The sequence below is a fragment of the Streptomyces sp. NPDC107471 genome (assembly GCF_055582845.1).
In genome coordinates this window covers 916,942-971,395 of record NZ_JBVJPC010000002.1, presented here as the reverse complement: position 1 = coordinate 971,395, position 54,454 = coordinate 916,942, and the positions used below count along the sequence as shown (strand labels likewise).

Here is a 54,454-nt window from a genome sequence, read left to right as displayed (position 1 = left end):
CGCATGGTCGCCGAGACCCGGCTGCACCCCGCCGACTTCATCCTCCCGGCGTTTGTGCTGGAGGGGGCGAGCGAGCCCGTGCCGATCTCGGCGATGCCCGGGGTCGTGCAGCACACGCGGGACAGTCTGAAGAAGGCGGCCGCGGAGGCCGTGGCGGCCGGTGTCTCCGGGATCATGCTCTTCGGGGTGCCGGAGGAGTCGAAGAAGGACGCTGTCGGGACGCCGGGGACCGACCCCGAAGGGATCCTGCAGGTCGCCATCCGGGACGTGCGGGCCGAGGTCGGCGACGAGCTGCTCGTGATGTCCGACCTGTGCCTCGACGAGACGACGGATCACGGGCACTGCGGGGTCCTGGACGCCGAGGGACGTGTCGACAACGACGCCACCCTGGAGCGGTACGCCGAGATGGCCCAGGTGCAGGCCGACGCGGGCGCCCATGTCGTGGGGCCCAGCGGGATGATGGACGGGCAGATCGGGGTCGTACGGGACGCGCTCGACCAGATCGGGCGGGAGGACGTGGCCATCCTGGCGTACACGGCCAAGTACGCCTCCGCGTTCTACGGGCCGTTCCGCGAGGCTGTCGCCTCCTCGTTGCGGGGTGACCGCAAGACGTACCAGCAGGACCCGGCGAACGTGCGGGAGTCGCTGCGGGAGCTCGCCCTCGATCTGGAGGAGGGCGCCGACATGGTGATGGTCAAGCCGGCCGGACCCTACCTCGACGTCCTCGCGCGGGTCGCCGACGCCGTCGACGTGCCCGTCGCCGCCTACCAGATCTCCGGTGAGTACTCGATGATCGAGGCCGCCGCCGAGAAGGGCTGGATCGACCGGGACCGGGCGATCCTGGAGACGCTGACCGGTATCAAGCGGGCCGGAGCGCAGAACATCCTCACCTACTGGGCCACCGAGGTGGCGCAGAAGCTCGGCTGACGAAGCCGCCGGGCGGCGTGTCACGGCAACGGTTCGAGCTCGGTCCGGACACGGGCGGAGCTCGTTCCGGCCAACGTCCGACAACGGCCGCTGATCGCCTCGGTGATCTTCGGGTGGTCTGTCCGGAATCCGCTTTCACGGGTGGTGGATTTGTCGGAGTCTGACAGGTGCGCGACTTGATGAACCGCTTACATCCGTCGAATTGACGAGTTCTCGACATCCTTCATATCTTCTGCGCCTGGCCTGATCCATTCGGAATGGTCCGAACGCCGATCCCTGGGGGACACCACCATGAACTACTTCCTCGATGTGCTGAAGAAGTACGCCGTGTTCAGCGGCCGCGCGCGCCGCAAGGAATACTGGATGTACACCCTGTTCGTCGCGATCATCTACATCGTGCTGGCCGTCCTCGGTGTCGTGGCCAAGCAGGCGTGGATCCCGATCGTCTTCTACGTCGCCGTCCTGCTCCCCAGCCTCGCCGTCCTCGTGCGCCGCCTGCACGACACCGGCCGCAGCGGCTGGTGGGTCCTGTTCGGTCTGGTCCCGCTGGTCGGTGGCATCACCCTCCTCGTCTTCACCTGCCTCGACGGTGAGCCGGGCGAGAACAAGTACGGCGCCAACCCGAAGGGTTTCGCCCCCGCGCACGTGTGATGCCGTAGTCCTGCTGTGAGGCCGCCCGGTCAGTCCCGGGCGGCCTTCTGGTTTTCCACGGCGGTGACGCCGGCCGCCCGGTCGGCGGCCGGCCCCTCGTCGCGTACGCCCTGGCCGTCCTTGCAGCCCGTCAGCGCGGTGAGGGCGAGAAGGGCGAGGAGGACGAGGAGGGCGGTCCTGGTGCGGCCACGGGGGGTGGGGGGTCGGGTGGGCATGGGATCAGGCTGCGGGGGAGCGGGGGCATTCGCCAGCCCTGGCGGGGGATTCGGGACGGCCTCGTACCGGAAACCGCGCTGACCTGCGCGGACGTGCTTTCCCACGTCCCCCGCGCGGGACGCGGGACGGAGCATCCCGCGTACCGGGCACCATCAAGTCGCCCCAGGAGTTAGGTTCTTGACCATCGCGGTGGTTGTCCGTCGAAGGACCGACACATGCACAGGGGAGACGCCATGTCCGGTGACGCGCTGAGCCAGGACCCGGCCGAGCTGGCCAGAAGGATCGACACCACCAGGGCGCATCCGGCCCGGGTCTACGACGTCTTCCTCGGCGGCAAGGACAACTACCCCGCCGACCGCGAGGCGGCCGCCGCCGCGCTCGCCGCCAACCCCCGCGGCTACCTCGACGTACGCCACAACCGTGACTTCATGCGCCGGGCCGTCCTCCGGCTGACCGAGCGGTACGGGATCCGGCAGTTCCTCGACATCGGCACCGGCCTGCCCACCGCGGAGAACGTCCACCAGATCGCCCAGCGGATCCGGCCCGACGCGCGGGTCGTCTACGTCGACAACGACCCGGTGGTGCTGGCGCACGCCCGCGCGCTGCTCACGAGCGGACCCGAGGGACGCACGGACTACATCGACGCCGACTTCAAGAGCCCCGCGCAGATCCTCGAACAGGCCGCGAAGACCCTGGACTTCGACCGGCCGATCGCGCTGTGCCTGGTCGCGATCCTGCACTTCGTCGAGGACGACGAGGCCTATCCGATCGTGCGGGACCTCGTGGCGGCGCTGCCCGCGGGGAGCCGGATCGTGCTCAGCCACCTGACCGACGAGATTCACCCCGAGCCCGCCCGGGCGGTCCAACGGACCTACACCGAGCGCGGGTTCACCTTCGTGTTCCGTTCCAAGGCGCAGGTGGAGCGCTTCTTCACCGAGGTGCCGGGGCTCACCCTGGACGAGCCCGGCGTGGTGCCCGCCCATCTGTGGCATCCCGGGCCCGCGCCCGCGCCGCCCGCCATCGACGGGGAGGACTTCGACTCCCTCGACGACATCGAGAAGATCCGCTACCGCGACATCAACGACGTCACGGACGACGACATCAACGTCTACGGGGCCACCGGCACCAAGGCGTGAGCGGGTGCGCGGCGTCCGTATCGCGGAAAGGTCCTTGTAGGCGGCACTCAGTTCCTTAGGCTGCGCTGCACCAGTCGTCGCAGACAGCAGACAGCACTCGAAGGAGCCGTGCCATGACGGTGCCCACGTTCGCCTCCGTGCCGCCGCTCGCCGCCCGGGCCCGGTTGGTCGGCGGGTCGCCGGTGCGGGACATCCTCGCCGTCACCGCCCGCCCCGAGGTCATCAACTTCGCGGGCGGCCTGCCGGCGCCCGAACTGTTCGACGCCGAGGGGATCGCGGCGGCCTACCGGACGGTGCTCGGCGAGATGCCCGAGCGGGCGCTCCAGTACTCGACCACCGAGGGTGAGCCCGTGCTGCGGGCCGCCCTGGCGGAGCGGATGTCGGCGCGCGGACTCACCACCGACGCCGACGACGTCCTCGTCACCACCGGCTCGCAGCAGGCCCTGTCGCTGCTCGCCACCGCGCTGATCGAGCCCGGGGACACGGTCCTCGTCGAGAGCCCCTGCTACCTGGCCGCCCTCCAGGCCTTCCGGTTCGCGGGCGCCCGGGTAGTGGCCGTGCCGGGGGACGACGAGGGGCCCGACCCCGCGGCGCTGGAGGAGCTCGTCCTGCGGGAGCGGCCCCAACTGCTCTACACCGTGCCCACCTTCCAGAACCCGACCGGACGGACCATGTCCGCGGACCGCCGGGCCGCCGTCGCGTCCGTGGCCGCGCGGTGCGGGCTGTGGATCGTCGAGGACGACCCGTACGGCGAACTCCGCTTCGAGGGCGGGCGGGTGCCGTGGATCGCCGCCCACGAGGAGGCCCGCGACCGGACCGTGCTGCTCGGCTCCTTCTCCAAGGTCATGGCCCCCGGACTGCGGCTGGGCTGGCTGCGCGCTCCCGGCGAGCTGCGGCGGGCCTGCACGGTCGCCAAGCAGGCCGCCGACCTGCACACCCCGACCGTCAACCAGCTCGCCGCGGCCCGCTACCTGGCCGACCGGGACCTCGACGCGCATGTGGGGCGCGTCGCGGGCGTCTACGGCGAGCGCCGGGACGCCATGCTGGCGGGGCTCGGCGAGGCCCTGCCCCCGGGCTCGACCTGGACACGTCCCGAGGGCGGCATGTTCCTCTGGGCGAGCCTTCCGTCGTCGTACGACACCACCGCGCTGCTGCCGCAGGTCGTGGCCCGGGACGTGGCCTACGTCCCGGGGGCGCCCTTCTACGCCGGTGCGCCCGATCGCTCGACCCTGCGGCTCTGCTTCGTGACGCAGACGCCGGAGGAGATCGGGGAGGGGCTGCGCAGGCTGGGCGCGGGACTGCGGGGCGGCCCGGCCGGGGTGCGCTAGCCGAAGGGCGTGACGGACGGGGAGGTCCAGAAGGTCACGGTCGGACCGTAGGAGCCGTCCTCCTCGTCGCTCACCTCGACGGTGATCTCCAGGGCGGGGTACCGGGCGGACAGGACGCCCTGCCAGCATTCGCCCAGTGCCAGGGCGAGTTGGGGCAGCTCCTCGCCGAGCTGGTCGTCGTCCGTCAGGGGGGTGTTGACGAACGTGTCCCACAACTTGACCTGGTTGGTGACCGCTTCGACACGTTCCCTGTCGTCACCCAGCTTGGTGAACCAGTCGTCGACGTTCCCCTGACCGAACCGCTCCTTGAGGAACACACCGTCGCGGTACTCGACCGTCTCGGGGCAGAACAGCCAGGCCGCGGCCAGCACGAACCGCAGGCCGCCCTCGAAGTCGAGGAAGTTGGCCGGGGTGAGTTCCTCGTTCTTCCAGTCGGTACGCCACCGGGTGAGGAACGCCGGCAGCCTCCGGTCGGACCACGACGGCTTGCTGCTGGTCACGGGATCTCCCAGGGGAACGCGGCGCGTACTTCGTTCGACGGGCGCACGAAGACCTGACCGGTTTTCGGGTTGGTGTTGCGCTCGTACTCTACGACGTGCGGGGTGTCCACCCCGCCGTGCGGACGGCCCTCCAGGTCCACCCGCTTCACCGCACGGCCTTCGGAGTCGTACGTCGTGTAGTTGGTGACTTTCCCGGTCTGCGGGTCCGTCTTGTAGAGGGTGCCGTCCTTGGGGCCGTTCTCCACCGGCAGGTTGTTTCCCGCCCGTCCGCCGGTGCCCTTGTACTGCTGACCGTTCTTGATCAGATCGGAGGCCGGCTGCTGGGAGGAGCCGCCGGTGCCGGAGCCCTCGCTGTTCATCCGCAGGGGCTCGACCCGCGAGTCGCTCGTGGCGTGCTGGGCGAGGTCCACGGCTCCGGCACCCGCCAGACCGACGCCCGCGGTGATCCCGGCGGCGGACACGACGTTGAGGGGCACGCCGGCCACGGCACCGACCCCGGTGGCGTCCAGGGCGACGCCGAGACCCTCCCCGCCGGCGCTGACGCCGGCCAGGAGCATGCCGCCGAGCATCGCCGCGCTGTCGCCGGGGTGCTGGATCATGGCGTTGCCGAAGGAGGCGAGGTCGTTGACGACGGTCTTTCCGCCGTCCACCAGCCCGTCCCCCACGTCACCGAGGAAGTCGCCGACCTTGGACCAGAACCCCGGGCGCTCCGGGGCGGACTCGGTGGCCTTGCGCACCAGCGCGGCCGCGGTGTGCCCGGCGCTTTGTACGTTGCCGCGAGCGGTGTCGAGGGTCGCACGGGCGGCGGCACGGTCCGCCTCACCGGGATCGGCGAAGGGGATCTCGGTGCTGTCCCCTCGGCCGCGCGCCTCGCTGACCTGGCGGTCATGGGCGTTCCTGGCGTTCGTGGTGGCCGTCTCGCCGCGCGCGTACTGCGCTATGGCCTCGGCCGCGCGCTGCTGGGCCGCGCGCAGGGTGTGCAGGTAGTCGTACAGGGCGTTCGCGGCGGTGTGGAACTCGTTGCCCGCCTCGGTCCAGCGGGCGGGCTGGCCGTGGAAACGGTCCCGGAAGGCGTCGCCGGCGGGACCCCGCCAGCCGTCCTCGGTGTCGATCTTCGCCAGTCCCTCGCCGGCCTCGACGAGGACATCGCCGTACGCGAGCAGGGACTGTGCGGTCGTGGTCAGGGAGTCCGGTGAGCCGGGGACCAGCGCACGGGGATCCGACGTCTCGCCGAGCTGAGCCATCAGGACGCCCCCGGGTCCGTTCCGGACGAGGACCGGAGCACGCCCTCCGCGGAGAGCTGGATGTGCTCCTCGGCCGCCTCGTAGTTGGTGACGCAGCGGTTCAGCCGGTCCGAGACCTCGGCGCCGTCGGAGGCCAGGTGCGAGACGCCGATGTTCCACCGGTCGGTGAAGTCGACGATCGCGGACGCCAGTTCGTCGTGTCCGAAGTCGCCCTCGGGGACGTCGATGTCACTCACCTTCTTGGTGGCCATCGCGTCCAGCGTGGTGCTGATCCCGGAGGCGGCCTTGCGCAGCGCGCCGAGGTCCACGGAAAAGCCGTCCGCCATGCCGAGCGCCCTCCCCCTGTTAAGGACCGCAAACGAGAAGGGAGTTTAGTGGCGGATCCGGTCAGCCGAAGTGAGCCGGCGGGACTTGAAAGGGAATTTGCTCATGGGAGAGCTCTGGTTTGCCCTAGTCCCACCAGAAGGACCAGACGCGTCGGCCAAGCACCGCGTGTTCGGCGTACTCGGACAGGGTCTCGTGGTGCCCCTGGGTGATGTTGTCCGGGCAGAACGCGAAGTGCTCCGCGGCGACCGCCTCGGCCTCCTGGATCGTCGTGGGCGGGGCGGCGACGGACACGGTCAACCGGTCGAAGCCGAGCGCTATGACGCGTATGCCGAAGCGGTCCTCCCAGCCGCGGAGGACCGCACAGACACGGGCCGTGTCGCCCTCGTAGTTCATCGGGCCCGTCCAGCCGATCGCCGCCGGGATGTCCGCGCTGCGGCGGGCCGGGACCAGGGCGAGACGGGGCTCCTTGAACCACGACCCCTCGTCGAGGAGCGCGTCGGCGGTCTCGGCGGCACGGACGTCCGGGTCGGCCGGGAGGGACTCGGGGGCCGGGGCGAGGCCGGGCCACGCCTCGGAGTACGGGGCGATCGTCGCGTCGAGGTCGTCCGGTTCCTCGATCGCGTACTCCCAGTACTCCGAGAGGAGCTCCTCGGGGTCGTGGTCCCCGGGGTACGACATCTCCCCGGGCAGCAACTCCCACTCCTGCGGCCCGCCTTGGGCGCCGCCGACCTCTATCAGGACGGGCAGCAGCCCGGCCCGCGCCGCCTGAGCGCCCAGCGCGGTCCAGGCCCCGGCCGACGCCGCGTACTCGGCGTGCCACAGCAACGGCTCGTGCCAGGGCCCTTCGTCGGTCGTGTCGATCAGCCTCCCCAGCGGGAGGCCGAGACCGAGCGAACGACCGCTCGGGTCGGCCGCGAGGGTGGGCAGCGGGTTGGGAAGAGTCGCCATGGCAGTGACTGTAGGGGCCGCCACTGACAACGGCCCCCGCGGTCACAGCTTCTCGGGCGTCCTGATGCCGAGCAGGGCCATGCCCTGGTGGAGGGTGCGGGCGGTCAGGTCGCACAGGAAGAGGCGGTTCTCCACCTGCGCCTGCGAGTCGGCCTTCAGGACCGGGCACTTGTCGTAGAACGACGTGTACAGGGACGCCAGTTGGTAGAGGTACGCGGCCAGCTTGTGCGGGGCGTACTCCGCCGCCGCCTCGAAGACCGTGCTGCCGAACGAGTCCAGGTGCAGGCCCAACGCCCGCTCCGCGTCCGCCAGTTCGAGCTCCGGGTGAGCTGCGGGACGTACCTCTCCCGCCTTGCGCAGGATCGACTGGATACGGGCGTACGCGTACTGGAGGTACACGGACGTGTCGCCGTTCAGCGAGACCATCTGGTCCAGGTCGAACTTGTAGTCCCGGTTGGGGGACGTGGACAGGTCGGCGTACTTCACCGCGCCGATGCCCACCTGGGCCGCCCGCTCCTGGATCTCGTCCTCGGTGAGGTCCTGCGCCTTCTCCCGTACCACCTCGGCGGCCCGCTGCACCGCCTCGTCCAGCAGGTCCTCCAGCTTGACGGTCTCGCCCTCACGGGTCTTGAACGGCTTGCCGTCCGCGCCCAGCACGGTGCCGTAGCCCATGTTGTGCGCGGTGACCTCGTCGGTCAGCCAGCCGGCGCGGCGGGCCGCCTCGAAGACCATCTTGAAGTGCAGGGACTGGCGGACGTCGACGACGTACAGGAGGGAGGTCGCGTGCAGGTCGGTGACGCGGTTCCTGATCGCCGTCAGGTCGGAGGCCGCGTACCCGAAGCCGCCGTCCGCCTTCTGCACGATCAGCGGCACCGGCTGGTCGTCCTTGCCGCGGATCTCGTCGAAGAAGACCACCAGCGCGCCCTCGGAGCGGACCGCGACGCCCATCTCCTCCAGGAGGCGGGCGGTCTCGGGCATGCCCTCGTTGTACGCCGACTCGCCGACGATCTCGTCGTCGCGGATCTCCATGTCCAGCTTCTCGAAGACCGAGTAGAAGTAGACCTTCGACTCGTCCACGAACTGCTGCCAGAGGTCGAGGGTCTCCTTGTCGCCGGACTGCAGGGCGACGACCCGCTTGCGCGCCCGCTCCTTGAACTCCTCGTCGGAGTCGAAGACCACGCGCGACGCCTTGTACACCCGGTTCAGGTTCGACATGGCCTGCTCGCCGTCGACCTCCGACGCCGGGGCCAGCTCGCCGGGGTGCTCCATCAGGTACTGGATGAGCATGCCGAACTGCGTGCCCCAGTCGCCGATGTGGTGCCGGCCGATCGTCTTCTCACCGGTGAAGTCGAGCATCGCGCGCAGCGCGTCGCCGATCACCGCGGACCGCAGATGGCCGACGTGCATCTCCTTCGCCACGTTCGGCTGGGCGTAGTCGACGACCGTGATGCCGGGGTCGGCGGCGAGCGGCACGCCCAGGCGGTCCGTCTCGTCGGCGTACCGGGCGGCCAGGTTCTCGGTGATCGCCCGGTCGGTGAGCGTGATGTTCAGGAAGCCGGGGCCCGAGACCTCGATGTCCTTCAGCAGGTCGCCCGACTCGACCTGGGCGACCACCTGGGTCGCGAGGTCCCGCGGGTTGGCCTTCGCCTTCTTCGCGAGCGCCAGGATGCCGTTCGCCTGGAAGTCGGCCCGGTCGCTTCGTCGCAGCAGCGGGTCCGTGGAGTCGGCGTCCGGCAGAGCGGCCGAGAGGGCCGCCGCGAGACGCTGCTGGACGGAGTCGCTGAGGGACGTGACCGAGGCCATAAGGAGGGGTGCCGTTCTCCTGGTGAGGATCGATGGACACCGCCAGTATCCCATGGGGGGTAAAGCGGTTTTTCCGGCCGCACCCGGGTCTGTGACAATGGAGCGTCACCCGTTCAGAAAGAAGGACGTGCCGATCGTGGCTCAGAGCACCGAGACCACCGACTGGGTCTCCCGTTTCGCGGATGAGGTCATCGAGGAGTCGGAGCGTCGGGCCCCGGGCAAACCGGTCGTCGTCGCGTCCGGGCTGTCCCCCTCGGGACCGATCCACCTCGGGAACCTGCGCGAGGTCATGACCCCGCACCTCGTCGCCGACGAGATCCGGCGCCGCGGCCACCAGGTCCGGCACCTCATCTCCTGGGACGACTACGACCGCTACCGCAAGGTGCCCAAGGGCATCGCCGGGGTCGACGAGGAGACCTGGGCCGAGCACATCGGCAAGCCACTGACCTCCGTGCCCGCCCCCAAGGGGTCCGCGTACCCGAACTGGGCCGAGCACTTCAAGGCCGCCATGGTCGACGCGCTCGGCGAGCTCGGCGTCGAGTTCGACGGCATCAGCCAGACCGCGCAGTACACCTCCGGTGTCTACCGCGAGCAGATCCTGCACGCCATGGCCCACCGCGGGGACATCGACGCGATCCTCGACCAGTACCGGACCAAGAAGGCCCCGGCCAAGAAGCAGCAGAAGCCCCTCGACGAGGCCGAGGTCGAGGCCGCCGAGGGCTCCGGCGCGGCCGCCGAGGACGACGGGTCCTCCGGATCCGCCGGGTACTTCCCGTACAAGCCCTACTGCGGTAACTGCGAGAAGGACCTCACCACCGTCACCTCCTACGACGACGCCACCACCGAGCTGTCGTACACCTGCAACGCCTGCGGGTTCGCCGAGACCGTCCGGCTCAACGAGTTCAACCGCGGCAAGCTCGTCTGGAAGGTCGACTGGCCGATGCGCTGGGCCTACGAAGGCGTCGTCTTCGAGCCCAGCGGGGTCGACCACTCCTCTCCCGGCTCCTCCTTCCAGGTCGGCGGGCAGATCGTCGGGATCTTCGGCGGCAAGCAGCCCATCGGGCCCATGTACGCCTTCGTCGGCATCTCCGGGATGGCGAAGATGTCGTCGTCGCGGGGCGGGGTGCCCACACCGGGCGACGCGCTGAAGATCATGGAGCCGCAGCTCCTGCGCTGGCTCTACGCCCGCCGCAGGCCCAACCAGTCCTTCAAGATCGCCTTCGACCAGGAGATCCAGCGGCTCTACGACGAGTGGGACAAGCTGGACGCCAAGGTCGCCGACGGCACCGCGCTGCCGGCCGACGTCGCCGCGCACTCCCGCGCGGTGCGCACCGCCGGCGGGGAGCTGCCCCGCACGGCACGCGTGCTGCCGTACCGGACGCTCGCCTCCGTCGCCGACATCACCGCCGGGCACGAGGACCAGGCGCTGCGGATCCTCAGCGAGCTGGACCCCGACAACCCGCTGACGGCCCTGGACGAGGCCCGGCCCCGGTTCGACAAGGCCGAGGCCTGGATCAACACCCAGGTGCCCGCCGACCAGCGGACCATCGTGCGCGACGAGCCCGACGCCGAACTGCTGAAGTCCCTCGACGAGGCCTCCCAGCAGTCCCTGCGCCTGCTGCTCGACGGGCTCGCCGCGCACTGGTCGCTCGACGGGCTCACCCACCTCGTGTACGGCGTGCCCAAGGTGCAGGCCGGGTTCTCCGCGGACGCCACGCCCAAGGAACTGCCCGCCGAGATCAAGACCGCCCAGCGGACGTTCTTCGCCCTGCTGTACCGGCTCCTGGTCTCCCGCGACACCGGGCCCCGGCTGCCCACACTGCTGCTGGCCGTCGGACAGGAGCGGGTCCGGGCACTGCTCGGGGAGTGACAGGCGGTACGGAAGAGGGGCCCTCCGGTGCGGAGGGCCCCTTCTCATGTCCGGACGGCTCAGGCGATGTGGTCTTCCTGGAGCTCCGCCGTGTGGCGGTTGGTGAAGCGGTTGACCATGCGCTCGGCCTCGCGCTGCGGGAGCACGACGCCGTACGTCGCCTCCACGTCACCCCTGAGCTGGCCGGGGGAGGGGTAACTGCCGTCTATCGACTTCTTGAAGACCTGGTAGAAGTCCTCCTCCGTCGGCTCCGGGGACCCGCCGCCCTCGCCGAGCTCCCGGGTGCGGCCCGTGGTCACCGGGATGGGAAAGCTGCCCGTCTCCTCCATCGAGGGCTCCCGGGGCGGCTCCTCGTACTGGATCTGCTGGAGCTCGTACTGCTCGGCCTCCAACTGCTCCTCGTACCAGCGGTTGTACTGCTCCGCGGGGTCGTAGTCGGGGTTGTAGCCGCCCTGGTACTCGACCTGCTTGGGGGTCTCGAACCACGGGCTCTGGTCGGGCTCGGGCTCGGGTTCCGGCTCGGGCCGGGGGGCGGCCTGCTGCGGGACGGGAGCCGCCACGGCGGGACGACTGTCCGCTGCCACGGCACGGGAGCCCGCGGGGAGTTCGGCGTGCTCGGGAGCCGGCGGCAGCAGGACCGGCTCGATGCCCGCCGCCGCCAGGCCCGCCGGAGCCGTCTCCGCCAGCGGAACCCCGTACCGCGCCAGCCGCAGCGGCATCAGGGACTCCACCGGGGCCTTGCGCCGCCAGGCCCGGCCGAAGCGGGAGTGCAGACGGGCACGGTAGACGAGCCGCTCCTGCTCCAGCTTGATGACCTGCTCGTAGGAGCGCAGTTCCCACAGCTTCATCCGGCGCCACAGCAGGAAGGTCGGGACGGGGGACAGCAGCCAGCGGGTGAGGCGGACCCCCTCCATGTGCTTGTCCGCCGTGATGTCCGCGATCCGGCCGATCGCGTGCCGGGCCGCCTCCACCGCCACCACGAACAGCACCGGGATCACCGCGTGCATGCCCACACCCAGCGGGTCCGGCCAGGCCGCCGCGCCGTTGAAGGCGATCGTGGCGGCCGTCAGCAGCCACGCCGTCTGCCGCAGCAGCGGGAACGGGATGCGGATCCACGTCAGGAGCAGGTCCAGGGCCAGCAGGACACAGATGCCCGCGTCGATGCCGATCGGGAACACATAGCTGAAGTTCCCGAAGCCCTTCTGGATGGCGAGTTCACGGACGGCCGCGTACGACCCCGCGAAGCCGATGCCGGCGATGATCACGGCGCCGAACACGACCACGCCGATGAGCACGCGGTGCATTCGAGTCAACTGCATGGGCGCGGACACCCGTACTCCCCTCCCGGTACGTCTTGTTGCGCGCAACAGAGTGGCACATGTGTGCTGCGCACGGATGGCCGGTACGGGCCGTCAGACCTTCTTCAGCCCGACTTCGCAGCCGACTTGGACGGAGATGCCGACTTCGTGGCCGACTTCGACGCCGACGGGGACGCGGACTTCGACGGGGCCTTCGAACCCGACGCGGACTTCGAGGGGGCCGGGTTCGCCGCGCCCTCGCCGTTCGCCGCCGCCACCGCGGTCACCGCCTCCTTGGCCGCACGCTCCGCGAGCTTCGCCAGGGTGTCCGCGCTCGGCGCCTTGTCACCGGCCAGCCCGGCGCCGTTGTAGTCGACCGTCACGACGACGTTCTCCACGCGCGTGACGACCGTCTGCTGCTTGAAGGCGCCTTCCTTCTTCTTCAGGTCGTACCGCACCAGCGTCGCCGCGTCACCCGTCCCGGACACCGCCTGCGACTTGGCGTTCTTCGCACCCGCCACCGACTGCGCGTCCTGGATCTGCTGCGCGTAGTACTTCTGCGCCTGCGCCTCGCCCGTACCGCGCGAGGTGTCCGACTCGAACCGCAGCAACGAGACGTTCAGCCAGCGGAACTGGGAGCCCTTCACCCCGTTGTTGTCGAGGCTGCTCCAGGAGCAACTGCCGCGCGTACCCGCCTCCGACGTGCCCTTCTTGCCGGCCTTCGGGGCCTCCGGGACCAGCGACTTCAAGGTCTTCGACGACAGCACCCCGCACGACTCGGGAAGCGACTTGTACGCCGCCGCCTGCACCGTGGGCGCCGCGCTCGCGGAGGCCGACACCGTCGCACCGGCGCCTGCGGCCTTGTCGCCACCGCTGCCGGAGCCGGAGTCGCCGGAGTCGGAGGAGCAGCCGGCGGCGATCAGCATCACCGGGACTGCGGCCGCGCAGACAAGGACGCGGTGAAGACGCTTCGCCCGCTGAACACCCTGGTCACGCTCTGCTCGTCGCTGCATGGTTCCTTCACTCATGACGCTTGTGGTTCCTGCCGTCGGATCGGGTCCGAGGGGCCACGGTACGCGGTGAGGATGCCGTGCGGTCCAGCTTCGAACGCTTTGTGCGCGCGGGTGAGGGGGGTGTGCAGCGCGCTCAGCCGGACAGCGACCCGGCGAGCTGAGAGGCCAGTTTCCGGGCGTTGTCCTGCATTTCCTTGCTGTCCGGGGTGACGCCGATCGTCGTCGGCTGCTCCTCGTACTCGATGGTCACGATCACGTTGGACGTGCGGAACGCCACAGTCACCTTGCGCTGCTGGGCCGTCGAACCCGAGCCGCCCAACACGTCGTCCAGGAACGCCTCGTCGCCCAGATCGTCCAGGAGGCGGGGCTGGAGGTCCGACGGGGTCGCGGAGGCCGAACCGCTCGGACTCGCGGAACCGCTCGGGGTCGCCGTGGGGGAACCCGTGGGACTGGCGGTGCCGCTCTCCGCCACGTCCGAGGTCGCGCTCGCCGTCGCCGCCGCCGGCAGATCGGCCTTCTCCTCGGCCTGCGCGAAGAGCTGCTGCGCCTGGGTGTCGTCGCTGACCGCGTTGTCGTACGACACCACCCGCTCGAAGTCGACCGACAGGTACTCGGTGGCGTCCGTGGCCTCCACCTTCCAACGGCAGCCGACCTTGCGGTCCGTGTCGTAGGTGAGCGTGGCCGCGCCCTCGTAGGCCTTGGTGCGCTGGCCCGTGTCGGTGATCTGCTGGATGCCGGGCAGCAGCGCGTCGAGGGTGCTCTGGCCGACCACACCGCAGGGCTCGGGAAGGGTGCGGTACTTGCCCGGCTGGGCGGCGGGGGAGGCGGTGCCCGCGTCACCGGGGTTCGCGTCGTCCGTCGTGCCGTCGCCGCCGGAGCTGCCGGTGCAGCCGGCCAGCAGCGCCGCGAGGAGGGCGGCGACGCCGGGTACGTAGGCCTTCCGCTGCACGGTGGGGCTCCTCTCGGAATGTCTCCGGCTCGTGGGGATCCCAGTGTCCCCGCAGGTTATTCGCTTGCCGCACGGGGGCGTCCCCGGCAGACAATGTGTATCGCACGCACTGCCGTGAACGCCGGTCCGTCATCCCTTACGTCGACCTTGGCGCCGGTTTTGCATAATGGGACTTCTGTTTGCTTTCCGGGGGAATGAGGACGATATGTCGTACGTGGAGATGCCGGGCGCCAAGGTCCCGATCCGTATGTGGACCGACCCGGCGACCGTCGAGGACGTGGCTCTCCAGCAGTTGCGCAACGTCGCGACCCTGCCGTGGATCAAGGGCCTCGCCGTGATGCCGGACGTGCACTACGGCAAGGGTGCGACGGTCGGCTCGGTCATCGCGATGCAGGGCGCGGTGTGTCCGGCGGCGGTGGGTGTGGACATCGGCTGCGGGATGTCGGCGGTGCGGACGTCCCTGACGGCGAACGACCTGCCCGGAGACCTCTCCCGCCTGCGGTCGAAGATCGAACAGGCGATTCCGGTGGGCCGGGGCATGCACGACAGCCCCGTCGAGCCGGGCCGCTTCCACGGCCTGGCGACCGCCGGGTGGGACGAGTTCTGGGGGCGGTTCGACGGGGTTGCCGAGGCGGTGAAGTTCCGTCATGAACGCGCCGGAAAGCAGATGGGGACACTCGGGTCGGGGAATCACTTCGTAGAGGTTTGCGTAGATACGTCCGGTTCGGTGTGGCTCATGCTGCACTCCGGTTCCCGGAACATCGGGAAGGAACTCGCCGAGTTCCACATCGGCGTGGCCCAGAAGCTCCCGCACAACCAGGGGCTGGTCGACCGGGACCTGGCCGTCTTCATCGCGCAGACCCCGCAGATGGAGGCGTACCGCAACGACCTGTTCTGGGCGCAGGAGTACGCCAAGCACAACCGCACGATCATGATGGCGCTCCTCAAGGACGTGGTCCGCAAGGAGTTCAAGAAGGCGAAGCCGACCTTCGAGCCGGAGATCAGCGCGCACCACAACTACGTGGCCGAGGAGCGCTACGACGGGATGGACCTGCTCGTGACCCGCAAGGGCGCGATCCGGGCCGGTTCCGGCGAGTACGGCATCATCCCGGGATCCATGGGGACGGGGTCGTACATCGTGAAGGGTCTCGGCAACGAGAAGGCCTTCAACTCGGCCTCGCACGGCGCCGGTCGGCGCATGAGCCGCAACGCGGCCAAGCGGCGGTTCTCCACCAGGGACCTGGAGGAGCAGACGCGGGGCGTGGAGTGCCGCAAGGACTCCGGCGTGGTGGACGAGATCCCGGGTGCCTACAAGTCGATCGACCAGGTCATCGACCAGCAGCGGGACCTGGTGGAGGTCGTGGCGAAGCTGAAGCAGGTCGTGTGCGTGAAGGGTTGAGCCACGCTCACCCGGGAGCGTGCATCACCGCGTAGATCATGACGAACGCCACGATGTGGATGCCGAAGAGGAAGTAGGCGAGCCACCACCACATGTGGCGTTCGTCGTGCGGGTCCTTCCGGTCCTGGGTCACAGGTCCCGGTGCACCTTCGTGTTGGAGGCCTGGGCGCGGGGGCGCAGGACCAGGAGGTCGACGTTGACGTGGCTGGGGCGGGTGACCGCCCAGGTGACGGTCTCGGCGACGTCGTCGGCGGTGAGGGGTTCGGCGACGCCCTGGTAGACCTTCTCCGCCTTCTCCTGGTCGCCGCCGAAGCGGGTCAGGGCGAACTCGTCGGTCTTGACCATGCCGGGGGCGATCTCGATCACGCGGACCGGCTTCCCCACGATCTCCAGGCGGAGGGTCTCCGCCAGCACGTGTTCGCCGTGCTTCGCGGCCACGTAGCCCCCGCCGCCCTCGTACGTGCCGTGGCCTGCCGTCGAGGAGATCACCACGATCGTGCCGTCGCCGCTCGCCTCCAGCTTGGGAAGCAGGGCCTGGGTGACGTTCAGGGTGCCGATGACGTTGGTCTCGTACATCGTGCGCCAGTCGGCGGGGTCGCCGGTGGCGACGGGGTCGGCGCCGAGGGCTCCGCCGGCGTTGTTGACGAGGACGCCGACCGTCCTGAAGGCCGTGGCGAACTCGTCGACGGCCGCGCGGTCCGTCACGTCCAACTGGTAGGCCGTCGCCTGGTGGTCGGCCGCGTTGATCTCCTCCGCGAGCGCCTCGATGCGGTCCTTGCGGCGGGCGGTCAGGACGACGCGGTAGCCGGCCGCGGCGAGCTGCCGTGCCGTCGCCGCGCCGATTCCGCTGCTCGCCCCGGTGACGATCGCGATCCGGGACGCGGGGGACGGGGCGGCGGATGCCATGAGCTGCTCCTCGGGCGGGGCGTGGGTACGGGCTCCCGCCAGGATAGGTCGGCCGCGGTGCGGGTCTCCGGGGGGTCCGGATGGCGGGCCGGTGGGAAAATGGGGTGGGTGGTCCTCTGGCACACGGAGGTGGACCATGGGAGAAGCGCGTGAGGTCATGGACCGGCTCACCGACGCGGTCACGCACCCGGATCTGAAGGCCGTCGCCGAGCTGTACGCGGAGGACGCGGTCGCCGTCACCCCCGACGAGGGCGAGATCCACGGGCGGGACGACATCGTCGCGTACTGGCGGCAGATGACGGAGGCGGTGCCGGACGGCAGGTTCGAGACGAAGCACGCCTACGAGACCGGGGACACGGCCATCGACGAGGGCGTCTTCAGCGGCCGCAACACCGGGCCGATCCAGCTCCCCACCGGGGAGACGTTGCCGCCGACGCAGAAGGAGATCAGGATCCGCGGGGTCGACATCGCCACCGTGCGGGACGGCCGGATCGTGGACTACCGGCTCTACTTCGACGAGATGGAGTTCCTGGGGCAGCTCGGGCTGCTGCCCGAGGACGGGACGTCCTGAGCGACGTCCCGGGGACGGCCGTCAGTCGCCCCGCGGGGCGTACATGATCACCGCCATGCCCGCGAGGCAGACCAGCGCGCCCGCGATGTCCCAGCGGTCGGGGCGGTAGCCGTCGGCCGCCATGCCCCACAGGATCGAGCCGGCCACGAAGATGCCGCCGTACGCGGCGAGGATGCGGCCGAAGTGGGCGTCCGGCTGGAAGGTGGCGACAAAGCCGTAGGCGCCCAGGGCGAGGACGCCGCCCGCGGTCCACATCCAGCCGCGGTGCTCCCGTACGCCCTGCCAGACCAGCCAGGCGCCGCCGATCTCGAAGAGGGCGGCCACGACGAAGAGGGCGGCGGAGCGGGCTACGAGCATGTGGGCCAGCTTCGCACGCCCGTGTGCCGGGGCCCGCGTCACCTGATGGAGGGCGCCTGCCGTTCGCCGTACGTGGGATACATCCCTGCGACCGCGGCGGTTCGGGCGGCTGGAGCGAGGAGTGGGTGGCATGCGGGTGCTTGCGGTGTGGGGTGCGGTGCTGGTGGCGCTGGTGGGCGGGGGTACCGCGGCCGCCGTCGGCGGACCCGAGGCGGATCTGGCGTACCACGGGGCCGCGGCGATGTCGGGCGGGCGGGTGGACGTGCGGTTCACCCCGCGCAATCACGGTCCTTCCGCGGTGCCGGACGCGACCGTACGGCTGCGGTGGTCCGAGCCGCTCGTGAACGAGCAGGTGTTGCCGCAGGGGTGTGCGCGGTCGGACGAGCGGGTCGTGCTGTGCGGGGTGGGGGCGCTGGCCGCGGACGGGGTGGGGGAGCGGGTGGAGATGCGGGTGCGCCTGCGGGGGGCGCCCTCGGAGGTGCTGCTGGAGATCGACACGGTGTGGAACGGCGGGACGGTGGACCGCAACCGGGAGAACGACCGGCAGCGGGTGCTGGTGCTGGACAGCGGGGACGAGTACTACTTCTGACGCGCGCGGGGGCACCCCGGTCACCCGTCGCCGGGTGCCCCCGGTGGGAATAGGTGGGGGCGGGGTCTCGTTCTCCGGGTACGCGGTTATAGTTGAACCGTCAACAACCTGGAGGGTGAGCGACCATGCAGTTCGGGATCTTCAGCGTCGGCGATGTCACGCCGGACCCGACGACCGGCCGTACGCCGACCGAGCGTGAGCGGATCAAGGCCATGGTCGCGATCGCGCTGAAGGCGGAGGAGGTCGGGCTGGACGTCTTCGCGACCGGCGAGCACCACAACCCGCCGTTCGTGCCGTCGTCCCCGACGACCATGCTCGGCTACATCGCGGCGCAGACGGAGAAGCTCATCCTCTCCACGTCGACGACGCTGATCACCACGAACGACCCGGTGAAGATCGCCGAGGACTTCGCGATGCTCCAGCACCTCGCCGACGGGCGGGTGGACCTGATGATGGGCCGCGGCAACACCGGCCCGGTCTACCCCTGGTTCGGCAAGGACATCCGCGAGGGCATCAACCTCGCCGTCGAGAACTACGCGCTGCTGCGCCGGCTGTGGCGCGAGGACGTCGTGAACTGGGAGGGCAAGTTCCGCACCCCGCTCCAGGGCTTCACCTCGACGCCCCGCCCGCTGGACGGGGTCGCCCCGTTCGTGTGGCACGGCTCCATCCGCTCCCCGGAGATAGCCGAGCAGGCCGCCTACTACGGTGACGGGTTCTTCCACAACAACATCTTCTGGCCGGCCGACCACACCAAGCGCATGGTCGAGCTGTACCGGGCCCGGTACGCCCACTACGGGCACGGCACGCCCGAGCAGGCGATCGTCGGCCTCGGCGGCCAGGTGTTCATGCGCCGCAACTCGCAGGACGCGGTGAAGGAGTTCCGGCCCTACTTCGACGTCGCGCCGGTGTACGGGCACGGGCCGTCCCTGGAGGACTTCACCGAGCAGACCCCGCTGACCGTCGGCTCCCCGGAGCAGGTCATCGAGAAGACGCTGAAGTTCCGCGAGTACGCCGGTGACTACCAGCGCCAGCTCTTCCTCCTGGACCACGCCGGACTGCCCCTGAAGACCGTCCTGGAGCAGATAGACCTGCTCGGCGAGGAGGTCGTGCCGGTGCTGCGCAAGGAGTTCGCCGTCGGCCGCCCGGCCGACGTGCCGGAGGCTCCCACCCACGCGTCCCTGCTGGCCGCGGAACGGAACAAGGAGGTCGTCGCATGAAGCTCGTCGTCGTCTCCGCGGGACTGAGCGTCCCGTCGTCCACCCGGCTGCTGGGCGACCGGCTGGCCGCCGCCGTGGAGCGGACGGCCGCGGTGGACCTCCAGGTCGTGGAGTTGCGGGAACTGGCCGTGGAGATCGCGCAGAACTTCACCAACGGCTTCCCGGGACGGGCCCTGGCCGCCGCGCAGGAGGCGGTGGCCGCGGCCGACGGACTGATCGTCGTCACGCCGGTGTTCTCGGCGTCGTACAGCGGACTGTTCAAGTCGTTCTTCGACGTGCTCGAGCCGGACGCGCTGGAGGGCAAGCCGGTGCTGATCGCGGCGACCGGCGGCACGGCCCGGCACTCGCTGGTGCTGGAGCACGCGCTGCGGCCGCTGTTCGCCTACCTGAAGGCCGTCGTGGTGCCGACCGGCGTGTACGCCGCCTCGGAGGACTGGGGCGCCGAGGGGCTGGACGGACGCGTCGAACGCGCGGCGGGACAACTGGCCGCGCTGATGGCCGGACTGTCGGCCGGGCGCGCGCCGCACGCCACCGCGGCCGACACGTTCTCGGCGGTGGTGCCCTTCGAGGAGCAGCTCGCCGCGTTGCGCCCCACGGGGTGAGAGGCCAGTAAGAAGGGCACGCGGTGAGCAGCTCATCACGTCGTACGACTCGGCGGGCACGGCACACTGAGGGTGTGCCCCAAAATGTGCTGCTCGCCGAAGACGACCGTGCCATCCGTCACGCCCTGGAGCGCGCCCTGATCCTGGAGGGCTACCAGGTCACCGCGGTCGCCGACGGGGTCGAGGCGCTGGCGCAGGCCCACCGGACGCCGCCGGACGTGCTCGTCCTCGACGTGATGATGCCCGGGATCGACGGGCTCCAGGTCTGCCGAGTGCTGCGCGCCGAGGGCGACCGCACGCCGATCCTCATGCTGACGGCGCTCGTGGAGACCCAGGACCGGATCGCCGGCCTGGACGCGGGCGCCGACGACTACGTGGTCAAGCCCTTCGACGTCGAGGAGGTCTTCGCCCGGCTGCGGGCCCTGCTGCGGCGGACCAGCCCCGACGGGATGGCCCCGGTCGGCGCCGCACCCCGGCCCGTCGCGCCGGAGCTGCCCGGGGGGCGGATCGAGGCGGCCGGGCTGCGGATGGACATCCAGGCGCGGCGGGCCTGGCGGGGCGCGCGCGAGCTGGAGCTGACCCGCACCGAGTTCGAGCTGCTGGAGCTGCTCGTGCGGAACGCGGGCATCGTGCTGGACCACTCGACCATCTACGACCGCATCTGGGGCTACGACTTCGGGCCCGGCTCCAAGAACCTCGCCGTCTACGTCGGCTACCTGCGCCGCAAGCTCGACGAGCCCGGCGCGCCGCAGCTCATCCACACGGTGCGTGGGGTGGGTTACGTGCTCCGGGAGGACTGAGTGGGGCGGCTGGCCCGGCTGTGGGCCCGGCCGCGGCCCCGGCTGCTGTCCCTGCGGACCACGTTCGTGGTGTCCTTCGCCGCGGTGACGGCCGTGGTGACCGTGCTCGTCGGGGTGCTGTCCTACAGTGCCGCCGCCCGGCTGGTGCGGGTCGACCAGGAGTCCGTGTTCGACCAGGTCGTGCAGGATCTGCGGGACGAGGTGAGCCAGCACCGGATGGCGCCGGATGACTTCTCGTCCTCGGCGCCGGGCCATGACCTGGTGCGGCCCGCCCGTACGGACGTGCAGGTGCTGGGGCCCACCGGGGCGGTCGCCGACCCCGGGCGGCCCGGGCTGCCGGTGGTGGCCGGGGACCGGCGGATCGCGGCCGCGGACACGGCCGGGCGGATGGTCCTGCACAAGGAGGTCTCGGTCGGCAGTGACGTGTACCGGATCGCCACCGTCTCGCTGGGGGACGGGCGGGGCGCGGTGCAGGTGGCCCAGGAGTTCAGTGACACCGAGGACCTGCTGCGGGCGCTCCAGCAGCGGACGTTCCTGCTCATGGCGGCGGTCGTGGTGGGTGCCGGGCTCTTCGGGTGGTGGCTGGCCCGGCGGATCACCCGGCGGCTGGTGATCCTCACGTCGGCCGCGGAGGACGTGGCGCGGACCCGGCGGCTCGGGATCGAGGTGCCGGTCACCGGTTACGACGAGGTGGGGCGGCTGGGCCGGGCCTTCGACCGGATGCTGGGGCGGCTCGCGCAGTCGGAGGAGGACCAGCGGCGGCTGGTGCAGGACGCGGGGCACGAGCTGCGGACGCCGCTCACGTCGTTGCGCACGAACATCTCGCTGCTGCGGCGGATCGACGAGCTGCCGCCCGCCACGCGCGAGGACCTGGTCGCCGATCTCACGCAGGAGGCACGGGAGTTGACCGACCTGGTCAACGAACTGGTCGACCTCGCGGCGGGGCAGTCGGACAACGAGCCGCCGCAGCGGGTGGATCTCGCCGATGTCGCCGAGGACGTGGCGGGGCTGGCCCGGCGGCGGACCGGACGCCAGGTTCTGGTGCACGCGAGCGGGTCGACGGTGACGGACGGGCGGCCGGGGATGCTCCAGCGGGCCCTGTCGAACCTGGTCGAGAACGCGGCGAAGTTCGACCGGGACGGTACCGGTCCGATCGAGATCTCGGTGTCGGGGTTCACGCCGTCCGGGCCCGTGCGGGTGGAGGTGCTGGACCGGGGCCCCGGGATCGCGAACGCCGATCTCGTGCGGGTCTTCGACCGGTTCTACCGGGCGGCGGACGCCCGCTCGCTGCCGGGGTCGGGGCTGGGCCTGTCAATCGTGCGCGAAGTGGCGCTGTCGCACGGGGGAGCGCCGTTCGCGTATCCGCGGGACGGGGGCGGGACGGTGATCGGGTTCACGGTGGGGGGTGGGGGGTAGGGGGGTGGCTTTCGGGTTCGGCTTCGGGTGCGGATTCGGTGGGGGCTGGTGTTTTTCGCGCAGTTCCCCGCGCCCCTGGGGTGGGGGCTGGCGTCGTCTTGCGCAGTTCCCCGCGCCCCTGGGGCCTGCGGCGGCCCGTGCGAGGGGTTGCCGGGGTGCGGCTTTCCAGGGGCGCGGGGAACTGCGCGAACAGCCACGACGCTTCCGCAGCCGCCCTACCGCACAGCGAGGCACTTCTTCGGGCGCTCTACACCGACCGGCTGCGCAGCGGGGTCGTCTCCAGGGCCGTGCGGGCCGCCGCCAGGGCCGGGTGGGTCTGTTCCGCGACCCGGTGGAAGGTCTCCTGCGCGGTGCGGGCCGGCCAGGCCGGGGGCAGGTGGCGGGCCGGGAGCCTCGGGTCCGTGCGGATGGTCCGGAGCCAGTCGCTGACCAGGCGCAGGCGGGTGCCGATCGGGTCCTCGTCGGCGCCGTTGCCGAGGTGGGCGCTCCAGCGCTTGTCGAAGGTGACGTAGCGCGCGGCGATGGACTCCAGGTCCCAGGTGTCGCGGATCATCTGCTCGATGTCGGTCACCTCGGCGGCCCGGGCGTGGAAGATCTTGACGTGGTCCGCGAGCCCGAGGTCGGTGACCACCTCGGCGACGTCCACGTGGCCCGGCGCGATCCACAGGCCGCTGTACAGGGCGCCGAACCCGGACCAGGTGAGCCGCGAGCGCAGGTCGTGGCGCTGGCGCTTCCAGGAGTCGGGCAGGGAGAAGCCGAGCAGGGTCCAGGAGCCGTCCCAGTCGTCGTTGACGGCGCCCTGCTCCCAGATGCGGATGCGGCCGTCGATCAGGACCCTGGTGGCCTGCGGGGTCAGACCGAAGAACATCTTGCGGCCCTCGCGCTGCCGCTGGAGCAGCCCGCGGTTGACCATGCGGGTGAGGGTCGAGCGCACCGCCTGCTCGCCGACGCCGACACGGCCCAGGACGTCGATGATGCTGCCCGAGTAGACGCCCAGGTCCCCCTCCTCCAGGACGTGGTTGCCGAAGAAGGTCAGCATGAGCGACTGCGGGCGCGGCTGCGGCCCTTCCGCGGTGTCCAGGATGTCGTCGTCCACGGGGGCAAGCGTACGACCGCCCGCCGACCGTGCGGCAGGCGGTCGTACGAGGTCACCGGCGGTCGGCGGGGTGGGCAAGGCCGTCGGGGCGCGGAGAGGGGGCGGCCGGTCGGAAGGCGGGGCCGGCGCCCAGCGAGGTACGGCTGGTCTCGCGGACGAAGCACACCGTCAGCGCGGTGATCAGCGAGCCGCCGCACAGCAGGAGGGCGACCGGGGTGCCGTCGCCGCTGCTCGCGACCAGGCTTCCGGCGATCATCGGGCGGCCGCGGTGAGTCCTGGGGTCGACCGCTTCGCGGGGCCGGTCCGTCAGCCCTTCACGCCCTCCCGCTCGCGGCCGCGCACGGCCCGGTGGCCGCCGCGGGCGAAGAAGTCGGCCAGGGGGAGGCTCGCCGCGCCGACCGTGACCGCGTCCGTGCCGAGCCGGCCGACGTCGATGGAGACGCGTGCGGCGGGGTGGCGCAGGGCGTACGCGTCGGCGTACCGGCGGACGGCGGGCAGGAAGTGGCGGCCGAGCTGGAGGCCCGCCCAGCCGCCGATGAGGATGCGTTCGGGCTGGAAGAGGTTGACCAGGTCGGACAGGCCGGCGCCGACGTACTCGGCGGTCTCCTCCAGGACGGCGACGGCCACCGGGTCGGCCTCCGCGTCCCCCTCCGGATGGGCGGCGGCGAGCAGCGCGGCGAGCGCGGTCTCCTCGTCGGTGCCCTCCGGCGGGTGGCCGCCCGCCTCGCGCCAGCGGTCGACCAGCGCCCCCGCGCCCGCGTACGCCTCCAGGCAGCCCAGCGCGCCGCAGCGGCAGCGGCGCCCCCTGACCCGGACGGTCACATGGCCCCACTCCAGGGCGCGGCCGTATTCCACCTCCTCGGTGACGAGACAGGCGCCGATGCCCGAGCCGAACAGGACGACCACCGCGTTCCGGGAGCCCCGGCCGGCTCCGAACCACAGCTCGGCCTGGCCCAGGGTGCGGGCGCCGTTGTCGATGAAGTACGGGACCGAGTCGGGCAGTTCACAGGTCGAACGCAGCAGGGACTCCAGCGGGACGGTGTCCCAGCCGATCGTCTGTCCGTGCACCACCGCGCCCTGGCCCGGCGCGCGGGACACGATCCCGGGGACACCGATGCCGACGCCCAGAAGCTGTTCCGGGGTGACGTCCGTGTCGGCGAGGACCTCGGCGATGCCGTCGCGGATGTGACCGACGACGGCCTCGACGTCGTAGCCGTGATGCTCCAGGGGCCGTTCGGTGCGGGCGAGTTCGGTGAGGGTGAGGTCGAAGAGCTCGACGCGCACGCGGGTCTCGCCGACGTCGACGCCGATCAGGTGGCCGCCGGCGGGGGCGACGCGCAGCAGGGTGCGGGGGCGGCCGCCGTCGGACTCGACGGTGCCGGCCTCCTCGACCAGACCGTCCTCGACGAGTTCGGCGACCACGTTGCTGATGGAGCCGCCGCTGAGACCGGTGGCCGGAGCCAGTTCGTAGCGGCTCATGGGGCCGTCGAAATACAACCGTTGCAGTACGGCGGTTCGGTTGCCCCGTCGCAGGTCACGCACCGTCCGCCCGCTCCGCCCCACCATGTGGATCCCTTCCGACGCCGCCTCGACCTGCAAGATACCCTCGCGCCGACTCTTGACGCGACTTTCCTTCGCGTCTTAAATCACGCCATAAATTAACTCCGGGGTGGTGTTCGAGAAGCGAACGCACCGGGGGTCTCTCCCTGGAAGGGACACCAGAGCCATGCGCAGAACCCGAGCCGCGGCCGCCGGTGCGGTCACCGTTTCCCTCATGACTCTCGTGACCGCCTGTGGCGGCGGCTCGTCGACGAGCGGCGGGTCCAACGACTCGCCGAAGACCCTGACCTACTGGGCGTCCAACCAGGGCGCCAGCATCGAGGTCGACAAGAAGGTGCTCCAGCCCGAGCTCGACAAGTTCGAGAAGCAGACCGGCATCAAGGTCAAGGTCGAGGTCGTGCCCTGGTCCGACCTGCTCAACCGGATCCTCACCGCGACCACCTCCGGGCAGGGCCCGGACGTCCTCAACATCGGCAACACCTGGAGCGCCTCCCTCCAGGCCACCGGCGCGCTGCTGCCCTGGGACGCGAAGAACTTCGCCGCGATCGGCGGCAAGGACCGCTTCGTCGACTCCGCGCTCGGCTCCACCGGCGCCCAGGGCCAGGACCCGGCCGCGGTCCCGCTCTACTCGATGTCCTACGCCCTCTACTACAACAAGGAGATCTTCGCCGACGCCGGCATCACCAAGCCCCCGGCCACCTGGGACGAACTGGTCGCCGACGGCAAGAAGATCCAGGCCAAGGGCAAGTCCGCGCTCGGCGCCGAGGGCGCGAACCTCTCCGAGAACATCCACCACGTCTTCGTCTTCGCCAAGCAGCACGGCGGCGACTTCTTCACCGCCGACGGCAAGCCCGACTTCACCAACGACAACGTGGTGGCCGCCGTCAAGCAGTACGTCGACCTCATGGCCAAGGACAAGGTCATCCCGACCGGCGACGCCGAGTACGCCCAGAACCAGTCGGTCAGCGACTTCGCCAAGGGCAACCAGGCCATGCTGCTGTGGCAGTCCGCGTCCGCCAACCTCAAGTCCCAGGGCATGAGCGAGGACAAGTACGGCATCGCGCCCGTGCCCGTGCAGTCCGGCACCCCGGGCGGCGGCACCCAGGTCAACTCGGCCGTCATGGGCATCAACCTGGCCGTCTTCAAGAACACCGACAACACCGACGGCGCCAAGAAGTTCGTGAAGTTCATGACCAGCGACGCCGAGCAGAAGATCCTCAACACCGCCTACAGCTCCATCCCGCCGGTGAAGACCGTGCAGGAGGACACCACGTTCAGCACGGGCGCCAACAAGGTCCTCAAGGACACCCTCGCCACCAGCGCCGCCGCCCTGCCCCAGGTCGCCGACGAGTCGCAGTTCGAGACGGCCGTGGGAACCGCCGTCAAGGACCTCTTCGCCGACGCGGCCGCCGGACGCGCGGTCACCACCGAGTCGGTGAAGGCGGCGCTGGAGAAGGCCCAGCAGCAGATGCCGACGAAGTGAGCACGATGACCACCACCGCGCCCGCAGAGGCCGCCGTGGGCGAGACCCCTTCCGGGGCGGCGAAGCCCGGTCCCCGCCGCCGCCCCGGAAGGATCCGCCGCATCGGGCTGCCGTACCTGCTCCTGCTGCCGGCCCTGCTCCTCGAACTCCTGGTCCACCTGGTGCCGATGGTGATCGGCATCGTGATGAGCTTCAAGGAGCTCACGCAGTTCTACATCCGTGACTGGGGCGCCGCGCCCTGGTCCGGCCTCGACAACTACAAGGTGTCGGTGGACTTCGACGCCCCGGTCGGCGAGGCGCTGCTGCACTCGTTCCTCGTCACCGTGGCCTTCACGCTGCTGTCGGTCGGCCTGTGCTGGCTGATCGGCACGGCGGCGGCCGTCTACCTGCAGGACAACTTCCGCGGCCGGGGCCTGCTGCGGGCGCTGTTCCTCATCCCGTACGCCCTGCCGGTCTACGCGGCCGTCATCACCTGGGTGTTCATGTTCCAGCACGACAACGGCCTGGTGAACCACGTCCTGCACGACCAGCTCCACCTCACCGACAAGCCGTCCTTCTGGCTCATCGGCGACAACAGCTTCTGGGCCCTGCTCACCGTGTCGGTGTGGAAGGGCTGGCCGTTCGCCTTCCTCATCGTCATGGCCGGACTGCAGAACATCCCCGGCGAGCTGTACGAGGCGGCGGCCCTGGACGGCGCCGGGATGTGGCAGCAGATCCGCCGGATCACGCTGCCGTCCCTGCGGCCCGTCAACCAGGTGCTGCTCCTGGTGCTGTTCCTGTGGACGTTCAACGACTTCAACACGCCGTTCGTCCTGTTCGGCAAGTCGGCTCCGGAGGCCGCGGACCTGATCTCGGTCCACATCTACCAGGCGTCCTTCGTCACCTGGAACTTCGGCACCGGCTCCGCCATGTCCGTGCTCCTGCTGCTGTTCCTGCTCGTGGTGACGGGCGTGTACCTCCTGCTGACCTCCCGGGGAAGGAAGCCGGCCCATGGCTAGCACCAACTCGCCGATGGCACCGCCGCGTTCGTTCTTCTGGTCCCGGCGGATCTTCCTCACCCTGCTCACCGGCTTCGTCCTGCTGCCGGTGTACGTCATGGTCTCCAGCTCGCTGAAGCCGCTCGCGGACGTCACGGGTCAGTTCCACTGGCTGCCGAGCGAGGTGACCATCCGGCCGTACATCGACATCTGGTCCACCATCCCGCTCGCGCGCTACTTCGTGAACTCGCTGGTGGTGGCCGGCGCGGCGACCGTCTGCTCGGTGGTGATCGCGGTGTTCGCCGCGTACGCCGTCAGCCGCTACGAGTTCCGCGGCAAGCGGGTCTTCACGGTCACCGTGCTGTCCACGCAGATGTTCCCGGGCATCCTCTTCCTGCTGCCCCTGTTCCTGATCTACGTCAACATCGGCAACGCCACCGGCATCGCCCTGTTCGGCTCGCGCGGCGGGCTGATCCTGACGTACCTGACCTTCTCGCTGCCCTTCTCCATCTGGATGCTGATCGGGTACTTCGACTCGGTGCCGCGCGACCTGGACGAGGCCGCGCTGGTGGACGGCTGCGGGCCGTTCGGCGCGCTCTTCCGGGTCGTCGTGCCGGCCGCGATCCCCGGGATCGTCGCCGTCGCCGTGTACGCCTTCATGACGGCCTGGGGCGAGGTGCTGTTCGCGTCGGTGATGACCAACGACACCACCCGCACCCTCGCCGTCGGACTCCAGGGCTACTCCACGCTCAACAACGTGTACTGGAACCAGATCATGGCCGCCTCGCTGGTCGTCAGCGTCCCCGTGGTCGCCGGGTTCCTGCTGCTCCAGCGCTATCTCGTCGCCGGGCTGACGGCGGGCGCCGTCAAGTGACCGATCTTGAAAGGACTTTCGTGAGCATCGACCTCGCCGCACTCCCGCACGACTTCCTGTGGGGCACGGCCACGGCGGCCTACCAGATCGAGGGAGCCGTGTCGGAGGACGGCCGCTCGCCGTCGATCTGGGACACCTTCTCGCACACCCCCGGCAAGGTCGCCGGCGGCGACACCGGCGACGTCGCCTGCGACCACTACCACCGCTGGCGCGAGGACATCGACCTCATGCGCCGGCTGGGCACCAACGCCTACCGGCTGTCCGTCGCCTGGCCGCGCGTGATGCCCGGCGGCGACGGCCCGGTCAACCCCAAGGGCCTCGACTTCTACGACCAGTTGATCGACGCCGTGCTGGCCGCCGGCATCACCCCGTCGGTCACCCTCTACCACTGGGACCTGCCCCAGGTGCTCCAGGACCGCGGCGGCTGGCCCGCCCGCGAGACCGCCGAGCACTTCGCCGAGTACGCCTCGGTCGTGGCCGGGCGGCTCGGGGACCGGGTCGACCACTGGACCACCCTGAACGAACCGCTGTGCTCGGCCTGGATCGGCCACCTGGAAGGCACCATGGCCCCCGGTCTGACCGACCTCACGGCCGCCGTCCGGGCCTCCTACCACCTGCTCCTCGGCCACGGCCTGGCCGCGCAGGCGATCCGCGCCGCGTCCCCGTCCGCCCAGGTCGGCCTCGTCACCAACCTCTCCACCGTCCACGCGGCCAGTGACCGCCCCGAGGACCTGGAGGCCGCCCGCCGCATGGACGGCCACACCAACCGCTGGTGGCTCGACCCGGTCCACGGCCGCGGCTTCCCGGCGGACATGCGCGAGGTCTACGGCGTCGAGCTGCCGGAGCGCGACGGCGACCTGGCGGTGATCGCCACCCCGCTGGACTGGCTGGGCCTCAACTACTACATGCCGGTCACCGTGGCCGACGACCCCGCCGGACCGGCACCCCGGGCCCGCCAGGTCGCCCGCCCCGGCGTCCCCCGCACCGGCATGGACTGGGAGATCGACGCGAGCGGCATCGAGACCCTGCTGCTCCGCCTCACGAACGAGTACGGAGCCCGCAAGATCTACGTCACCGAGAACGGCTCCTCCTACCCCGACGTCGTACGCCCCGACGGGACGGTCGACGACCCGGAACGCCAGCAGTACCTGATCGACCACCTGGCCGCCTGCGCGTCCGCCGCCCGCAAGGGCGCCCCGCTGGCCGGCTACTTCGCCTGGTCGCTGCTGGACAACTTCGAGTGGGCCTACGGCTACGACAAGCGCTTCGGCCTGGTCCACGTCGACTACGAGACGCAGCGACGGACCATCAAGGGCACGGGACACCGGTACGCGGACGTCATCCGCGCGCACCGGGAGCAGGGCCGCAAGGCGGCCTGAGCGCGGACCGCCCGAGCGCGCCGGCCCGGGGAACAAGAAAGGGGCGGGGTCCTAGGACCCCGCCCCTTCACTGCTCACGGCCACACCAGGCAGTACGGCTGATGCCCCGCCTCGTGCAGGCGGTGGCTGAAGTCCTGCCATTCGTGCAGCAGTTGGTAGACGTTGAACGCGTCCCGCGGGCCGCCGCGGTCCGGGACCGTCGACCAGATGAACGCCGCCGCGCCGACCGCTTCCTCGCCTATGCCGCGCAGCGGGTCCACGACCGTCATGGGGAGCTTGACCACCGCGTAGTCGGGGTGCAGGACGACCAGTTCCAGCGGGGGGACCTTGTGCAGGGGGACGCCCTCGATGCCGGTGAGGACCATGGCCGCCATGGTCTCCGGCTTGATCTTGGTGAACATGCCGTTCATGCCGAGCTCGTCGCCGCCGAGTTCCTCGGGGCGCATCGAGATCGGGACGCGGGCCGCGGTCGCCCCGTCGGGCGCGCCGAAGTACTTGTACGTCACCCCCACCCGACCACCATTCCTGCTTCCCGCCCTCAACGGATCGATACGACGTTCGATACGTCGCTCGTCGCGTTCCGACTCATCCGGGGTGCCCGGGGCACCGCGTCCCTGACGGGTCTCGGCCGCTTCCTCCGCCTCGCGCCGGTGCCTTCCCCGCCGGGCACGTCGAGGACCCAGGTCATCAGTCCCCTCGCCCAGTCCGCCACCGCGATGCATATCTCCACCCGACTGCTTTTCTAGGACGCACGACCCCCGTCGCGCAACCCGATCATCGTGTCAGTGACCTCCCCCACGGCCGCCCGCCGAAACGTGCGTTGAAACACCTGTCCGCAGGATCTTCGCAGCCCCTGAACAGACGGCTCCGTGCCGTCGTCTCCGTGAGCTGTGTGTATCTGCATCCAGTTTCGCAGATCGTGGGGCGCCGGGGGGTTTCGAGGGCTGGCCTACCCTGAGGTAGTCACCGGCAACGGAGTCCAGAAAGCCGAACAAACCGGAGAAGGTCGGAGTAGTCGCAGGATATGAGTGAATTGCCCTATTCATACGAGGCGCCTGTCTCGCAGGCCCTGTTCGACCGCGCGTCCGCCGTCACGCCGGGCGGCGTGAACTCCCCGGTCCGCGCCTTCCGTGCCGTGGGCGGCACCCCCCGCTTCATGGTGTCCGGCACCGGGCCCTACCTGACCGACGCCGACGGACGGGAGTACGTCGACCTCGTGTGCTCCTGGGGCCCCATGATCCTCGGGCACGCGCACCCCGAGGTCATCGCCGCCGTCCAGGAGGCGGTGTCGAAGGGCACCTCCTTCGGCACCCCCGGTGAGGGCGAGGTCGCGCTCGCCGAGGAGATCGTGGCCCGGGTCGAGCCCGTCGACCAGGTGCGGCTCGTCTCCAGCGGGACCGAGGCCACCATGTCGGCGATCCGGCTCGCCCGCGGCTTCACCCGGCGCACCAAGGTCATCAAGTTCGCCGGGTGTTACCACGGTCACGTCGACTCGCTGCTCGCCGCGGCCGGTTCCGGCGTCGCCACCTTCGCGCTGCCCGACACCCCCGGCGTCACCGGCGCCCAGGCCGGCGACACGATCGTGCTGCCGTACAACGACCTCGAAGCCGTCCACGAGGCCTTCCACCGCCACCCCGGCGAGATCGCCTGTGTGATCACCGAGGCCTCGCCCGGCAACATGGGGGTCGTGCCGCCGCTGCCCGGCTTCAACCAGGGACTGAAGGACGCCTGCGCGCAGAACGGCGCCCTCTACATCTCCGACGAGGTCATGACCGGGTTCCGGACCAGCCGGAGCGGCTGGTACGGCATCGACGGGGTCAAGCCGGACCTCATGACCTTCGGCAAGGTCATGGGCGGCGGGTTCCCGGCCGCCGCCTTCGGGGGCCGCGCCGACGTCATGGCCCACCTCGCTCCCGCCGGGCCCGTCTACCAGGCCGGCACCCTCTCCGGGAACCCGGTCGCCACCGCCGCCGGCCTCGCCCAGTTGCGGCTGCTCGACGACACGGCCTACGCCAAGGTCGACGCGGTCTCCGAGCAGATCCGCTCGCTGGTCTCCGAGGCGCTCGGCAAGGAGGGCGTCGCGCACACCGTGCAGACCGCCTCCAACATGTTCTCGGTGTTCTTCACCGACCGGCCGGTGCGCGACTACGAGGACGCCAAGGCGCAGGAGTCCTTCCGGTTCACCGCGTTCTTCCACTCCCTCCTGGAGAACGGCGTCTACCTGCCGCCGTCCTCCTTCGAGTCGTGGTTCGTCTCCACGGCCCATGACGACCAGGCGGTTCAGCGCATCGCCGACGCCCTCCCGGCGGCGGCCCGAGCGGCGGCGGAGGCCACGGCAGCATGAGCACCCCCAGCAACAGCGACATCACCGTCGTCCATTTGATGCGGCACGGCGAGGTCGCCAACCCCGACGGGGTCCTCTACGGCCGTCTCGAGGGCTACCACCTCTCCGAGCTCGGGCGGCAGATGGCCGACCGGGTCGCCGACCACCTGGCCTCCCGGGACGTCACCCATGTCTGCGCCTCCCCGCTGGAGCGGGCGCAGGAGACCGCGACGCCCATCGCCAAGGCGCACGGCCTCGACCTCGCGACCGACGAGCGGCTCATCGAGGCGGAGAACGTCTTCCAGGGCAAGACCTTCGGCGTCGGCGACGGGGCGCTGAAGAACCCGGAGAACTGGAAGCACCTCGTCAACCCCTTCAAGCCGTCCTGGGGCGAGCCGTACATCGACCAGGTCGTCCGGATGAAGGGCGCGCTGGACGCGGCCAGGGACCGGGCGCGCGGCCACGAGGCCGTGCTGGTCAGCCATCAGTTGCCGATCTGGATCGTGCGGTCGTACGTCGAGAAGCGGCGGCTGTGGCACGACCCGCGCAAGCGGCAGTGCACGCTCGCCTCCCTGACGTCCTTCACGTACCAGGGCGACCGGATCGTGTCCGTGGGGTACTCCGAGCCCGCGATCGATCTGGTGCCGGTGCATCTCCGTGCCGGGGCCAAGCCGGCGAAGGGCAAGAGCAAGGCGTTCGGGGCGTAGCGCTCCGCGGGAGACCGAGCAAGAAGGCCGTGGGGAACTGCCGCGCCGTCGTGGCTGGTCGCGCAGTTCCCCGCGCCCTCTGAGGGGCGCGTTGCTGTTACCGAATCCGCAAATTTCGCCGGAACCTTCCCCCTCCTCACGTCCTCTGACTGGGTGACCACCGGAGAACGTGAACGAATCGGGGAAGCATGCGCACTGTCAGCCGAAGGGGAGCACTCGGGCTCGGTGCGGGCGCCGCGGCGGCCGTGGGGCTCTCGGGGTGCGGGACCCCCAGCAAGTCGGACGGCGTGACCCACGCCTCGGCCCCCAGCGCCTCGCCCAGTAAGAAGCCGGTCACCGCGCGCCCCATCGGTGACGGCTCCACCTCCTTCACCGGCAAGCAGCCCCACCAGCCCGGCAAGCCGGTGCCCCTTGAGCCCGGCCAGACCCCGCCGCAGTTCGTCGTCTTCTCCTGGGACGGCGCCGGCGAGGTCGGCAACGGCCTCTTCCCGCGCTTCCTCGACCTCGCCAGGAAGCACGAGGCGCACATGACCTTCTTCCTCTCCGGGCTGTATCTGCTGCCCGAGTCGAAGAAGCGGCTCTACGACCCCCCGAACAACCCCCGCGGCGCCTCCGACATCGGCTACCTCACCGACGAGCACGTCAAGGCGACCCTGACGAACATCCGCCGGGCCTGGCTCGAGGGGCACGAGATCGGCACCCACTTCAACGGCCACTTCTGCTCCGGCTACGGCACCGTCGGCAACTGGACGCCCCAGCAGTGGAAGAGCGAGATCGAGCAGGCGAAAGCTTTCGTCAAGGAGTGGCGCACCAACACCGGCTGGACCGACCTGCCCGCGCTGCCCTTCGACTACGACAAAGAACTCGTCGGCGGCCGCACCCCCTGCCTGCTGGGCCAGGACAAGCTGCTGCCCACCGCCCGCGAGCTCGGCTGGCGCTACGACGCCTCCTCGCCCGGCGGCCGCCAGGTCTGGCCCGAGAAGAAGAACGGCATATGGGACCTGCCGCTCCAGGCGATACCGTTCCCCGGACGCGGCTTCGAGGTCCTGTCCATGGACTACAACATGCTCGCCAACCAGTCGGTCAACTCGACCAACGCGCCCGCGTACAACTACCCGGCCTGGCGCAGGCAGTCCGCCGGGGCCTACATCGCCGGCTTCCGGCGGGCCTACGAGACCAACCGCGCCCCCTTCTTCGTCGGCAACCACTTCGAGCACTGGAACGGCGGCATCTACATGGACGCCGTCGAGGAGGCCTTCAAGCACATCGCGCGGGAGAAGGAGAAGGGCGCCGACGTGCGCATGGTCTCCTTCCGGCAGTTCGTCGACTGGATGGACGTACAGAAGCCCGAGGTGCTCGCCAAGCTCCGCACGCTCGATGTCGGCCAGGAGCCGGCCGGTGGCTGGAAGACGTTCCTCAAGGGGTCCTCGACACCCTCCTCGAACGCTGCCTGAAATGCGGGTTTCCGCCCGCAAGGGGGGTGCTCAAGATCCCCGGAACGGGCATGCGAAACTTTTCACATGAGTGCCGCCAGCCGTAGCCGCTCCCGAGTCCGCACCGCCCTGCTCACCGCGGGTGCCGCAGCAGCGGCGCTGACCCTGTCCGCCTGCAGTTCGGGCGGCACCTCGGGCGGCGGCGGCGACACCAACTTCATCATGGGCGCGGACGGCATCTCGACAGCCGAGCAGGGAGACCGGGGCACCGCCCCCGACCTGTCCGGCAAGACCGTCGACGGGGGCCGGCTCGACGTCGCCGACTACAAGGGCAAGGTCGTCGTCCTGAACATGTGGGGCTCCTGGTGCGCCCCGTGCCGGGCCGAGGCACCCAACCTGGAAGCGGTCCACAAGGAGCTCAAGGGCAAGGGCGTGCAGTTCGTCGGCGTCAACACCCGCGACACCAGCGTTCAGAACGCCCGCGCCTTCGAGAAGGACATGGGCATCACCTTCCCCAGCCTGTACGACCCGACGGGCAAGCTGATGCTCCGCTTCGCCAAGGGCACCCTCAACCCGCAGGCCGTGCCCTCCACGCTCGTCATCGACCGGGACGGGAAGATCGCCGCCCGCTCCCTGGCCGCGCTCAGTGAGAGCAAGCTGCGCAAGATGATCGACCCGGTCCTGGCGGAGAAGTGACGTGAGCGCAGTCGTCACGCTCGCCGCCGAGACGGGCTACAACGGCACCGTCCTCAACGGCGCCCTGCTTCTCGCCCTGCCCATCGCGGTCCTCGGCGGCCTCGTCTCCTTCTTCTCCCCGTGCGTCCTGCCGCTGGTCCCCGGCTATCTGTCGTACGTGACCGGCGTCACCGGCACCGATCTCGCCGAGGCCCGGCGCGGCCGGATGGTCGCGGGCGCCTCCCTGTTCGTGCTCGGCTTCACCGCGGTGTTCGTCTCCAGCGGGGCGCTGTTCGGCTACTTCGGCCAGACGCTCCAGGAGAACCAGGGCGTGCTGTCCAAGGTGCTGGGCGTGCTCATGATCCTCATGGGCGTCTTCTTCATGGGCCTGATGCCCTGGATGACCCAGCGGGAGTTCCGCTTCCACAACAAGCCCACCATGGGCCTGGTCGGCGCCCCGCTGCTCGGCGCGCTGTTCGGCATCGGCTGGACCCCGTGCATCGGCCCGACCCTCGCCTCGGTGATCGCCCTGTCCTCCCAGCAGGGCAGCGCGGGCCGCGGTGCCATACTGACCGTCGCCTACTGCCTCGGCCTCGGGGTGCCCTTCGTGCTCGCCGCGGTCGCCTTCCGCAAGGCGCTCGGCGCCTTCGGCTGGGTCAAGCGCCACTACGTCTGGGTCATGCGCATCGGCGGCACCATGATGATCGTGACCGGACTGCTGCTGCTGACCGGCGCGTGGGACCGACTCGTGCAGGACGTCCAGTCCTGGTCCGCCGGCTTCACTGTGGGGATCTGATCCATGAGCAAGACCGCACCCGACACCCCCGACGCCTCCGTCGGCGACCAGGACCTCGGGGCCGCCGGCTCCCAGCTCTCCACCGCGCCCGTCGAGTCCGCGCCGAACCTGCCCTCGCTCGGGGTGATCGGCTGGGCCCGCTGGTTCTGGCGCCAGCTCACCTCCATGCGGGTCGCGCTGCTGCTGCTCCTGCTGGTGGCGCTCGGTGCGATCCCCGGCTCGCTGATCCCGCAGACCGGGACCGACGCCACGAAGGTCGCCGACTTCGTCAAGAAGAACCCCACCCTCGGGGACGTCTACGACAAGCTCGGCCTCTTCCACGTCTACAGCTCGGTGTGGTTCTCCGCGATCTACATCCTGCTGTTCGTCTCCCTCATCGGCTGCATCGTGCCCCGCACCTGGCAGTTCGTCGGGCAGCTCCGCAGCCGCCCGCCGGGCGCGCCCAAGCGGCTGACCCGGCTGCCCGCCTACACCACCTGGCGCACCGGGGCCGAGCCCGAGCAGGTCCGGGATGCCGCGCTCGCCCTGCTGAAGAAGCGGCATTTCCGCGCCCACCTCGCGGGCGACAACGTCGCCGGTGAGAAGGGCTACCTCCGCGAGGTCGGCAACCTCGCCTTCCACATCGCGCTGATCGTGATGCTGACCGCCTTCGCCTGGGGCCAGCTCTTCAAGTCCGAGGGCAACAAGCTGGTCGTCGAGGGCGACGGCTTCTCCAACACCCTCACCCAGTACGACGACTTCAAGTCCGGGAACCTCTTCGACACCGGCGACCTGGTGCCGCTCAGCTTCAGGCTGAACAAGTTCACCGGCACCTACGAGACCTCCGGACCCAACAAGGGCACCCCGCGCCTCTACCAGGCCGCCATCACCTACAGCGAGGGCGCCTACGGCAAGGACCACAAGACCCTCGTCAAGGTCAACGAGCCGCTGGAGATCGGCGACGCGAAGGTCTACCTCACCGCCCACGGTTACGCCCCCCTCATCACCGTGCGGGACGGCAAGGGCAACGTCGTCTTCCATGACGCGGTCGCGCTGCTGCCGCTGGACTCCAACGTCACCTCCACCGGTGTGATCAAGGTCCTCGACGGCTACCGGAACGCCAAGGGCGTCAGCGAGCAGCTCGGCATCTCGGCCTTCTTCCTGCCGACCTACACCAAGGGCAGCGAGACCGCCTCCACCTTCCCCGCGCTGCTCAACCCGGTGCTCAACCTCACGCCGTACCACGGTGACCTCGGTGTCGACTCGGGCATCCCGCAGAGCGTGTACCAGCTCGACAAGTCGCACGTGAAGGACTTCAAGGATGCCAAGGGCCAGGAGCTCAGGCAGAACCTGAAGCCCGGCCAGACCATGCAGCTCCCGAACGGCGCCGGCTCGGTCACCTACGAGGGCACCAAGCAGTGGGCGAACTTCCAGGTCGTCCAGCAGCCCGCCAGTGGCTGGGCCCTCGGCGGCGCTCTCACCGCGATCTTCGGCCTCGCCGCGTCCCTGTTCATCCAGCGCCGCCGGGTGTGGGTGCGCGCGGTGCGCGGCGACGACGGCGTGACGGTCGTCGAGATGGCCGGCCTCGGCCGCAGCGAGTCGGCGAAGGTACCCGAAGAACTGGGAGAGCTGGCGGGAGTGCTGTACGACCAATCGCCGAGTACGGCACCCCGCTCCGGGGCGCGGGGAACTGCGCGACAAGCCCCCACGGACCCGCAGCCGCCCAACGGGCAATCCACTCCCGAACCCCAAGAAGCACCCTCCGAAGGGGCTGAGAAGTGACTCTCGCCGCCGCAACCGAGCTGGCCACCGCCACCAACGAGCACCTCGCCAACATCAGCAACACGCTGATCTACTCCTCCATGGCCGTCTACACCCTGGCCTTTTTCGCGTACATCGCCGAATGGCTCTTCGGCAGCCGCAGCAAGGTCGGACGGACCGCCGCCGCGCTCACCGCCGACACGAAGGCCAGGGCCAAGGCGCCCGCGGTCACCGTGAACCAGGGCGGCAGCACCGCCGTACTGGAGCGGCCGCAGGTCGTGGTGCGGTCGGCGGCCGGGGCGCGGGACGTGCCGGACGGGCCGGGGGCCCACGGCGGGGACGAGCAGGGCGACCTCTACGGGCGTATCGCCATCTCCCTGACGGTGCTCGCCTTCGTCGTCGAGCTCGCCGGGGTGGTCGCTCGCGCGGCCTCGGTGGAGCGGGCGCCCTGGGGCAACATGTACGAGTTCAACATCACCTTCTCCACGGTGGCGGTCGCCGTGTACCTGGGGCTGCTGGCCCTGCGGAAGAACGTGCGCTGGCTCGGCCTGTTCCTGGTCACCACGGTCCTCCTCGATCTCGGTCTCGCCGTCACCGTCTTGTACACCGCCAGCGACCAGTTGGTTCCCGCCCTCCACTCGTACTGGCTGTACATCCACGTCTCCACCGCGATCTTCTGCGGCGCGGTGTTCTACGTCGGCGCGGTCGCCACGATCCTGTACCTCTTCAAGGACAGCTACGAGAACAAGATCGCGAGCGGTGGCACCCCCGGCCGGTTCGCGAACTCCGTCCTCGACCGGCTGCCGGCCTCCGCGAGCCTCGACAAGTTCGCCTACCGCGTCAACGCGGCCGTCTTCCCGCTGTGGACGTTCACGATCATCGCGGGCGCGATCTGGGCCGGCGACGCGTGGGGCCGCTACTGGGGCTGGGACCCCAAGGAGACCTGGTCCTTCATCACCTGGGTCGCCTACGCCTGCTACCTGCACGCCCGCGCCACGGCCGGCTGGAAGGGCCGCAAGGCCGCCTACCTGGCGATGCTCGCCTTCGGCTGCTGGCTGTTCAACTACTACGGCGTCAACATCTTCGTCTCCGGCAAGCACTCGTACGCGGGCGTCTGACCACGTGCGGAAGGCGGGGCTCCGGGTGACCCTGGAGGCATGACCGGTTCCGTCGAACACGGCAGCAGCCAGACCCACGGCAGCACCCGCGTCCTGCACTTCCTGGTGCGGTTGCCGGCACCCATGGAGCGGGCCTGGCCGGCGGTGGCCACCGCGGAGGGGCTCGCCGCCTGGTGGACCGGGGTGCGGGCGCTCGAACCCCGGCTCGGTGGCGCGGTCGCGCTGCCGGGCCTCGGCCAGGGGCAGGTCACCGCGTGGGACGTGGACCGGGTCGCCGAGTACACGCTGGAGCGGGGCGGCCGGGTCCGCTTCCATCTGGAGCGGGACGGGGACGACGGCTCGGTCCTGCGCTTCACGCACGAGTACGAGGGTCACGGGGAGACCGAGTCCGCGTGGCGGGCCCGGTTCGAGCGGCTGCTGGAGACCCTCGGCACCGCCCTATGAGGGCGGCAGGCACTCCTTCGCCGGCGGCTTCCCCTCCGGCCAGGCGATCCGCACGAAGCGGGCGGTGCCCTGCGGGGTCAGTTCCACGATCGGCACGGCCTTGTCGTACGGGTTGCCGTGGTTGTCGAGGCAGATCCAGCCGCTCGCGCCGTCGACCCGTTGCTGGGTGCCCTTGATGAGCCGCCACTCGTTGCGGACCTCTTCGAGGGTGGGGACGTCCTTGGTGCCCTTGGCGAACCGGATGCCCTGGTACGTCAGCCGCATCGCGTCGTAGGCGATGATGAGCTGCCCGTCCTCCAGGTCGACGTCCCCGATCGGGCCGACCTTGTCGCCCTGGCCCTCGCGCACCAGGTCCATGAGGAGTTGCGCGTCGGCGGCCGAGCCCCCGGTGGCGGGCGGGGCCTGGAGCCAGGCGTCCGGGTGGGCGAGCGCGGTGTAGCGGACGGTGAGGTTGCGGTCGAGGGCGTCCCGGTCCAGCTCCCTGTCGCCGGTGAGGTAGGAGGCCTCGTCGCCGGTGAGCAGGGTGAACTTCCGCTTCTGGCAGCCGCGTTCGCCGAGCGCGTTGATGAACTGGCGCAACTGCGTGTGCCGTCCGGCGAACAGGACGGTGTCGGTGCCGGCGTCCGTGTCGCAGACCAGGTGGGTGATCTGCTCGAAGTCGTTGGCGGTGCTGCCCTCCAGGCTGCGGTCGTCGGGCGGGTTGAACGACCAGGGGGCGTACGGCGATCCCTTGAGCAGTTTCTCGAAGGAGCGCTGGAGGGTCAGCGAGTAGGGGTCGCCGTTGTCCGGGTCGTCCGCCTTCTGTTCGTGGACCAGGACCGCCTTGTCGGCGGCGACCTGGGCGAAGGAGGTGAGCGCGCGGGCCTCGTCGGTGTTGGTGGGCGCCACCCGGGCGAGCCCGGGGAAGGGGTCCTTGCCGTTCTGCCCGTTGGCGAGGTTGTCGGCGGTGATGGAGGTGCCGATGACCGCGATGCCGCGGGCGGTGAGCGCGCTGACGGCCCGCTTGTTGGCGGCGGTGCTCAGCCCGACCCCGGCGACCGCCCGCAGCCGGTCCGTGCCGCCGGTCATGCCCGCCAGCCGGTCGACGGTGTACTCCCAGTGGGCGCCGGTGGCACCGGGGTTGGCGAGCACCAGCCGGATCGCGGGGACGGTCCCGTTGGACCGGTGGTTGGCCTGGTACTGCGCGAGGTACGCGCCCTGGAGCTCGTGCAGCACGTCCCCGAGGTTGTCGGCGTCGGTCGCGGTGAAGGGCTCCAGGAGGGCCACGGTGACGTACGGGCCCCTGATGGCCCGGTTCTCGCGGTCGATCGCCCGGACGACCGGCCGCAGCGGGGCCCGCCCCCAGTCGTAGCCGGTCGCCGAGACGCCCACGCACTCGTCGCTGCCCTCCGGTCGGGCCACCCCGGCCGCGCAGGAGCGGTCGTCGTGGGCGAGGGTGCGGACGGCGAAGCCCAGGGCGCCCAGCACCACCAGGGTGAGCAGCAGGGCGACGTACCGGCGCAGCGGGATCTCCCACACGCCCTCCCGCAGCCGTGTTCCGAAGCCTCGGCCGGCCATCACGCCTCCCCCTCGCCGTCGTCGCTGTCGTCGGTGCCGTCGGGGACCCTGAGCGGGCGCCCCGCGAGCGCGTCCTCGGGCCAGTCCCGGGACGCCCGCCACAGCAGCGCGTTGCCGGCCGGGCGCAGGTTGGAGAGCTGCTCCAGCTCGAAGCGCAGCCGGTCGCAGACCTTCGGGTCGGGCAGCGCGAGCGGGTCGGTGAGCTGCCACACGGCGTGCAGCAGCCGTCGTACCCGCAGGTGCAGCACGGCGTCCACGCCGTCCGGCACGCACTGGACGGCGTCGGTGTGGCCGAGCGCGATCGCCGCGCGCCGGTCCTCGCGGGCGGCGAAGTCGTGGCCCTCGGCGTCGTGCGCGTGGAAGTAGGGCGCCGAGGCGACGAAGCGCAGGGTGCGCAGCCAGGTGCGGGTGTCGAGCCCGGTGAAGGTGTCGCGCAGGTGGGCGACGGCCGACTCCGTGGCCCCGAGGGCGAGTTCGTGGTGCAGGCGGTAGCGGGCGCGGGCCTCGTCGGCGTCGGTGGGCGCGTAGTGGGCGATCAGTGTCTCGTGGGCCGCGCGCCAGCGCCCGTGGTCGGGGGCGCGGTGGTGCAGCCGGAGCAGCAGCAGTGTCCGCACGAAGGGGTCGCCGACGAACCGGCCCGGCACCTCGGGCAGCCCCTCCTCGACGAGCCGGGTCTGCAGGGCCCGTACGTCGGCCGGGCCGAAGTCGTCGGGCAGGAGGGCCTCGGCCAGGGCGGTGGCGGAGTCGTGGTCGTGGGCGGCGGCCAGCACGGTCAGCTCCTCCAGCCGGTCGGCGGGCACGAGCCGGTCCAGGAGTTCGACGTAGGCGGGTCTGCCGTCGTGGTCCTCGCTCAGCCGTACGTCCGAGGTGAGCAGTTCGCCGAGGAAGGCGGTGCCGTTCTGCGCGGCGGACTCGGTGAGCAGGGTGATGCCGAGCGGGTTGCCGCCGGTCAACCGGTGCACGGCGGGCGGGAGTCGGGGCGGCACCTGGTGCTCGTCGACGATGTGCAGGGTGTCGTCGGCGGTCAGCGGCGGCAGCGAGACCAGCAGGGCGCGGGAGGAGGGCGAGGCGGGGTCGGGCGTCCAGTCGGTGCGCCGGGCGACCTCGGGGAGGGTGTGCCGTACGGCGTTGCGCAGGGCGGGCCGGCCGGTGCCGCGCAGCGCGGCGATGAAGACGACCTGGTCGGAGACGCCCTCGGAGCGGTCGCGCAGGACGGGGTCGGTGAGGCCGGGGCCGGGCGCGGACTGCGCGTTGTCGACGAGGACGAGGGGGCGGCCCAGGCGCTGCATGCGGGGCAGCACGCCGGTGTAGGCGTCGGTGAGGTCGGCGAGCAGGGCCCGGACCAGATGCCGCTCGGCGTGGTCGCGGGAGGTGCCGCCGGCCCTGAAGTGCCCGGACAGCAGCATGAGTCCGCGCCGGGCGTTGCGGCCGGCGTTGGGGTAGTCCCGCCACCAGGTGGCGGCGCGCTGCTGACGGCGGTGGACGAAGCTGTCGGAGATGGACTCCAGGGTCGCCTCGATGGCGGACGACAGCAGCGGGCCGGTGCCGGTCGCGGCGGCGGTGACATTGGCGGCGACGCGTCCGGCCCAGCGGCCGGCGAACCCGGCGATCCAGGAGCCGCTCTCGTTGAGCAGCAGGATCCGCTCCACCTCGCGCCGGATCCGCTCCGAGTCGGCGTCCCGCCATCCTCCGGCGGCGACCGCGACGAGCCCTGACATCAGCCGGGGGAAGGCGATCCGCCCGGCGCCGGTCACCGGTTCGGCGAGCTGCTCGGCGATGACCAGCAGGGCCTGTGACACCGGGGACCAGGCCTCGGCGTCCCGGCCCGCGGGCGGCGCCGCGAACTCGGGTGCCTCGCAGTCGACCAGGGCGACCGGGGTGTGCCCCTGGTAGGCCGCCCGCAACTCGGCGAGCAGGGCGCTCTTGCCCGTTCCGCGCGCGCCGGTGAGCACGACGAAGGGGATCTCCTGCGGGTGCTCCACCGCGGTGGCCCGGTGCTGGTGCGGCCGCAGCCCCACGAGCCGGGGCGCGAGCCCCGCCGGGTCCGTGTCGAACAGCGCTCCGCGCCCGTGCAGCCGTCTGTGCACCCGCATTCCCCCCATGCGCGCTGTTTATCAACCCCAGGGTAGGGAGGGGGAGTTGGTTCGGACTAGATCGCGTGGTGTCCGTTTGGTTACGAAAGCGTCGTCCCGGGACCGTCACCGGTGTGAGCTCGGCCGCCTCCTGGACATTTCGCGGCGAATTTTGACACGGTGAGACGCACCGGCCCGCAATCGAACGTGTGGTCGATGACACCCTTCCGGGAGGCCGTCGTGTCCCTCTCCTTCTACGCCGAGCAGAGCACCTTCTCCGACCCCGGCGACCTCGCCCGCCGCTACGACGGGCTGCCGCGCGACCCCGCCCGACTGGCCCGTGTCGCACGGGACCTGATGATCCATCGGCTGGAAGGCGGCCTGTTCGGCCACACCCACCCGGAGGACCGCCTCCACAACGACGCGGAGTCCCGCTACCTCGACGACATCCTGCGCATCGTCGTGGCGCGAAACGACGCCCCGCTGACCGTGCGGCGCGAGCCGGCCGACCGGTTCGTCGGGACCTGCCGTGACTTCACCCTGCTGCACGTCTCGTTGCTGCGCCACGCCGGCGTCCCGGCCCGGCTGCGGTCGGGGTTCGCCGACTACTTCGGGCCGACCGGCTTCCACGGGGACCACGTGGTCACCGAGTACTGGGACCAGGGGCGGGGGTGGGTGCTGGCGGACGCGCAGTTGGCGGACCCGGAGATCACCGCGCACTGGCCCGTGGACTTCGACCCCATGGACGTCCCCCGGTCCCGGTTCCTCGTCGCCGGTGAGGCCTGGCGGGCGATCCGGGAGGGCGGGGCGGACCAGGAGACCTTCGGACTGCATCCGCCGGCGGAGGGACCCTTCTTCGGGGAGCGGTTCGTGGCGGGCAACATCCGCCTCGACCTCGCCGCGCTCAACAAGGTGGAGACCCTGTTGTGGGACGTGTGGGGCGAGGACGAGGGGGAGCCGGGGACACCGCTGCCGCAGCGTTCGCGGGAGTTCTACGACCGGGTGGCGCCGGTGGTGAGCGGGGAGGTCTCCCAGGAGGCCGTGCGGCAACTGTTCGCGGAGGACGACGTGCTGCGGACGCCCCCCACGGTCACGTGTTACGCGCCCTTCAACGGACCGCATGCTGTCACTCTGCGGTGAGCGGTCCGTCCGGGGCGCGATGAGCGGGAGCGGGAGACATGGACCAGGCACAGGCACACCGGTGGCTCGCCACCGCCGTCGCGGAGGCCCGCGCCGGGCTCGCCGAGGGCGGCATCCCGATCGGGGCCGCGCTCTACGGTGCCGACGGCACCCTCCTCGGGCGCGGCCGCAACCGGCGCGTCCAGGACGACGACCCCGCCACGCACGCGGAGACGGCCGCCTTCCGGGCGGCGGGGCGGCAGCGGTCGTACCGCGGCACGACGATGGTGACCACCCTCTCGCCCTGCTGGTACTGCTCCGGTCTGGTCCGGCAGTTCGGGATCGGGCGGGTCGTCGTCGGGGAGGCCACCACCTTCCACGGCGGCCACGACTGGCTCGCCCGGCACGGGGTGGAGATCGTGCTGGTCGAGGACCCCGAGTGCGTGCGGATGATGCGCGACTTCATCGAGAGGAACCCGGCCCTGTGGAACGAGGACATCGGTGAGTGACACCCCTGAGCCCCGCGTTCCGGCCGTCGCCCTCGGACCCGGCCCGGACTCGACCACGGTCGGCTGAGGGGGTGCGGCGGGCCGGCGTTCGGACGCCGGGGCTACAGTGCAACGGCCCTTTCTGCGGGGGCCGTTGCGACTGGGGGAGACATGAGGAAGCGCACCGCCTTGCGGGGACTGCTGGTCACCGCGACCGCCCTGGTCGCCGCGGCGGCGGGAGTGGGCGGCACCCTGCTGTACCAGCGGCTCACCGGCCCCGACACGTCGGCCGTCGACGCCCAGGCCGCCGCTCTCGCCCAGGATCTGCGCCAGGACCTGACCGCCGGCTTCTACTCGGCGGGCGGCGGCACCTACGGCGGGCAGTTCACCGAGGGCACGCTCGTCGCGCAGACCGAGGAGCACGGCGGGGCGGTGCTGAGCATCCGCTCCCAGGGGATCTCCCACACGGCCGAGGTGGTGCTCGGGCTGATGCCGCCCACCGGGACCACCGTCGACGCCGACGCCTACCCGGTCCGCTGCTACCGCCTCACCTTCGCCTTCGGCGCCCACAGCGTGCGGCGGACCGCCTTCCCCTGCCCGGTCACCCGGGCCGACGGCCGGCCCGGCAGTCTGGCGGCCCAGTTGGGCGGACTGCTCGCACGGCAGCCCGACACGGCGAACTCCTACCGCGAGATGTCGGCCGCCGGCTACGACCACACGGCCGACGGCGCCACCCGGTTCCTCACCGACCGGCGCCTGGTCTCCGCCACGGACACCGTGACCGACCTCTCCGGCCAGGAGGCCGGCGCCGGGGTCTACGCCGTCGCCCTGCGCGTCAACGGCGTCTGCCACTACCTGCGCATGGACCCCGCGGCCGCCGCCACCCGGCTGGTCCCCCTGTGGGCCGCCCCCGCCGACGCACAGCACACCTGCCGGGCCCGGCAGGCCGTCACGGCCGCCGCGCTGTACGGCGTCGACCCGGCGAAGGCGGGCTGAGCGGGCGCGGGCGTGCGCTCAGTTGGTCCTCGGGTCCTCGCCCTGCTCCCGGCGCTTGAGCTCCTCCTCGCGGCGGCGCAGGTCCGCCTCCCAGTCCTTCAGCAGGGCCTCGTCCTTCTTGTTGTCGGCCTTGAGGGAGTTCAGGAACTCGGGGTTGTCGTCCGGGGCGACGTACTCCATGCGGTGGTTGCGGTGCCACTCGGAGGGGGTGCGGCCGTTCGCCGGCGGGGTGCGCAGCTTGCCCGCGGCGAGCCAGGCGATCGGACCGACGATCCAGAACAGCAGGATGATGAAGACCCAGGCGATCTTGGGCAGGTGCTTCGCCTCGTCCTCGGGCGTGTTGAGGCAGTCGATGAACGCGTAGATCGTCAGCGCCAGCGGGATCAGGTACATCAGCAGCCGGAACATGTGCGTTGGCCCCCCAGGGAACGGTGTGTGGAGCCTGTGACGGGCCCCTGACGGGGTCAGGGTAGCGGCTCGGGGATACTGGACCCCATGGCTTACGACGATCTTCGCTCCCTGCTCAGGGCACTGGAACGCGAGGGAGACCTCAAGCGGATCAAGGCCGAGGTCGACCCGTATCTGGAGGTCGGGGAGATCGTCGACCGCGTGCAGAAGGCGGGCGGCCCCGCGCTGCTCTTCGAGAACGTCCGCGGGTCGGCCATGCCGCTCGCGATGAACGTCTTCGGAACCGACCGCCGGCTGCTCAAGGCCCTCGGCCTGAAGTCCTACGGCGACATCTCCGACAAGATCGGCGGGCTGCTGCGCCCCGAACTCCCGCAGGGATTCGTGGGGGTGCGCGAGGCGTTCGGGAAGCTCGGCGCGATGACCCACGTCCCGCCGAGGAAGATCAAGGACGCGCCGGTGCAGGAGGTCGTCCTCACCGGGGACGACGTGGACCTCGACCGGCTTCCCGCGCTCTTCACCTGGCCCAAGGACGGCGGGTCCTTCTTCAACCTGGGGCTCACCCACACCAAGGACCCGGAGACCGGCATCCGCAACCTCGGTCTGTACCGGCTCCAGCGCCACGACAAGCGCACGATCGGCATGCACTGGCAGATCCACAAGGACAGCCGCAACCACTACCAGGTCGCCGCCCGACGTGGTGAGCGCCTGCCGGTCGCGATCGCCTTCGGCTGCCCGCCGGCCGTCACGTACGCCTCCACGGCCCCGCTCCCCGGTGACATCGACGAGTACCTCTTCGCCGGGTTCATCGCGGGCAAGCGGATCGAGATGGTGGACTGCAAGACGGTCCCGCTCCAGGTCCCGGCGCAGGCGGAAGTGGTCATCGAGGGCTGGCTGGAGCCCGGCGAGATGCTGCCGGAGGGGCCCTTCGGCGACCACACCGGGTTCTACACCCCGCAGGAGCCGTTCCCGGCGCTGACGATCGACTGCGTGACCATGCGGAAGCGGCCGCTGCTCCAGTCGATCGTCGTGGGCCGCCCCCCGACGGAGGACGGACCGCTGGGCCGTGCCACGGAGCGGTTCTTCCTGCCGCTGCTGAAGATCATCGTCCCGGACATCGTGGACTACCACCTGCCCGAGGCCGGCGGCTTCCACAACTGCGCGATCGTCTCGATCGACAAGAAGTACCCCAAGCACGCGCAGAAGGTGATGCACGCGGTCTGGGGGGCACACATGATGTCGCTGACCAAGCTGATCGTGGTCGTCGACGCCGACTGCGACGTCCACGATCTGCACGAGGTCGCCTGGCGGGCGCTGGGCAACACGGACTACTCCCGTGACCTCTCGGTCGTCGAGGGACCGGTCGACCACCTCGACCACGCCTCCTACCAGCAGTTCTGGGGCGGCAAGGCGGGCATCGACGCGACGAAGAAGTGGCCCGAGGAGGGCTACACCCGCGACGGCGGCTGGCCCGACATGGTGCTGTCCGACCCGGAGACGGCGGCGAAGGTCGACCGCCGGTGGAAGGAGTACGGACTGTGAGCCCCGACGCCGAGGGCGGCCCGGCCCTGTTCATCGGCACCGACACCGACTACGTCGCCCTCGTGCGGCCCGCGCTGGACCCGGCCGACCCGGGCGTCAGGGAGGCCGCCGAGCAGGCGGGCGTCACCCCGGAGGAACTCGCCGGCGCCGGTGACACCTGGGCCGTCCTCTTCGAGCGCGGCGGCGACGGCGACGGCTTCGAGCTGCCCGGCGTGCGCGACGCGGAACCCGCCGACTTCGCGGAGCGGCTGCGCGCGGAACTCCTCGCGGCGGACGGTCCGTTCACCGTCGACGGCGGAGCGGCCCTGCGGCTGGACGCCAGCCCGTCCGGCCCGGACGCGTACGCCTTCACCGCGCACGTCACCCCGCCCGACGAGACCGCGACCCCGCTGACCGTGGAGACGGGCCCGCTGCCCGTCGCCGCTCTCCTGACCGACCTCGACGCCTTCCTCGGGAGCCTCGCATGATGACCACCGCCGACGGGGTCGTGGGCCCGGGCCCGGCGCCGCAGCCGACCGGGAAGGTGAAGGGCTTCCTGCGCCTCGTGATGATCGAGCACTCGGTCTTCGCGCTGCCCTTCGCGTACATCGCCGCGCTGACCGCGATGTACGAGTGGGACAGGAACATCCACTGGGGGCGGCTGCTCCTGGTGACGATCTGCATGGTGGGCCTGCGCACCTTCGCGATGGCGGTCAACCGGATCATCGACCGGGAGATCGACGCGCGGAACCCCCGCACCGCCCAGCGCGAGCTGGTCACCGGGGCGATGTCGGTGAAGCACGCCTGGACCGGGGCGCTGGTCGCGGTCGTCGTCTTCCTCGGCTCGGCGGCGCTGCTGAACCCGCTGTGCCTGGCCCTGGCGCCCGTCGCGGTGATCCCGATGGTGGTCTACCCGTACGGCAAGCGGTTCACGAACTTCCCGCAGGCCATCCTCGGGCTCGCCCAGGCGATGGGGCCGGTCGGCGGCTGGCTCGCCATCACCGGGTCCTGGTCCTGGGACGCGGTGATCCTCGGTCTCGCGGTCGGCATCTGGATCGGCGGGTTCGACCTGATCTACGCCTGCCAGGACGTGGAGACGGACCGGGAGATCGGGGTCATGTCGGTGCCGGCCCGCTTCGGCATCCCGGCGGCGATCCGGGGCGCGCGGGTCTGCCACGCCCTGACGACGGCCCTCCTCGTCTGGTACGCCGTCGCCACCGAGGCTGGTGGGTTCTTCTGGGTCGGCCTGATGATCGTCGCGGGAGCGTTCGTGTACGAGCACTCGATCGTGCGCCCGCATGACCTGTCCCGCCTCAACCGGGCCTTCTTCAGCGTCAACGGCTTCATCGGCATCGCCCTGTTCGTGTGCGCGCTGCTGGATCTGCTGGTGCGAGGGCTGACGGTCTGAGGCGGGATCGCGGCGGCACTGCGGCGGGCCCCCAGGTTCGTCGCGGGCTGCGGCGCGTGGGGGTCGCTCGCGCAGTTCCCCGCGCCCCTAAGGAGTCGCGGGCGATCGGCGTTTGAACGCGAACGCTGTTCCCACTCCCGCCACCAGGCCCAGCAGGTGGCCCTGCCAGCTCACCCCGGACTGTGTCGGTGCCAGGCCCATCAGGATCGAGGTGCCCCAGACCGCCGCGACCAGGAGGCCCACCAGGACGCCCAGCGGTCTGCGCTCGACGAAGCCCGTCACCACCAGGTAGCCGAACAGGCCGAAGATCAGGCCCGACGCGCCCGCTGTGTTGCTGTGGGCCGGGGCGACGAGCCAGACGCCCAGACCGTCGGCCACGATGATCAGGGCGCACACGGCGGCGAACCGGCGCAGCCCGCCGAGGGCCGCGAGGAAGCCCATCACCAGCAGCGGGACGCTGTTCGCGGCCACGTGGGTGAAGCCGAAGTGGACGAAGGCGGCCGGCACGACGTCGACCAGCTCGGACGGGGTGCGGGGCGTGATGCCGAGGCCGTCCAGAGCGTGCCCGCTCGCCACGTCGACCGCTTCGAGCAACCACAGCAGCGCGACCCAGCCCACCATCAGCTTGGCCGCGGCCTTCGCCCGGTCCCCGCGCGACCACTCGAGTTCATCGCCCGTCATGGCAACCCCCATCCCCTCACAGGAACGCCCCGACCCCCTTGGCCGGTTCCCACCCGGTGACGCCGGATAGGCTCGGGGGTGTGAACCCAGTCAAGCCAGGAGAGACGCGGCGTACGCCTTGGATCGTAGGGGTGTCCGGCGCCTCCGGCACCCCGTATGCCGCGTCGGTGCTACGTGCGCTGCTCGCCGCCGGTGAGAGCGTCGACCTGGTGGTCTCCCGCGCCTCGCGGCTCACCCTCCTCGACGAGACGGGCATCTCCTTCCGGGACGCGCACTGGCGCGAGGACCTGCGGGAATGGCTGTGCCGCGGGGCCGACGGCAAGCCGGCCTTCGACGTGGACACCGACGCCGTGCGGTACTGGGCCGCCGGGGACCTGGCCGCGGGGCCGTCCTCGGGGTCGTACCCGAGCAAGGGGATGCTGATCGTCCCCGCCTCCACCGCGTGCGTCGCCGGAGTCGCCCTCGGCCTCTCCAAGGACCTGCTCCAGCGGGCCGCGAGCGTCACGCTGAAGGAGCGGCGGCCGCTGGTCGTGGCCGTGCGGGAGACTCCTCTGAACGGCCAGACCCTGCGGCATCTCGTCGCGCTCGACGACGCCGGCGCGAGCGTGGTGCCGGCCTCGCCGGGCTTCTACGCGGGCGCCACCCACATCCAGGACCTGGTGGACTTCGTCGCCGGGCGGGTGCTGGACGCGGCGGGCGTGGGGCACGACCTGTACCGGCGCTGGCGGGGCGAGCTGGGCGGCGGAACCTCGGGTCAGTAGGCAAGTGGCAGTACCGGCAGTACCTCTCATCACTTCAGGCACTTTTCAGCGGAAGGCTTCGATCCCATGGACGCGGTGGACAGGCAGCTCATCCAGGCCCTGAGGGAGAACGGCCGGGCCTCCTACGCTGAGCTGGGGCGCCTCGTCGGTCTGTCGGGACCCAGTGTCACCGACCGCATCAACCGGCTGGAGGCGGCCGGTGTCATCACCGGTTATCGCGCCACCGTCGACGCCGCCTCGCTCGGCCTCGGCGTCACCGCGCTGATCGGCATCTCGCTGTCCGACGCCGTGGACCACGAGGACGTGGCGCGGCGGCTGCGGGACCTCACCGAGATCGAGGACTGCTGGTTCATCGCGGGCGACGACTCGTACATGCTGAAGGTCCGGGCACCGGACGTGGACGGCCTGGAGAAGATCATCCGGCGGCTGTCCGGGACCGAGGGGGTCTCCCGGACCCGTACCACGATCGTGCTCTCCACGAAGTGGGAGAACCGGGTCGGAGAGCTGCCCGAAGAAGCGTAGAGGCGGGGACGTACGGTTGTCGCAGTCGTCGGAGAAAGGTGTGACCCCCATGGACGTCGGGCTCAAGCGCGAGCTGGAGGAGAAGGTCAGGGCCGGTGAGCGGCTGACCCGTGAGGACGGCATCGCGCTGTACGAGTCGGACGACCTGGCATGGCTGGGCGGACTCGCGCACGAGGTGCGGACGCGGAAGAACGGCGACGTCGTCCACTTCAACGTCAACCGCCACCTCAACATGACCAACGTGTGCACGGCGTCCTGCGCCTACTGCTCCTTCCAGCGCAAGCCGGGCGAGAAGGACGCGTACACGATGCGCATCGAGGAGGCGGTGAAGCTCGCCAAGGCGATGGAGGGCGAGAACCTCACCGAGCTGCACATCGTCAACGGCCTGCACCCGAACCTGCCGTGGCGCTACTACCCGCGGTCGCTGCGGGAGCTGAAGGCGGCGCTGCCCGGCGTGTCCCTGAAGGCGTTCACGGCCACCGAGATCCACCACTTCGAGACGATCTCGGGTCTGTCGGCCTCCGAGATCCTCGACGAGCTGATCGACGCCGGTCTGGAGTCGCTGACCGGCGGCGGCGCGGAGATCTTCGACTGGGAGGTCCGGCAGCACATCGTGGACCACCGCACCCACTGGGAGGACTGGTCCCGGATCCACCGCCTGGCGCACGAGAAGGGTCTGAAGACCCCGAGCACCATGCTGTACGGCCACATCGAGGAGCCGCGGCACCGCGTGGACCACGTCCTGCGCCTGCGGGAGCTCCAGGACGAGACCGGCGGTTTCCAGGTCTTCATCCCGCTGCGTTACCAGCACGACTTCGTGGACGTGAAGGACGGCAAGGTCAGGAACCGGCTCCAGGCGCGGACCCGGATGGCGACGGGCGCGGAGGCCCTGAAGACCTTCGCGGTCTCCAGGCTGCTGTTCGACAACGTCCCGCACGTCAAGGTCTTCTGGGTCATGCACGGCGTCCAGACCGCCCAGCTCGCCCTCCAGCACGGCGCGGACGACATGGACGGCTCGGTCGTCGAGTACAAGATCACCCACGACGCCGACAACTACGGCACGCCGAACAAGCTGACCCGCGAGGACCTGCTGGACCTGATCCGGGACGCGGGCTTCCGGCCGGTGGAGCGGAACACCCGGTACGAGATCATCCGGGAGTACGACGGGCCGGACGCGGGGCGTCGGGAGTCTCCTCAGCCGATGCGGGTCTGAATTCCGGCCGCGGGTGCGCGGGGGCGGGCGTTGTGCGCAGTTCCCCGCGCCCCTGGGGTGGGTCCTCGGCCCGCATGCCTCAGAAGGCGGCGGGGTCTGAATTTCGGCGGCGGGTGCGTGGGGGCTGGTCGCGCAGTTCCCCGCGCCCCTGGGTGGGTACTCGGGGCGTATGGCCGAGAAGGCACCCGAGGACGCCTACGAGGCGGGACCACACGCATTGGCGTAAGGCTTACGATGCTGTTGTGTCCCTTACCTTTACTCTCGACCCGGCCGTCACTCCCGCCCTGCGGGACGGCCTGCTCGACCTCTGGACGGACGTCAGCAACGCGGGCGGTGCCGTCGGTTTCGTCGCGCCCGTGGAGCGCGAGACCATACGTCCCGAGCTGGTGAAGCACTTCGCGGCGATGGCGGACGGCCGCACCCGGCTGCTCGTCGGACACGACACGGACGGCCGGGTGGCCGCCACCGCGTTCCTCACCCTCAACACGCACCGGCTGATGACCCACTGGCTGTGGCTCTACACGGTGATGGTCCACCCCCGCCACCAGGGCCGGGGCTACGGCCGTGACCTGCTCGCCGCCGCCGCCGACGCGGCCCGCGGACTCGACGGCATCGAGGCGGTACGGCTCACCTGCCGCGGCGGCCTCGGCTTGGAGCGCTTCTACGGCTCCTGCGGCTACAAGGAGGTCGGCCGCATACCCGACGCCATACGGGTCGCTCCCGGGGACGACCGCGACGACGTGATCATGCTGCTGCCGCTCGGCTGACCCCCGTCGAAGATCGGGTGCCCGGCGTGCTTCACTGGACGGTGTCCCTTTTAGGAACCGGAAGAGTGGATTGACATGCTCCGCTACACGCTGATGCGCCTCGGGATCTTCGTGGGCTGCCTCGTGGTCGTCTGGGGCCTCGTCTACTCCGGCCTCGCCCCGCGCGGCCTCGGCGACTCCAACGGCATGTGGATCGTCCTGCTCTCCCTGCTGCTCTCGGCCCCCATCAGCTTCGTGGTCCTGCGCAAGGAGCGCGACCGCGCCTCCGTCCAGGTCGTGCAGCGGGTCGACCGGATGAAGGCCAACCTGGAGGCGAACCGCAGCCAGGAGGACGAGGCCGCCGACGAGAGCGCCCCCGCCCAGGGACAGGCTCCGCAGACCTCCTGAGCCCAACGCCCCCGCCGCCGTGCCCGCGTGACCGTAGGCTTTGGGCATGGGTGTCGTGAAGAGCAAGCGCATGCCGCGTGCCGTGCGGGAGCAGCAGATGCTGGACGCCGCCGTGGAGACCTTCGGGCGGCGCGGCTACATGGCCGCCTCGATGGACGAGATCGCCGAACTCGCCGGTGTGTCCAAGCCGTTGGTCTACCTGTACCTGAACTCCAAGGAAGACCTCTTCACCGCGTGCATCCGCCGGGAGGCGGCCGCGCTCACCGAGGCCGTGCGGACGGGCGTGGCGACCGGTCTTGCGGCCGACCGTCAGCTCTGGGACGGCCTGCTGGCGTTCTTCACCCACACCTCGCAGAACCCGCACGGCTGGTCCGTGCTGCACCTCCAGGCCCGTATCCACGGTGAGGCGTTCGCCGCCGAGGTCACCGCGATGCGCGAGGAGATCGTCGCGTTCGTGACCCATCTGATCGTGGTCGCGGCCCGCGAGGCCCACCGGGACCCGGACCTGCCCGAGCGTGAGGTCGCCGGGCTCGCCGAGGCGCTCGTGGGCGCCGCCGAGTCCCTGGCCGCCTGGGCCAACGCCACCCCGGGCGTGACGGCGAGGCAGTCCGCGGCGACCCTGATGAACTTCGCGTGGGCCGGACTCGGCAACCTCATGGAGGGCCGGCCGTGGACGCTCCAGGACGCGCCGTCCGGGAGCGCCCCCGTCCACGTCAGCTAGCGGCGCCCTCCGGGGCGTCGCCGCCCACCGGGTACACGCCCCCGGTGACGTGCACGCGCTCCCCGTCGCACAGTTCGAAGCGCTCTCCGTCCGCCGCGTAGGTCACCGTCCCGGGCAGCAGTACCGGCGCCCGGAACTCGGCCAGCACCAGCGCCGCCGGGGGCGTGCCGTGCGCGGCCAGACAGCGGGCCGCCGTCCACATGCCGTGCGCGATGGCCCTCTTGAAGCCGAAGAGGCGGGCCGTGAGCGGGTACAGGTGGATCGGGTTGCGGTCGCCGGACGCGGCGGCGTAACGCCGTCCGATGTCCCCGGCCAGCCGCCACCGGGCGACCTCGGGCAGCGGCCCGTGCCTGCCCTGGTCCCGGTGCCGGTCCCGGTTCCGGTCCCGGTCCCGCTGAGCGTCGGCCTCCGACGTGCGGTGCCGTGCCAGGTAGGTGCTCACCGACTCCCACACGACGTCCTCGCCCGTCCGGAGCTCGGTGACGACCGCGACCTCGGTGCCGCGTCGGTGCGGTGCCAACGCGTCGACGTACACGGTGAGTTCGTACGTGCCGGACGCGGTGAGCTCCCGGTGGCGGGTGATCTCGATCGAGGTGTGCACCAGTCCGAGCAGCGGCAGCGGGAAGTCGCGTCCGCTCATCAGGCTCATGGCCAGGGGGAAGCCCAGCACGTGCGGGTACGTCACCGGCAGCGCGTCCTCCCCGGTGGGGAACCCGCACACCCGCTCGTAGGCGGCCAGCCGCGCGAGGTCCACGCGCAGCCCGGGCAGCACGAGGCGGGTCCGGGGGAAGTCCGCGGTGGCCGAGGGCCGCTTGAAGGGGGAGCGCAGGGCGCCCCGCGCGAGGAGCGGGAGGAGGGAGGGGGGCCGGTCGAGGACGGTCCGCGGGTGGCCGTACGACTGCTCGGCCCGGGTGCCGTCGGAGTACGTCCCCACTACGCCCCCAACAGGCTCTGGCCGCACACCCGCACGACCTGGCCGTTCACCGCGCCGGAGGCGGGGTGGGCCAGCCAGGCCGTCGTCTCGGCCACGTCGACGGGCAGTCCGCCCTGTCCCAGGGAGTTCATGCGGCGGCCCGCCTCCCGGATGAACAGCGGGATCGCCGCCGTCATCTTCGTCTCGATGAATCCCGGGGCGACGGCGTTCACCGTGACCCCGTGCTCGGC

The 54,454-nt window shown here is 70.9% G+C and carries 58 protein-coding genes (2 of these 58 running past the window's edge); 36 read left to right on the top strand and 22 right to left on the bottom strand.

Features of this window, described 5'->3' with window-relative positions:
• Together hemB and ACZ66S_RS09385 are read left to right on the top strand one after the other, a co-directional pair.
• Positions 1-927: the 3' portion of a porphobilinogen synthase gene (gene hemB, locus ACZ66S_RS09390; protein WP_469900820.1), read on the top strand. 66 nt of this gene lie to the left of the window's left edge; the window shows 927 of its 993 coding nt (coding positions 67-993); its start codon lies off the left edge, out of view; it ends in the stop codon at positions 925-927.
• Between the two features lie 291 nt (positions 928-1,218).
• Positions 1,219-1,578, top strand: a complete 360-nt coding sequence (locus tag ACZ66S_RS09385) for a DUF805 domain-containing protein (RefSeq protein WP_469900818.1) — start codon at positions 1,219-1,221, stop codon at positions 1,576-1,578.
• Positions 1,579-1,607: 29 nt separating this feature from the next.
• Here ACZ66S_RS09385 and ACZ66S_RS09380 read toward each other — a convergent pair whose 3' ends face one another.
• Positions 1,608-1,793, bottom strand: a complete 186-nt coding sequence (locus tag ACZ66S_RS09380) for a hypothetical protein (RefSeq protein WP_469900816.1) — start codon at positions 1,791-1,793, stop codon at positions 1,608-1,610.
• 234 nt (positions 1,794-2,027) lie between these two features.
• Here ACZ66S_RS09380 and ACZ66S_RS09375 point away from each other — a divergent pair, with 234 nt between their 5' ends.
• Positions 2,028-2,930 (top strand): SAM-dependent methyltransferase, encoded by a 903-nt coding sequence (locus ACZ66S_RS09375; RefSeq protein WP_469900912.1) that lies wholly within the window; start codon positions 2,028-2,030, stop codon positions 2,928-2,930.
• A 113-nt stretch (positions 2,931-3,043) separates the two neighbouring features.
• A complete protein-coding gene (locus tag ACZ66S_RS09370) occupies positions 3,044-4,258 on the top strand; it encodes an aminotransferase-like domain-containing protein (RefSeq protein WP_469900815.1) in 1,215 nt (404 codons plus the stop codon).
• On the opposite strand, the gene ACZ66S_RS09365 is transcribed toward ACZ66S_RS09370, so the two are convergent.
• From ACZ66S_RS09365 to argS, 5 genes are all read right to left on the bottom strand, one after another.
• Complete coding sequence (locus ACZ66S_RS09365; RefSeq protein ID WP_469900813.1) at positions 4,255-4,758, bottom strand: hypothetical protein; 504 nt, start codon at positions 4,756-4,758, stop codon at positions 4,255-4,257. The genes ACZ66S_RS09370 and ACZ66S_RS09365 overlap by 4 nt on opposite strands.
• Positions 4,755-6,002 carry a putative T7SS-secreted protein gene (locus ACZ66S_RS09360; RefSeq protein WP_469900811.1) on the bottom strand — a complete coding sequence of 416 codons (1,248 nt, stop codon included), beginning with the start codon at positions 6,000-6,002 and terminating at the stop codon, positions 4,755-4,757. Before ACZ66S_RS09360 ends, ACZ66S_RS09365 begins: the two co-directional genes overlap by 4 nt.
• Positions 6,002-6,328 (bottom strand): hypothetical protein, encoded by a 327-nt coding sequence (locus ACZ66S_RS09355; protein ID WP_469900809.1) that lies wholly within the window; start codon positions 6,326-6,328, stop codon positions 6,002-6,004. Before ACZ66S_RS09355 ends, ACZ66S_RS09360 begins: the two co-directional genes overlap by 1 nt.
• A 124-nt stretch (positions 6,329-6,452) precedes the next feature.
• A complete protein-coding gene (locus tag ACZ66S_RS09350; RefSeq protein ID WP_469900807.1) occupies positions 6,453-7,277 on the bottom strand; it encodes a DUF4253 domain-containing protein in 825 nt (274 codons plus the stop codon).
• A 42-nt stretch (positions 7,278-7,319) separates the two neighbouring features.
• A complete protein-coding gene (gene argS / locus ACZ66S_RS09345) occupies positions 7,320-9,080 on the bottom strand; it encodes an arginine--tRNA ligase (RefSeq protein ID WP_469900805.1) in 1,761 nt (586 codons plus the stop codon).
• A gap of 127 nt (positions 9,081-9,207) precedes the next feature.
• Here argS and lysS point away from each other — a divergent pair, with 127 nt between their 5' ends.
• On the top strand, positions 9,208-10,950 hold the full coding sequence (gene lysS, locus ACZ66S_RS09340; RefSeq protein ID WP_469900803.1) for a lysine--tRNA ligase: 1,743 nt from the start codon (positions 9,208-9,210) through the stop codon (positions 10,948-10,950).
• 59 nt (positions 10,951-11,009) lie between these two features.
• Here the strand turns inward: lysS and ACZ66S_RS09335 are convergent, their stop codons facing one another.
• The 3 genes from ACZ66S_RS09335 to ACZ66S_RS09325 all read right to left on the bottom strand — a co-directional run bounded on the left by ACZ66S_RS09335 (position 11,010) and on the right by ACZ66S_RS09325 (position 14,210).
• Positions 11,010-12,269: a DUF2637 domain-containing protein gene (locus ACZ66S_RS09335; RefSeq protein WP_469900801.1), complete on the bottom strand. Its 1,260-nt coding sequence runs from the start codon at positions 12,267-12,269 to the stop codon at positions 11,010-11,012.
• Between the two features lie 104 nt (positions 12,270-12,373).
• The gene (locus tag ACZ66S_RS09330) at positions 12,374-13,261 is read right to left on the bottom strand and encodes a DUF3558 domain-containing protein (protein ID WP_469900799.1); all 888 of its coding nucleotides are present in this window, start codon (positions 13,259-13,261) and stop codon (positions 12,374-12,376) included.
• Positions 13,262-13,394: 133 nt separating this feature from the next.
• On the bottom strand, positions 13,395-14,210 hold the full coding sequence (locus tag ACZ66S_RS09325; protein ID WP_469900797.1) for a DUF3558 domain-containing protein: 816 nt from the start codon (positions 14,208-14,210) through the stop codon (positions 13,395-13,397).
• Between the two features lie 205 nt (positions 14,211-14,415).
• Here ACZ66S_RS09325 and ACZ66S_RS09320 point away from each other — a divergent pair, with 205 nt between their 5' ends.
• Positions 14,416-15,609, top strand: a complete 1,194-nt coding sequence (locus ACZ66S_RS09320) for an RtcB family protein (RefSeq protein WP_469900796.1) — start codon at positions 14,416-14,418, stop codon at positions 15,607-15,609.
• A gap of 7 nt (positions 15,610-15,616) precedes the next feature.
• On the opposite strand, the gene ACZ66S_RS09315 is transcribed toward ACZ66S_RS09320, so the two are convergent.
• Positions 15,617-15,742 (bottom strand): hypothetical protein, encoded by a 126-nt coding sequence (locus ACZ66S_RS09315; RefSeq protein WP_469900794.1) that lies wholly within the window; start codon positions 15,740-15,742, stop codon positions 15,617-15,619.
• Positions 15,739-16,515 carry an SDR family NAD(P)-dependent oxidoreductase gene (locus ACZ66S_RS09310; RefSeq protein WP_469900792.1) on the bottom strand — a complete coding sequence of 259 codons (777 nt, stop codon included), beginning with the start codon at positions 16,513-16,515 and terminating at the stop codon, positions 15,739-15,741. Before ACZ66S_RS09310 ends, ACZ66S_RS09315 begins: the two co-directional genes overlap by 4 nt.
• Positions 16,516-16,651: 136 nt before the next feature.
• Here ACZ66S_RS09310 and ACZ66S_RS09305 point away from each other — a divergent pair, with 136 nt between their 5' ends.
• Positions 16,652-17,086, top strand: coding sequence for an ester cyclase (locus tag ACZ66S_RS09305; RefSeq protein ID WP_469900790.1), 435 nt, complete (start codon positions 16,652-16,654; stop codon positions 17,084-17,086).
• A gap of 21 nt (positions 17,087-17,107) precedes the next feature.
• Here ACZ66S_RS09305 and ACZ66S_RS09300 read toward each other — a convergent pair whose 3' ends face one another.
• A complete protein-coding gene (locus tag ACZ66S_RS09300) occupies positions 17,108-17,443 on the bottom strand; it encodes a YnfA family protein (protein ID WP_469900788.1) in 336 nt (111 codons plus the stop codon).
• A gap of 130 nt (positions 17,444-17,573) precedes the next feature.
• Here ACZ66S_RS09300 and ACZ66S_RS09295 point away from each other — a divergent pair, with 130 nt between their 5' ends.
• The 5 genes from ACZ66S_RS09295 to ACZ66S_RS09275 all read left to right on the top strand — a co-directional run bounded on the left by ACZ66S_RS09295 (position 17,574) and on the right by ACZ66S_RS09275 (position 22,067).
• Positions 17,574-18,032 (top strand): hypothetical protein, encoded by a 459-nt coding sequence (locus ACZ66S_RS09295; RefSeq protein WP_469900786.1) that lies wholly within the window; start codon positions 17,574-17,576, stop codon positions 18,030-18,032.
• 125 nt (positions 18,033-18,157) lie between these two features.
• The gene (locus ACZ66S_RS09290; RefSeq protein ID WP_469900784.1) at positions 18,158-19,249 is read left to right on the top strand and encodes an LLM class flavin-dependent oxidoreductase; all 1,092 of its coding nucleotides are present in this window, start codon (positions 18,158-18,160) and stop codon (positions 19,247-19,249) included.
• Complete coding sequence (locus tag ACZ66S_RS09285) at positions 19,246-19,851, top strand: FMN reductase (RefSeq protein WP_469900782.1); 606 nt, start codon at positions 19,246-19,248, stop codon at positions 19,849-19,851. Before ACZ66S_RS09290 ends, ACZ66S_RS09285 begins: the two co-directional genes overlap by 4 nt.
• A gap of 74 nt (positions 19,852-19,925) precedes the next feature.
• Positions 19,926-20,651, top strand: coding sequence for a response regulator transcription factor (locus ACZ66S_RS09280; RefSeq protein ID WP_469900780.1), 726 nt, complete (start codon positions 19,926-19,928; stop codon positions 20,649-20,651).
• Positions 20,652-22,067: a sensor histidine kinase gene (locus ACZ66S_RS09275; RefSeq protein ID WP_469900778.1), complete on the top strand. Its 1,416-nt coding sequence runs from the start codon at positions 20,652-20,654 to the stop codon at positions 22,065-22,067.
• A gap of 247 nt (positions 22,068-22,314) precedes the next feature.
• Here ACZ66S_RS09275 and ACZ66S_RS09270 read toward each other — a convergent pair whose 3' ends face one another.
• Genes ACZ66S_RS09270 through ACZ66S_RS09260 form a run of 3 tightly spaced genes read right to left on the bottom strand, consistent with a single transcriptional unit; the run spans position 22,315 to position 24,729 of the window.
• A complete protein-coding gene (locus ACZ66S_RS09270) occupies positions 22,315-23,163 on the bottom strand; it encodes a PaaX family transcriptional regulator (protein WP_469900776.1) in 849 nt (282 codons plus the stop codon).
• Between the two features lie 52 nt (positions 23,164-23,215).
• Positions 23,216-23,419: a hypothetical protein gene (locus ACZ66S_RS09265; protein WP_469900774.1), complete on the bottom strand. Its 204-nt coding sequence runs from the start codon at positions 23,417-23,419 to the stop codon at positions 23,216-23,218.
• Positions 23,420-23,469: 50 nt separating this feature from the next.
• On the bottom strand, positions 23,470-24,729 hold the full coding sequence (locus ACZ66S_RS09260; RefSeq protein WP_469900772.1) for an ROK family transcriptional regulator: 1,260 nt from the start codon (positions 24,727-24,729) through the stop codon (positions 23,470-23,472).
• A 160-nt stretch (positions 24,730-24,889) separates the two neighbouring features.
• On the opposite strand from ACZ66S_RS09260, the gene ACZ66S_RS09255 reads away from it, so the two are divergent.
• From ACZ66S_RS09255 to ACZ66S_RS09240, 4 genes are read left to right on the top strand one after another with little or no spacing between them, the layout of a single operon-like run.
• Complete coding sequence (locus ACZ66S_RS09255; protein WP_469900770.1) at positions 24,890-26,206, top strand: ABC transporter substrate-binding protein; 1,317 nt, start codon at positions 24,890-24,892, stop codon at positions 26,204-26,206.
• Between the two features lie 5 nt (positions 26,207-26,211).
• On the top strand, positions 26,212-27,204 hold the full coding sequence (locus ACZ66S_RS09250; protein WP_469900768.1) for a carbohydrate ABC transporter permease: 993 nt from the start codon (positions 26,212-26,214) through the stop codon (positions 27,202-27,204).
• A gap of 13 nt (positions 27,205-27,217) precedes the next feature.
• Complete coding sequence (locus ACZ66S_RS09245; RefSeq protein WP_053848248.1) at positions 27,218-28,057, top strand: carbohydrate ABC transporter permease; 840 nt, start codon at positions 27,218-27,220, stop codon at positions 28,055-28,057.
• A gap of 20 nt (positions 28,058-28,077) precedes the next feature.
• Positions 28,078-29,436, top strand: a complete 1,359-nt coding sequence (locus tag ACZ66S_RS09240) for a GH1 family beta-glucosidase (protein ID WP_469900766.1) — start codon at positions 28,078-28,080, stop codon at positions 29,434-29,436.
• 74 nt (positions 29,437-29,510) lie between these two features.
• Here the strand turns inward: ACZ66S_RS09240 and ACZ66S_RS09235 are convergent, their stop codons facing one another.
• A complete protein-coding gene (locus tag ACZ66S_RS09235) occupies positions 29,511-30,158 on the bottom strand; it encodes a hypothetical protein (protein WP_078959859.1) in 648 nt (215 codons plus the stop codon).
• A 302-nt stretch (positions 30,159-30,460) separates the two neighbouring features.
• On the opposite strand from ACZ66S_RS09235, the gene hemL reads away from it, so the two are divergent.
• The 8 genes from hemL to ACZ66S_RS09195 all read left to right on the top strand — a co-directional run bounded on the left by hemL (position 30,461) and on the right by ACZ66S_RS09195 (position 38,672).
• Positions 30,461-31,780: a glutamate-1-semialdehyde 2,1-aminomutase gene (hemL, locus tag ACZ66S_RS09230; protein ID WP_469900764.1), complete on the top strand. Its 1,320-nt coding sequence runs from the start codon at positions 30,461-30,463 to the stop codon at positions 31,778-31,780.
• On the top strand, positions 31,777-32,466 hold the full coding sequence (locus tag ACZ66S_RS09225) for a histidine phosphatase family protein (RefSeq protein ID WP_469900762.1): 690 nt from the start codon (positions 31,777-31,779) through the stop codon (positions 32,464-32,466). Before hemL ends, ACZ66S_RS09225 begins: the two co-directional genes overlap by 4 nt.
• Positions 32,467-32,654: 188 nt before the next feature.
• Complete coding sequence (locus ACZ66S_RS09220; protein WP_469900760.1) at positions 32,655-33,920, top strand: polysaccharide deacetylase family protein; 1,266 nt, start codon at positions 32,655-32,657, stop codon at positions 33,918-33,920.
• Positions 33,921-33,986: 66 nt separating this feature from the next.
• A complete protein-coding gene (locus tag ACZ66S_RS09215; RefSeq protein WP_469900758.1) occupies positions 33,987-34,595 on the top strand; it encodes a TlpA family protein disulfide reductase in 609 nt (202 codons plus the stop codon).
• Position 34,596: 1 nt separating this feature from the next.
• Positions 34,597-35,370 (top strand): cytochrome c biogenesis CcdA family protein, encoded by a 774-nt coding sequence (locus ACZ66S_RS09210; protein ID WP_469900757.1) that lies wholly within the window; start codon positions 34,597-34,599, stop codon positions 35,368-35,370.
• A gap of 3 nt (positions 35,371-35,373) precedes the next feature.
• Positions 35,374-37,131 carry a cytochrome c biogenesis protein ResB gene (gene resB / locus ACZ66S_RS09205; RefSeq protein ID WP_469900756.1) on the top strand — a complete coding sequence of 586 codons (1,758 nt, stop codon included), beginning with the start codon at positions 35,374-35,376 and terminating at the stop codon, positions 37,129-37,131.
• A complete protein-coding gene (gene ccsB / locus ACZ66S_RS09200; protein WP_469900755.1) occupies positions 37,128-38,228 on the top strand; it encodes a c-type cytochrome biogenesis protein CcsB in 1,101 nt (366 codons plus the stop codon). Before resB ends, ccsB begins: the two co-directional genes overlap by 4 nt.
• A gap of 39 nt (positions 38,229-38,267) precedes the next feature.
• A complete protein-coding gene (locus ACZ66S_RS09195) occupies positions 38,268-38,672 on the top strand; it encodes an SRPBCC family protein (RefSeq protein ID WP_469900753.1) in 405 nt (134 codons plus the stop codon).
• Here ACZ66S_RS09195 and ACZ66S_RS09190 read toward each other — a convergent pair.
• Positions 38,667-40,229, bottom strand: coding sequence for a type 1 periplasmic-binding domain-containing protein (locus ACZ66S_RS09190; RefSeq protein ID WP_469900752.1), 1,563 nt, complete (start codon positions 40,227-40,229; stop codon positions 38,667-38,669). The genes ACZ66S_RS09195 and ACZ66S_RS09190 overlap by 6 nt on opposite strands.
• Entirely contained in the window at positions 40,229-42,322 is a 2,094-nt protein-coding gene (locus tag ACZ66S_RS09185) for a hypothetical protein (RefSeq protein ID WP_469900911.1), read from the bottom strand. The genes ACZ66S_RS09190 and ACZ66S_RS09185 overlap by 1 nt, the downstream gene beginning before the upstream one ends.
• A gap of 195 nt (positions 42,323-42,517) precedes the next feature.
• Between ACZ66S_RS09185 and ACZ66S_RS09180 the strand changes: the two genes are divergently transcribed.
• The 3 genes from ACZ66S_RS09180 to ACZ66S_RS09170 all read left to right on the top strand — a co-directional run bounded on the left by ACZ66S_RS09180 (position 42,518) and on the right by ACZ66S_RS09170 (position 44,904).
• On the top strand, positions 42,518-43,441 hold the full coding sequence (locus ACZ66S_RS09180) for a transglutaminase-like domain-containing protein (RefSeq protein ID WP_469900750.1): 924 nt from the start codon (positions 42,518-42,520) through the stop codon (positions 43,439-43,441).
• Between the two features lie 38 nt (positions 43,442-43,479).
• A complete protein-coding gene (locus ACZ66S_RS09175; protein ID WP_469900749.1) occupies positions 43,480-43,929 on the top strand; it encodes a nucleoside deaminase in 450 nt (149 codons plus the stop codon).
• Positions 43,930-44,079: 150 nt separating this feature from the next.
• Positions 44,080-44,904 carry a hypothetical protein gene (locus ACZ66S_RS09170; RefSeq protein ID WP_469900748.1) on the top strand — a complete coding sequence of 275 codons (825 nt, stop codon included), beginning with the start codon at positions 44,080-44,082 and terminating at the stop codon, positions 44,902-44,904.
• A gap of 18 nt (positions 44,905-44,922) precedes the next feature.
• On the opposite strand, the gene ACZ66S_RS09165 is transcribed toward ACZ66S_RS09170, so the two are convergent.
• On the bottom strand, positions 44,923-45,312 hold the full coding sequence (locus ACZ66S_RS09165) for a PLD nuclease N-terminal domain-containing protein (RefSeq protein ID WP_469900747.1): 390 nt from the start codon (positions 45,310-45,312) through the stop codon (positions 44,923-44,925).
• 87 nt (positions 45,313-45,399) lie between these two features.
• On the opposite strand from ACZ66S_RS09165, the gene ACZ66S_RS09160 reads away from it, so the two are divergent.
• Genes ACZ66S_RS09160 through mqnP form a run of 3 tightly spaced genes read left to right on the top strand, consistent with a single transcriptional unit; the run spans position 45,400 to position 48,238 of the window.
• The gene (locus tag ACZ66S_RS09160) at positions 45,400-46,851 is read left to right on the top strand and encodes a menaquinone biosynthesis decarboxylase (RefSeq protein WP_469900746.1); all 1,452 of its coding nucleotides are present in this window, start codon (positions 45,400-45,402) and stop codon (positions 46,849-46,851) included.
• A complete protein-coding gene (locus ACZ66S_RS09155; RefSeq protein ID WP_469900745.1) occupies positions 46,848-47,318 on the top strand; it encodes a hypothetical protein in 471 nt (156 codons plus the stop codon). Before ACZ66S_RS09160 ends, ACZ66S_RS09155 begins: the two co-directional genes overlap by 4 nt.
• On the top strand, positions 47,315-48,238 hold the full coding sequence (mqnP, locus tag ACZ66S_RS09150) for a menaquinone biosynthesis prenyltransferase MqnP (protein ID WP_469900743.1): 924 nt from the start codon (positions 47,315-47,317) through the stop codon (positions 48,236-48,238). Before ACZ66S_RS09155 ends, mqnP begins: the two co-directional genes overlap by 4 nt.
• A gap of 87 nt (positions 48,239-48,325) precedes the next feature.
• Here the strand turns inward: mqnP and ACZ66S_RS09145 are convergent, their stop codons facing one another.
• A complete protein-coding gene (locus tag ACZ66S_RS09145) occupies positions 48,326-48,919 on the bottom strand; it encodes a rhomboid family intramembrane serine protease (protein WP_469900741.1) in 594 nt (197 codons plus the stop codon).
• A gap of 80 nt (positions 48,920-48,999) precedes the next feature.
• Here ACZ66S_RS09145 and ACZ66S_RS09140 point away from each other — a divergent pair, with 80 nt between their 5' ends.
• The 6 genes from ACZ66S_RS09140 to ACZ66S_RS09115 all read left to right on the top strand — a co-directional run bounded on the left by ACZ66S_RS09140 (position 49,000) and on the right by ACZ66S_RS09115 (position 53,290).
• Positions 49,000-49,680, top strand: a complete 681-nt coding sequence (locus ACZ66S_RS09140) for a UbiX family flavin prenyltransferase (protein ID WP_469900740.1) — start codon at positions 49,000-49,002, stop codon at positions 49,678-49,680.
• Positions 49,681-49,746: 66 nt separating this feature from the next.
• Positions 49,747-50,202, top strand: a complete 456-nt coding sequence (locus ACZ66S_RS09135) for an Lrp/AsnC family transcriptional regulator (RefSeq protein WP_037720768.1) — start codon at positions 49,747-49,749, stop codon at positions 50,200-50,202.
• Between the two features lie 49 nt (positions 50,203-50,251).
• Complete coding sequence (mqnE, locus tag ACZ66S_RS09130) at positions 50,252-51,415, top strand: aminofutalosine synthase MqnE (RefSeq protein ID WP_469900739.1); 1,164 nt, start codon at positions 50,252-50,254, stop codon at positions 51,413-51,415.
• A gap of 242 nt (positions 51,416-51,657) precedes the next feature.
• Positions 51,658-52,182 carry a GNAT family N-acetyltransferase gene (locus ACZ66S_RS09125; protein ID WP_469900738.1) on the top strand — a complete coding sequence of 175 codons (525 nt, stop codon included), beginning with the start codon at positions 51,658-51,660 and terminating at the stop codon, positions 52,180-52,182.
• A gap of 75 nt (positions 52,183-52,257) precedes the next feature.
• Positions 52,258-52,569, top strand: coding sequence for a DUF4229 domain-containing protein (locus tag ACZ66S_RS09120; RefSeq protein WP_469900737.1), 312 nt, complete (start codon positions 52,258-52,260; stop codon positions 52,567-52,569).
• 46 nt (positions 52,570-52,615) lie between these two features.
• Complete coding sequence (locus tag ACZ66S_RS09115; RefSeq protein ID WP_469900736.1) at positions 52,616-53,290, top strand: TetR/AcrR family transcriptional regulator; 675 nt, start codon at positions 52,616-52,618, stop codon at positions 53,288-53,290.
• Here ACZ66S_RS09115 and ACZ66S_RS09110 read toward each other — a convergent pair.
• Entirely contained in the window at positions 53,283-54,224 is a 942-nt protein-coding gene (locus ACZ66S_RS09110; RefSeq protein ID WP_469900735.1) for a MaoC family dehydratase, read from the bottom strand. The two genes, ACZ66S_RS09115 and ACZ66S_RS09110, sit on opposite strands and share 8 nt — an antisense overlap.
• Positions 54,224-54,454 carry the final stretch of a 3-oxoacyl-ACP reductase gene (locus ACZ66S_RS09105; RefSeq protein WP_469900734.1) on the bottom strand. Its footprint extends 1,050 nt past the window's final position, so 231 of the gene's 1,281 nt are visible here — the last part of the coding sequence; the start codon falls outside the window, past its right edge; the stop codon is at positions 54,224-54,226. Before ACZ66S_RS09105 ends, ACZ66S_RS09110 begins: the two co-directional genes overlap by 1 nt.

Coding starts and splice junctions, on each gene's coding strand:
- ACZ66S_RS09385 (WP_469900818.1), top strand. CDS start 1,219: ATGAACTACTTCCTCGATGTGCTGAAGAAGTACGCCGTGTTCAGCGGC.
- ACZ66S_RS09380 (WP_469900816.1), bottom strand. CDS start 1,793: ATGCCCACCCGACCCCCCACCCCCCGTGGCCGCACCAGGACCGCCCTC.
- ACZ66S_RS09375 (WP_469900912.1), top strand. CDS start 2,028: ATGTCCGGTGACGCGCTGAGCCAGGACCCGGCCGAGCTGGCCAGAAGG.
- ACZ66S_RS09370 (WP_469900815.1), top strand. CDS start 3,044: ATGACGGTGCCCACGTTCGCCTCCGTGCCGCCGCTCGCCGCCCGGGCC.
- ACZ66S_RS09360 (WP_469900811.1), bottom strand. CDS start 6,002: ATGGCTCAGCTCGGCGAGACGTCGGATCCCCGTGCGCTGGTCCCCGGC.
- ACZ66S_RS09355 (WP_469900809.1), bottom strand. CDS start 6,328: ATGGCGGACGGCTTTTCCGTGGACCTCGGCGCGCTGCGCAAGGCCGCC.
- ACZ66S_RS09350 (WP_469900807.1), bottom strand. CDS start 7,277: ATGGCGACTCTTCCCAACCCGCTGCCCACCCTCGCGGCCGACCCGAGC.
- argS (WP_469900805.1), bottom strand. CDS start 9,080: ATGGCCTCGGTCACGTCCCTCAGCGACTCCGTCCAGCAGCGTCTCGCG.
- ACZ66S_RS09335 (WP_469900801.1), bottom strand. CDS start 12,269: ATGCAGTTGACTCGAATGCACCGCGTGCTCATCGGCGTGGTCGTGTTC.
- ACZ66S_RS09330 (WP_469900799.1), bottom strand. CDS start 13,261: ATGCAGCGACGAGCAGAGCGTGACCAGGGTGTTCAGCGGGCGAAGCGT.
- ACZ66S_RS09320 (WP_469900796.1), top strand. CDS start 14,416: ATGTCGTACGTGGAGATGCCGGGCGCCAAGGTCCCGATCCGTATGTGG.
- ACZ66S_RS09310 (WP_469900792.1), bottom strand. CDS start 16,515: ATGGCATCCGCCGCCCCGTCCCCCGCGTCCCGGATCGCGATCGTCACC.
- ACZ66S_RS09305 (WP_469900790.1), top strand. CDS start 16,652: ATGGGAGAAGCGCGTGAGGTCATGGACCGGCTCACCGACGCGGTCACG.
- ACZ66S_RS09300 (WP_469900788.1), bottom strand. CDS start 17,443: ATGCTCGTAGCCCGCTCCGCCGCCCTCTTCGTCGTGGCCGCCCTCTTC.
- ACZ66S_RS09295 (WP_469900786.1), top strand. CDS start 17,574: ATGCGGGTGCTTGCGGTGTGGGGTGCGGTGCTGGTGGCGCTGGTGGGC.
- ACZ66S_RS09290 (WP_469900784.1), top strand. CDS start 18,158: ATGCAGTTCGGGATCTTCAGCGTCGGCGATGTCACGCCGGACCCGACG.
- ACZ66S_RS09285 (WP_469900782.1), top strand. CDS start 19,246: ATGAAGCTCGTCGTCGTCTCCGCGGGACTGAGCGTCCCGTCGTCCACC.
- ACZ66S_RS09265 (WP_469900774.1), bottom strand. CDS start 23,419: ATGATCGCCGGAAGCCTGGTCGCGAGCAGCGGCGACGGCACCCCGGTC.
- ACZ66S_RS09260 (WP_469900772.1), bottom strand. CDS start 24,729: ATGGTGGGGCGGAGCGGGCGGACGGTGCGTGACCTGCGACGGGGCAAC.
- ACZ66S_RS09255 (WP_469900770.1), top strand. CDS start 24,890: ATGCGCAGAACCCGAGCCGCGGCCGCCGGTGCGGTCACCGTTTCCCTC.
- ACZ66S_RS09250 (WP_469900768.1), top strand. CDS start 26,212: ATGACCACCACCGCGCCCGCAGAGGCCGCCGTGGGCGAGACCCCTTCC.
- ACZ66S_RS09245 (WP_053848248.1), top strand. CDS start 27,218: ATGGCACCGCCGCGTTCGTTCTTCTGGTCCCGGCGGATCTTCCTCACC.
- ACZ66S_RS09235 (WP_078959859.1), bottom strand. CDS start 30,158: ATGCATCGCGGTGGCGGACTGGGCGAGGGGACTGATGACCTGGGTCCT.
- hemL (WP_469900764.1), top strand. CDS start 30,461: ATGAGTGAATTGCCCTATTCATACGAGGCGCCTGTCTCGCAGGCCCTG.
- ACZ66S_RS09225 (WP_469900762.1), top strand. CDS start 31,777: ATGAGCACCCCCAGCAACAGCGACATCACCGTCGTCCATTTGATGCGG.
- ACZ66S_RS09220 (WP_469900760.1), top strand. CDS start 32,655: ATGCGCACTGTCAGCCGAAGGGGAGCACTCGGGCTCGGTGCGGGCGCC.
- ACZ66S_RS09215 (WP_469900758.1), top strand. CDS start 33,987: ATGAGTGCCGCCAGCCGTAGCCGCTCCCGAGTCCGCACCGCCCTGCTC.
- resB (WP_469900756.1), top strand. CDS start 35,374: ATGAGCAAGACCGCACCCGACACCCCCGACGCCTCCGTCGGCGACCAG.
- ACZ66S_RS09195 (WP_469900753.1), top strand. CDS start 38,268: ATGACCGGTTCCGTCGAACACGGCAGCAGCCAGACCCACGGCAGCACC.
- ACZ66S_RS09190 (WP_469900752.1), bottom strand. CDS start 40,229: ATGGCCGGCCGAGGCTTCGGAACACGGCTGCGGGAGGGCGTGTGGGAG.
- ACZ66S_RS09185 (WP_469900911.1), bottom strand. CDS start 42,322: ATGCGGGTGCACAGACGGCTGCACGGGCGCGGAGCGCTGTTCGACACG.
- ACZ66S_RS09180 (WP_469900750.1), top strand. CDS start 42,518: ATGACACCCTTCCGGGAGGCCGTCGTGTCCCTCTCCTTCTACGCCGAG.
- ACZ66S_RS09175 (WP_469900749.1), top strand. CDS start 43,480: ATGGACCAGGCACAGGCACACCGGTGGCTCGCCACCGCCGTCGCGGAG.
- ACZ66S_RS09170 (WP_469900748.1), top strand. CDS start 44,080: ATGAGGAAGCGCACCGCCTTGCGGGGACTGCTGGTCACCGCGACCGCC.
- ACZ66S_RS09165 (WP_469900747.1), bottom strand. CDS start 45,312: ATGTTCCGGCTGCTGATGTACCTGATCCCGCTGGCGCTGACGATCTAC.
- ACZ66S_RS09160 (WP_469900746.1), top strand. CDS start 45,400: ATGGCTTACGACGATCTTCGCTCCCTGCTCAGGGCACTGGAACGCGAG.
- mqnP (WP_469900743.1), top strand. CDS start 47,315: ATGATGACCACCGCCGACGGGGTCGTGGGCCCGGGCCCGGCGCCGCAG.
- ACZ66S_RS09145 (WP_469900741.1), bottom strand. CDS start 48,919: ATGACGGGCGATGAACTCGAGTGGTCGCGCGGGGACCGGGCGAAGGCC.
- ACZ66S_RS09135 (WP_037720768.1), top strand. CDS start 49,747: ATGGACGCGGTGGACAGGCAGCTCATCCAGGCCCTGAGGGAGAACGGC.
- mqnE (WP_469900739.1), top strand. CDS start 50,252: ATGGACGTCGGGCTCAAGCGCGAGCTGGAGGAGAAGGTCAGGGCCGGT.
- ACZ66S_RS09120 (WP_469900737.1), top strand. CDS start 52,258: ATGCTCCGCTACACGCTGATGCGCCTCGGGATCTTCGTGGGCTGCCTC.
- ACZ66S_RS09115 (WP_469900736.1), top strand. CDS start 52,616: ATGGGTGTCGTGAAGAGCAAGCGCATGCCGCGTGCCGTGCGGGAGCAG.